At 64.2% G+C, this 57,671-nt stretch carries 41 protein-coding genes (2 of these 41 only partly in view); 19 read left to right on the top strand and 22 right to left on the bottom strand.

The genetic code is table 11. From position 1 onward, the window contains the following. A protein-coding gene (locus ATN38_RS31235; RefSeq protein ID WP_218749337.1) for a non-ribosomal peptide synthetase crosses the window boundary here: on the top strand, window positions 1–11,555 show its 3' portion. Its footprint begins 2,731 nt before the window's first position; the window shows 11,555 of its 14,286 coding nt (coding positions 2,732–14,286); its start codon lies off the left edge, out of view; the stop codon is at window positions 11,553–11,555. 1 nt (window position 11,556) lies between these two features. Here ATN38_RS31235 and ATN38_RS31230 read toward each other — a convergent pair whose 3' ends face one another. Beyond that, window positions 11,557–12,405, bottom strand: coding sequence for a Ku protein (locus ATN38_RS31230; RefSeq protein ID WP_039972871.1), 849 nt, complete (start codon window positions 12,403–12,405; stop codon window positions 11,557–11,559). Between the two features lie 140 nt (window positions 12,406–12,545). Between ATN38_RS31230 and ATN38_RS31225 the strand changes: the two genes are divergently transcribed. Continuing rightward, complete coding sequence (locus tag ATN38_RS31225) at window positions 12,546–13,517, top strand: alpha/beta hydrolase family protein (RefSeq protein WP_218749336.1); 972 nt, start codon at window positions 12,546–12,548, stop codon at window positions 13,515–13,517. Between the two features lie 14 nt (window positions 13,518–13,531). Here the strand turns inward: ATN38_RS31225 and ATN38_RS31220 are convergent, their stop codons facing one another. Continuing rightward, complete coding sequence (locus ATN38_RS31220) at window positions 13,532–14,662, bottom strand: lycopene cyclase family protein (RefSeq protein ID WP_218749335.1); 1,131 nt, start codon at window positions 14,660–14,662, stop codon at window positions 13,532–13,534. Between the two features lie 10 nt (window positions 14,663–14,672). Further along, on the bottom strand, window positions 14,673–15,458 hold the full coding sequence (locus ATN38_RS31215) for an SDR family oxidoreductase (protein ID WP_218749334.1): 786 nt from the start codon (window positions 15,456–15,458) through the stop codon (window positions 14,673–14,675). A 129-nt stretch (window positions 15,459–15,587) separates the two neighbouring features. On the opposite strand from ATN38_RS31215, the gene ATN38_RS31210 reads away from it, so the two are divergent. Next, on the top strand, window positions 15,588–17,219 hold the full coding sequence (locus tag ATN38_RS31210; RefSeq protein ID WP_003944932.1) for an ABC-F family ATP-binding cassette domain-containing protein: 1,632 nt from the start codon (window positions 15,588–15,590) through the stop codon (window positions 17,217–17,219). A 60-nt stretch (window positions 17,220–17,279) separates the two neighbouring features. On the opposite strand, the gene ATN38_RS31205 is transcribed toward ATN38_RS31210, so the two are convergent. Both ATN38_RS31205 and acnA read right to left on the bottom strand, forming a co-directional pair. Then, window positions 17,280–17,846: a TetR/AcrR family transcriptional regulator gene (locus ATN38_RS31205; protein ID WP_003944970.1), complete on the bottom strand. Its 567-nt coding sequence runs from the start codon at window positions 17,844–17,846 to the stop codon at window positions 17,280–17,282. Window positions 17,847–18,026: 180 nt separating this feature from the next. After that, entirely contained in the window at window positions 18,027–20,828 is a 2,802-nt protein-coding gene (gene acnA / locus ATN38_RS31200; RefSeq protein WP_050656500.1) for an aconitate hydratase AcnA, read from the bottom strand. A 456-nt stretch (window positions 20,829–21,284) separates the two neighbouring features. Here acnA and ATN38_RS31195 point away from each other — a divergent pair, with 456 nt between their 5' ends. From ATN38_RS31195 to ATN38_RS31160, 8 genes are all read left to right on the top strand, one after another. After that, entirely contained in the window at window positions 21,285–21,875 is a 591-nt protein-coding gene (locus ATN38_RS31195) for a DUF6676 family protein (RefSeq protein WP_021332993.1), read from the top strand. 451 nt (window positions 21,876–22,326) lie between these two features. Then, window positions 22,327–23,874, top strand: a complete 1,548-nt coding sequence (locus ATN38_RS31190; protein ID WP_003944866.1) for an NlpC/P60 family protein — start codon at window positions 22,327–22,329, stop codon at window positions 23,872–23,874. A 150-nt stretch (window positions 23,875–24,024) separates the two neighbouring features. Then, on the top strand, window positions 24,025–25,221 hold the full coding sequence (locus tag ATN38_RS31185; protein WP_003944917.1) for a MoxR family ATPase: 1,197 nt from the start codon (window positions 24,025–24,027) through the stop codon (window positions 25,219–25,221). Further along, a complete protein-coding gene (locus ATN38_RS31180) occupies window positions 25,218–26,210 on the top strand; it encodes a DUF58 domain-containing protein (protein WP_003944991.1) in 993 nt (330 codons plus the stop codon). Before ATN38_RS31185 ends, ATN38_RS31180 begins: the two co-directional genes overlap by 4 nt. Next, on the top strand, window positions 26,207–27,187 hold the full coding sequence (locus tag ATN38_RS31175) for a VWA domain-containing protein (protein ID WP_003944878.1): 981 nt from the start codon (window positions 26,207–26,209) through the stop codon (window positions 27,185–27,187). The genes ATN38_RS31180 and ATN38_RS31175 overlap by 4 nt, the downstream gene beginning before the upstream one ends. Before the next feature lie 70 nt (window positions 27,188–27,257). After that, entirely contained in the window at window positions 27,258–28,007 is a 750-nt protein-coding gene (gene fabG1, locus ATN38_RS31170; protein ID WP_007727875.1) for a 3-oxoacyl-ACP reductase FabG1, read from the top strand. A 54-nt stretch (window positions 28,008–28,061) separates the two neighbouring features. Beyond that, the gene (gene inhA / locus ATN38_RS31165; protein WP_003944803.1) at window positions 28,062–28,859 is read left to right on the top strand and encodes an NADH-dependent enoyl-ACP reductase InhA; all 798 of its coding nucleotides are present in this window, start codon (window positions 28,062–28,064) and stop codon (window positions 28,857–28,859) included. An 84-nt stretch (window positions 28,860–28,943) separates the two neighbouring features. Further along, window positions 28,944–29,996, top strand: a complete 1,053-nt coding sequence (locus tag ATN38_RS31160; protein WP_218749375.1) for a ferrochelatase — start codon at window positions 28,944–28,946, stop codon at window positions 29,994–29,996. A gap of 11 nt (window positions 29,997–30,007) precedes the next feature. On the opposite strand, the gene ATN38_RS31155 is transcribed toward ATN38_RS31160, so the two are convergent. Both ATN38_RS31155 and ATN38_RS31150 read right to left on the bottom strand, forming a co-directional pair. After that, window positions 30,008–30,616: a transcriptional regulator gene (locus tag ATN38_RS31155; RefSeq protein ID WP_007727873.1), complete on the bottom strand. Its 609-nt coding sequence runs from the start codon at window positions 30,614–30,616 to the stop codon at window positions 30,008–30,010. A 106-nt stretch (window positions 30,617–30,722) separates the two neighbouring features. Further along, window positions 30,723–31,064, bottom strand: a complete 342-nt coding sequence (locus ATN38_RS31150) for a metallopeptidase family protein (protein ID WP_003944783.1) — start codon at window positions 31,062–31,064, stop codon at window positions 30,723–30,725. Between the two features lie 77 nt (window positions 31,065–31,141). Here ATN38_RS31150 and ATN38_RS31145 point away from each other — a divergent pair, with 77 nt between their 5' ends. Together ATN38_RS31145 and ATN38_RS31140 are read left to right on the top strand one after the other, a co-directional pair. Continuing rightward, window positions 31,142–31,633 carry a hypothetical protein gene (locus ATN38_RS31145; protein ID WP_030536391.1) on the top strand — a complete coding sequence of 164 codons (492 nt, stop codon included), beginning with the start codon at window positions 31,142–31,144 and terminating at the stop codon, window positions 31,631–31,633. A gap of 154 nt (window positions 31,634–31,787) precedes the next feature. Beyond that, a complete protein-coding gene (locus ATN38_RS31140; protein ID WP_070162291.1) occupies window positions 31,788–33,581 on the top strand; it encodes an enoyl-CoA hydratase-related protein in 1,794 nt (597 codons plus the stop codon). Here the strand turns inward: ATN38_RS31140 and ATN38_RS31135 are convergent. Then, the gene (locus ATN38_RS31135; protein WP_030536389.1) at window positions 33,571–34,362 is read right to left on the bottom strand and encodes a hypothetical protein; all 792 of its coding nucleotides are present in this window, start codon (window positions 34,360–34,362) and stop codon (window positions 33,571–33,573) included. The two genes, ATN38_RS31140 and ATN38_RS31135, sit on opposite strands and share 11 nt — an antisense overlap. A gap of 67 nt (window positions 34,363–34,429) precedes the next feature. Here ATN38_RS31135 and ATN38_RS31130 point away from each other — a divergent pair, with 67 nt between their 5' ends. Genes ATN38_RS31130 through ATN38_RS31120 form a run of 3 tightly spaced genes read left to right on the top strand, consistent with a single transcriptional unit; the run spans window position 34,430 to window position 37,014 of the window. Further along, a complete protein-coding gene (locus ATN38_RS31130; RefSeq protein WP_030536388.1) occupies window positions 34,430–35,257 on the top strand; it encodes a DUF3097 domain-containing protein in 828 nt (275 codons plus the stop codon). A gap of 42 nt (window positions 35,258–35,299) precedes the next feature. Beyond that, window positions 35,300–35,731, top strand: a complete 432-nt coding sequence (locus ATN38_RS31125; RefSeq protein ID WP_003944877.1) for an NfeD family protein — start codon at window positions 35,300–35,302, stop codon at window positions 35,729–35,731. Beyond that, window positions 35,731–37,014, top strand: a complete 1,284-nt coding sequence (locus tag ATN38_RS31120; RefSeq protein WP_030536387.1) for an SPFH domain-containing protein — start codon at window positions 35,731–35,733, stop codon at window positions 37,012–37,014. Before ATN38_RS31125 ends, ATN38_RS31120 begins: the two co-directional genes overlap by 1 nt. 43 nt (window positions 37,015–37,057) lie before the next feature. Here the strand turns inward: ATN38_RS31120 and ATN38_RS31115 are convergent, their stop codons facing one another. The 3 genes from ATN38_RS31115 to ATN38_RS31105 are packed head-to-tail and all read right to left on the bottom strand — an operon-like array spanning window position 37,058 to window position 38,982. Further along, window positions 37,058–37,591 carry a hypothetical protein gene (locus ATN38_RS31115; protein ID WP_003944797.1) on the bottom strand — a complete coding sequence of 178 codons (534 nt, stop codon included), beginning with the start codon at window positions 37,589–37,591 and terminating at the stop codon, window positions 37,058–37,060. Between the two features lie 55 nt (window positions 37,592–37,646). Continuing rightward, entirely contained in the window at window positions 37,647–38,243 is a 597-nt protein-coding gene (locus tag ATN38_RS31110) for a hypothetical protein (RefSeq protein WP_003944858.1), read from the bottom strand. Window positions 38,244–38,274: 31 nt separating this feature from the next. After that, window positions 38,275–38,982: a TVP38/TMEM64 family protein gene (locus ATN38_RS31105; protein WP_007727829.1), complete on the bottom strand. Its 708-nt coding sequence runs from the start codon at window positions 38,980–38,982 to the stop codon at window positions 38,275–38,277. A 423-nt stretch (window positions 38,983–39,405) separates the two neighbouring features. Here ATN38_RS31105 and mutA point away from each other — a divergent pair, with 423 nt between their 5' ends. From mutA to meaB, 3 genes are read left to right on the top strand one after another with little or no spacing between them, the layout of a single operon-like run. Next, the gene (gene mutA / locus ATN38_RS31100; protein WP_058226738.1) at window positions 39,406–41,301 is read left to right on the top strand and encodes a methylmalonyl-CoA mutase small subunit; all 1,896 of its coding nucleotides are present in this window, start codon (window positions 39,406–39,408) and stop codon (window positions 41,299–41,301) included. Next, window positions 41,298–43,550 carry a methylmalonyl-CoA mutase gene (gene scpA / locus ATN38_RS31095; protein ID WP_003944912.1) on the top strand — a complete coding sequence of 751 codons (2,253 nt, stop codon included), beginning with the start codon at window positions 41,298–41,300 and terminating at the stop codon, window positions 43,548–43,550. The genes mutA and scpA overlap by 4 nt, the downstream gene beginning before the upstream one ends. A 17-nt stretch (window positions 43,551–43,567) precedes the next feature. Next, on the top strand, window positions 43,568–44,560 hold the full coding sequence (meaB, locus tag ATN38_RS31090) for a methylmalonyl Co-A mutase-associated GTPase MeaB (protein ID WP_003945003.1): 993 nt from the start codon (window positions 43,568–43,570) through the stop codon (window positions 44,558–44,560). A 62-nt stretch (window positions 44,561–44,622) separates the two neighbouring features. On the opposite strand, the gene ATN38_RS31085 is transcribed toward meaB, so the two are convergent. From ATN38_RS31085 to gndA, 11 genes are all read right to left on the bottom strand, one after another. Further along, on the bottom strand, window positions 44,623–45,570 hold the full coding sequence (locus ATN38_RS31085) for a sulfite exporter TauE/SafE family protein (RefSeq protein ID WP_007727818.1): 948 nt from the start codon (window positions 45,568–45,570) through the stop codon (window positions 44,623–44,625). Between the two features lie 230 nt (window positions 45,571–45,800). Then, window positions 45,801–46,835, bottom strand: coding sequence for a nucleoside hydrolase (locus ATN38_RS31080; RefSeq protein ID WP_030536384.1), 1,035 nt, complete (start codon window positions 46,833–46,835; stop codon window positions 45,801–45,803). After that, on the bottom strand, window positions 46,828–47,304 hold the full coding sequence (locus tag ATN38_RS31075; RefSeq protein WP_007727816.1) for an OsmC family protein: 477 nt from the start codon (window positions 47,302–47,304) through the stop codon (window positions 46,828–46,830). The genes ATN38_RS31080 and ATN38_RS31075 overlap by 8 nt, the downstream gene beginning before the upstream one ends. A 31-nt stretch (window positions 47,305–47,335) precedes the next feature. Further along, entirely contained in the window at window positions 47,336–48,649 is a 1,314-nt protein-coding gene (locus ATN38_RS31070; protein ID WP_218749333.1) for a CoA transferase, read from the bottom strand. Between the two features lie 18 nt (window positions 48,650–48,667). Further along, window positions 48,668–49,546, bottom strand: a complete 879-nt coding sequence (locus ATN38_RS31065; protein ID WP_218749332.1) for a 3-methyladenine DNA glycosylase — start codon at window positions 49,544–49,546, stop codon at window positions 48,668–48,670. Window positions 49,547–49,549: 3 nt separating this feature from the next. Next, window positions 49,550–50,638, bottom strand: a complete 1,089-nt coding sequence (locus tag ATN38_RS31060; RefSeq protein ID WP_003944826.1) for a hemolysin family protein — start codon at window positions 50,636–50,638, stop codon at window positions 49,550–49,552. Then, window positions 50,631–52,013 carry a hemolysin family protein gene (locus ATN38_RS31055; RefSeq protein ID WP_003944847.1) on the bottom strand — a complete coding sequence of 461 codons (1,383 nt, stop codon included), beginning with the start codon at window positions 52,011–52,013 and terminating at the stop codon, window positions 50,631–50,633. Before ATN38_RS31055 ends, ATN38_RS31060 begins: the two co-directional genes overlap by 8 nt. 311 nt (window positions 52,014–52,324) lie before the next feature. Then, complete coding sequence (locus ATN38_RS31050; RefSeq protein WP_020969620.1) at window positions 52,325–53,761, bottom strand: GuaB1 family IMP dehydrogenase-related protein; 1,437 nt, start codon at window positions 53,759–53,761, stop codon at window positions 52,325–52,327. Between the two features lie 3 nt (window positions 53,762–53,764). Further along, window positions 53,765–54,646: a DMT family transporter gene (locus ATN38_RS31045; protein WP_003944968.1), complete on the bottom strand. Its 882-nt coding sequence runs from the start codon at window positions 54,644–54,646 to the stop codon at window positions 53,765–53,767. Window positions 54,647–54,650: 4 nt separating this feature from the next. Continuing rightward, window positions 54,651–56,153: a DEAD/DEAH box helicase gene (locus ATN38_RS31040; RefSeq protein ID WP_003944962.1), complete on the bottom strand. Its 1,503-nt coding sequence runs from the start codon at window positions 56,151–56,153 to the stop codon at window positions 54,651–54,653. Between the two features lie 62 nt (window positions 56,154–56,215). Beyond that, a protein-coding gene (gene gndA / locus ATN38_RS31035; RefSeq protein WP_065455743.1) for an NADP-dependent phosphogluconate dehydrogenase crosses the window boundary here: on the bottom strand, window positions 56,216–57,671 show its 3' portion. The gene runs 2 nt beyond the window's last position; the window shows 1,456 of its 1,458 coding nt (coding positions 3–1,458); the start codon is cut by the window's right edge — 1 of its three bases falls inside, at window position 57,671; the stop codon is at window positions 56,216–56,218.

The following is a 57,671-nucleotide window of genomic DNA, read 5'->3' as shown; positions in this document are numbered from 1 at the left end:
TCGACGGCAACGACGTGTGGACGATGTTCCACTCGTTCGCCTTCGACTTCTCGGTGTGGGAACTGTGGGGCGCGCTGCTCCACGGCGGAACGCTGGTCCTGGTCGATCACGAGGTATCACGCGACCCTGACGCCTTCCGGGCGCTGGTCGCCGCAGAAGGCGTCACCGTGCTCAATCAGACGCCCTCGGCCTTCTACCAGTACATCGAAGCCGACCTTCGGGCCGATTCGGAGACCCGGCTCCGGTACGTGATCTTCGGTGGCGAAGCCTTGGACCTGCGTCGACTCGGGCGCTGGTACGACAATCACCCGGGGTACGAAAGTCACACGGAATCCGCGCCTGCACTCGTCAACATGTACGGCATCACCGAGACGACGGTGCACGTCACCCATCTCGAACTCGACCGGGCGAGCGCGAGTGCGCTGACCGGCAGCCGGATCGGTGACGCGATCGACGGACTTCGTGTGTACCTGCTCGACGAGCATCTCTCCCCGGTCCCGGTGGGGATCGCGGGGGAGATCTATGTCGCGGGCGGTCAACTCGCCCGTGGCTATCTGGGCCGTCCAGACCTCACCGCGGGCCGGTTCGTCGCCGATCCGTTCAATGCCGGCGGACGACGGTTGTACCGGTCCGGCGACCGCGCACGATGGATTGCGCCCGGACAACTCGAGTACCTCGGACGCGGCGACGCGCAGGTCAAGATCCGCGGATTCCGGATCGAACTCGGCGAAATCGACTCCGTCATCCTCAGCGCGCCGGGAATCGACGACGCCGTGACGGTTGTGGCTCCGACGCCGGCGGGCGGCGCTCTCGTGACCTATGTGACCGCTTCCGACGTCGTGGACGCCGAAGCCCTCCGAGCTCACGCCGCCGAAACCCTCCCGACCTACATGGTTCCCGATGCCTTCATGGTCCTCGATTCGATTCCGTTGACCACCAACGGAAAACTGGACCGGCGTGCGCTGCCTTCGCCTATCCTGGCCTCCACCAAGGTCTTCCGACCCCCGACGACCCCGACCGAGGGCAAGGTTGCGGCGGTTCTGGCTGACATCCTGAGTAGTGGACCGCTCGGACTCGACGATAATTTCTTCCATCTGGGCGGAAACTCGCTGGTAGCGACGACGGCGGTAGCGCGCTTGACCGAAGCCACCGGGGTTAAAATGCCGCTGCGTGCACTCTTCGACCATCCCACGGTGTCCGGGATCGCGGCGACGATCGAGCGTGCGGCACAGACCCCGGACGCCGACGGTATTCAGGTCGTGGCCCGGCCGCCTGAACTGCCTCTCGCTCCCGCGCAGCAGCGACTGTGGTTCCTGAACCGCGTGGCACCGGAATCAGGTGCGTACAACATTCCACTGGCGGTGTCGTTGCGCGGCGCCGTCGATCCCGACGCACTCAGTGCCGCGATCGTGGACGTCGTGACACGTCACGAGTCACTACGCACCGTGTTTCCTCAGATCGGGGACAACGCGACGCAGAAGGTTCTGGGCCTGGGCGAGGGGATCGCAGGGCTCGAGTCGATCGACGTGGAACGCGGAAGCCTCGAGAGAGTGATCTTCGAATTCTCTTCGGCCGGTTTCGATCTGGTCCGCGAACGTCCGGTGCGCTACCTGATGATCACTGTCGCCGCCGAGAAGGAAGGCGATGACGAGGAAGCTGTCCTCGTAGTGGTTCTGCACCACATGGTGGCCGACGGTTGGTCGCTCGCGCCGTTGGCTGCTGATCTCACCGGCGCCTACGCCGCCCGCGTCGGCGGCAACAGCCCGCAGTGGGCACCCCTTCCGGTGCAGTACGCCGACTACACGCTCTGGCACCGAGAACACCTCGGCGACGCGTCATCCACCGATTCACTTGCCCACTCACAGATCGCGTTCTGGAAGCAGCAGCTGGCGGGAGCGCCCGAGCAGCTCCACCTGCCGACGGACCGTCCGCGCGCACTCGACCCGACCATGCGCGGAGCCGGAGTCGACATCAGAATCGGCGCTTCCACGCATCAGAAGCTCGTTGTACTTGCCGCCGATCACGACGCCACGCCGTTCATCGCCCTGCACGCGTGCTTCGCCCTGCTTCTGGCCAGGTACAGCGGCACGGACGACATCGTCATCGGAACACCGGTGGCCGGACGAGGGGACAGATCTCTCGATCTGCTCGTCGGCATGTTCGTCAACACTCTTGCCCTGCGGACCGTCGTCGATCGGGACGCAACGTTCGCCGCATACCTGTCACAGGTCAGGGCCGTCGACGTGGATGCCTTCGACAATGCGGACGTGCCTTTCGACGTGGTCGTGGACGCGCTCGAACTGGACCGCTCGCCCGCACACCACCCGGTCTTTCAAGCGGCCATCACCTCGCGGATAACCACCGCTCACACAGCCGAACTGGCAGGGGTGTCGATGACGGCGCGGGCAGTCGAGACGGGGCTGACCAAGTTCGACCTCGAGCTCACCGTCACCGAACGTCACGAGGCCGGGGCCGCAGCAGGAATCGATGCCACGTTCACCTATTCCACCGACCTGTTCGACAACGCGACCGTCGAAGCGTTGGCGCGAAACTTCGTAACCCTCGTGGAATCGGCAGTGTCGGAACCGACTGCATCGGTTGGTGACCTTCGTGTACTCGGATCGCGGGAGAGTGCCGCGACGTTGCCGCGACGCGGTGTGGCTTCGGTGGGCGAATCGACGCTGGCGCAGATCCTCGGGGACACCGCGAGGAAGTATCCCGACGCGATCGCCCTCGAAGACTCCGAGCGCTCACTCTCGTACGGGGAGCTGGAGCGTCGATCGAATCGGATCGCTCGATACCTCATGGACCTGGGAGTCGGCCCCGAGACACCGGTCGCACTGGCCGTCGCCCGATCGGTCGACTCCGTGCTCGCAGTCTGGTCGGTCACCAAAGCCGGTGGCGTTTTCGTCCCGGTCGATCCCCGTTATCCCGCAGATCGAGTTGCGCACATGCTCGCGGATTCGGGTGTGCGGATCGGAATTCGGTCCGCCGAGGTTGCGGCCGGTCCGGCAGCCGGTGGGAACGTCGCAGTCTGGATCGACCTCGGCGACGCGGACACGGTTGCAGAATGTGCCGCCTACTCCGACGCTGCCATCGACGACGCTGACAGAACAGCGTCGATCACTGCGGCGTCGGCCGCGTACGTCATCTACACGTCCGGCTCGACCGGAGTGCCGAAGGGCACCGTCGTCACTCACGCGGGTTTGGCCAATCTTGCTCGCGAACAACAGGATCGGTACCGGATCACCGCCGGGTCGCGAACTCTGCATTTTGCGTCACCGAGCTTCGACGGCGCCGTACTCGAGCTACTGCTCGCCGGTTCGACCGGCGCGACGATGGTGATCGCCCCTCCCGACATCTACGGAGGGGAGGCGTTGAGCGAGTTCCTCCGAGGCCACGAGGTCACTCATGCCTTCATCACTCCGGCTGCGCTGGCGACCGTCGATTCGGCGGGCGTGACGGCACTGGAATGCGTAGTCGTCGGCGGCGACGTGTGCACGCCGGAATTGGTCTCGAGCTGGGGCAACGGGCGCAGACTGCACAATGGATACGGTCCGACCGAAACCACCGTCATGGTTGCCATCAGTGACCCACTCTCACCGGGGGAGCCGATCACCATCGGCGGTCCCATCCGCGGAATCGACGCCGTGGTGCTCGACTCTCGGCTGCAACCGGTCCCGATCGGCGGCGTCGGCGAGCTGTACATCGGTGGGCCGGGCCTTGCACGTGGTTACCACCTTCGTCCCGCGCTGACGTCGGATCGGTTTGTCGCGCATCCGTACTCGACGCCCGGTGCCCGGATGTACCGAACCGGTGACCTGGTCCGCTGGACCAAGGACCTGACCCTTCGCTACGTGGGCCGCAGCGATCATCAGCTCAAGATCCGCGGGTTCCGCATCGAACTCGGCGAGATCGACGCTGCTCTGATGGATTCCCCTCTCGTCCAGTTCGCCACGACGATTCCCGTCGAATCCGCCGCGGGTACCACTCTGGCGTCGTACGTGTTGCTGAGCGGCGACGCTGATATCGAGTCGCTGTTCGTGGGACTCGCCGACACGCTGCCGCGGTACATGATTCCGTCGTCGATCACCCCGATCGACGCCATTCCGTTGACTCCGGTCGGCAAACTCGATCGCAGAGCGTTGCCGACGCCGATACCGCGCGAAATCCTCGGAACGGGCCGTGAACCCGAGGCCGGACTCGAACGAACCGTTGCCGACGTGTTCGCTTCACTGCTCGACGTGCCCGAGGTCCGGGCCGGAGACAGCTTCTTCGATCTCGGGGGCAACTCGCTCGTCGCGACGCAGGTGTCCGCGCGGTTGAGCGCAGCGACGGGACTCACCGTGGACGTTCGCTCGATCTTCGAAGCGCCGACCGTCGAAGCGCTTGCTGCACGTCTGGCGGCGAGCGCCGAAGAATCAGACGATCGACCTGCCCTGAGCGCCGGCGCTCGGCCGGACCGCCTACCGCTCTCCGCCGCGCAACAGCGCCTGTGGTTCGTCAATCGCTTCGACCCCCAGTCCGCGCTCTACAACATTCCGTTCGCGATCCGCATCACCGGAGACATCCACGGCGATGCACTCGAGGAGGCGCTTGCGGACGTCATTGCACGCCATGAGGTGCTTCGAACGATCTACGTCGACAGCGCCGACGGCCCGAGCCAGGTCATCCGAGCGCTCTCCGACGTGCAGTTCTCCGTCGAGCGCTACTGCGGATCCGAAGGTGTGGACGCGGCGACGACGGAGTTCGCGGCGCGTGGGTTCGATCTCGGTTCGGATCTGCCGATTCGGGCCATGCTGGTGCGCGAGGACGCTGGCGCTCACGTACTGGTCGTCGTCATCCACCACATCGCCTTCGACGGCTGGTCCCTGACTCCCTTTGCGACAGATTTCGTCGCGGCGTACTCCGCACGCGTCGTTGGAGACGCCCCGGTTTTCACACCGCTCGACGTGCAGTACGCCGACTACGCGGTGTGGCAGCAAGACTCGCTCGGACAGGTCGGCGACCAGGAGTCTCTGGTTGCCCGCGAACTGACCTTCTGGACCACTGCCATGGCTGGTGCCCCGGACGAGGTACTGCTACCGGTCGATCGCCCACGCGGATCTGTCTCCACGACCGCCGTCGGATCGGTGCCGATCGTCATCGACGCGGCGACCGGGGAGCGACTCGCCGCCTTGGCGAGGCGCAGTGGCTCGACGCAGTTCATGGTCGTACACGCGATCCTGGCGGTTGTTCTCGCGCGTCTCGGTGCAACCGACGACGTGGTGGTCGGCACCCCGGTGGCAGGCCGCGGGCGACCCGAGCTGGATTCCCTGATCGGGATGTTCGTCAATTCGGTACCGCTTCGCACGCCGGTCGATCACCGAGCGCCGTTCACCTCTCTGCTCGAGGTCGTCCGTGAACGCGACCTTGCCGCCTTTGCGCACCCCGAGCTGCCCTTCGAGGTGCTGGTCGACGCCCTCGATCTCGACCGGTCGACTACGCGACACCCCCTGTTCCAGGTCATGCTGTCGTATCACCAGAACGTGGTTTCGCCGCAGGTCACGGTCCACGACGCGCATCTCGAAGCGCAAGCACTCGAACCGTCCGTCGCGAAGTTCGACCTCGAGTTCACCCTGCTGGCAGGCGATTCCGAGAAGACCGAGATCACCGGGTCGCTCAGGTTCGCCGAGGCGCTCTTCGACATTGCCACCGCGGAAACGATCGCCGCGCGTGTGCAGTCGGTGGCCCGCGCCGTCGCCGCAGATCCGGAGACCGCGATCGGCGACCTAGATTTCCTCAGCACCCTCGAGCGGGCGTCGCTGATGCCGGTTCGCGGTCCGGCGTGGACAGCCTCGCGTACCTTGGCCGAAATATTGACGCGGACCGCCACCCGTTCAGGCGATTCGGTGGCCCTTCGATCCGGTGACACCACCGTGCTCTACCGAGATCTCTTCGCCCGTGCATCGGCGCTTGCCCGCCGTCTGACCACGGAAGGGATCGGTGCCGAAGACATTGTGGCGATCGCGATTCCGCGCTCGATCGACTCGATCGTCGCCTTGTGGGGCGTTTCCTTGACCGGCGCCGCGTTTGTTCCGGTCGATCCGCGATACCCCGCCGATCGCATTCTGCACATGCTCACCGACTCCGGAGCCACTCGCGGAGTGACGACGGAAGCGGTGATCGAATCACTGCCCCGCCCGGTTCCGTGGATGACAATGGACGACATCCACGGCGACGGTGTCGGGCAGCCGGTTCCGGCCGCGCCGATCCGAATCGACAACCTCGCCTACATCATCTACACCTCCGGATCGACGGGAAAGCCCAAGGGTGTCAGCGTCACTCACCGTGGCCTGAGCGCATTGGCGGCCGAGCAGACGGCGCGTTACGGCATCTCGGCGCAGTCGCGGACGCTGCACTTCTCCTCACCGAGCTTCGACGCATCCATCCTCGAACTGCTGCTCGCAGTCGGTGAAGGCGCGACGATGGTGATCGCCTCTCCCGACGTCTACGGCGGCCAGGACCTCGCCGAAGTGGTCACCGATCACCAGGTGACCCACGCGTTCATCACACCGGCAGCGCTGGCCTCGGTCGATCCCACCGGGCTGGACGTCTTGCAGTCGATCGTTGTCGGTGGCGAGGCATGCCCACCCGAACTGGTCCGTAAGTGGGCACCGGGTCGCCGATTGTTCAACGGCTACGGGCCGACGGAAACCACCGTCATGGTCTGCATCAGTGATGCCTTGAGCGTGGGGGAGACTGTGACCATCGGCGGGCCCGTCCGCGGCGTGTCCGCGGTAATTCTCGACGGCTCGGCTCAGCCGGTACCCGTCGGGGTCACCGGTGAGCTCTACATCGCCGGCCTGGGACTTGCCCGCGGCTACCTCGACCAACCCGCCTTGACGGCGACGCGATTCGTGGCAGCGCCGTTCGGCCCGGCCGGCACCCGCATGTACCGGACCGGTGACTTGGTTCGGTGGACGCCGCTCGAGACGATCGAATACGTCGGACGCTCCGATCACCAGGTGAAAGTGCGCGGATTCCGCATCGAACTGGGCGAGATCGACTCCGTCCTCAGCACTTACCCCGGCGTCGAGTTCGCGGTCACCGTGGGCGTCGACGCAGCTTCCGGTGAGACGATGTTGGCGTCGTACGTAGTGCTCGGTGCCGATGCGGTCGAGATGGACGAGTTGCTGAGCCATGCGCGCCGCTCACTGCCCGCCTTCATGGTGCCGTCGGCGATCACCCCGATCGATCACGTACCGCTGACCCCCGTCGGGAAACTTGACCGATCGGCGCTGCCGGCGCCGACACTGCGTTCGTCCGAGCGAAGTGTCGAGCCGCTGACGACCGCGACCGAACTCCAGGTTGCCGGCGTCGTGGCGGAACTGCTGGGTATCGAACAGATCAGTGCGTCGGACAGTTTCTTCGAACTCGGTGGCAACTCACTGCTCGCCACCAGACTGGCCCAGCGACTCGGCGAGTCGTTGGGCAGGCAGGTGCCTGTCCGAATGCTGTTCGAGCACCCCGAAATTCGGGAACTTGCCACCGCGCTCGACACATCCGCCGGGGCGAAGGCGCTTCCACCGATCACCGCCGTAGACCGCCCCGAGCGAATTCCGCTGTCCTACGCGCAAGCACGCATCTGGTTCCTCAACCAGATGGATCCCGGCTCACCCGCGTACAACGTCCCTGCTGCGATCTCCCTCGACGGTGCACTCGACGTGCCGGCCCTCGAAGCTGCGGTCCTCGACGTGATCGAAAGGCACGAAATCCTGCGCACGGTGTTCCCCGACTCCGGCACCGGTCCACACCAGGTGATCCAGGATGCATTCACCTCGCTCGAGTACGGAAATGCGGACACCCGTGAACCGGCAGAGCTCGCCAGAGAATTCGCGTCGCGTGGATTCGACATCACGACCCAAGCTCCCGTTCGCGCGCTCCTGCTCGAATCGACGCCGCAGCAACACACACTTGTCATCGTGATCCACCACATCGCGGCGGACGGATGGTCGATCGCGCCGTTGATGAAGGACGTGCTCACCGCCTACGTCGCGAGAAGTTCGGGACACGCTCCCGAGTTCACCGCGCTCGAGGTGCATTACGCGGACTTCGCCATCTGGCAGCGGGAAGCGCTGGGCTCGGTGAACGAATCCGCGAGCGTGCTCGGGGCACAGGCGTCGTATTGGCGGGAGACGTTGCGGGGAGCACCTGAATTGATCGACCTTCCGAGCGATCGAGCGCGCCCGCGCACCCAGTCGTTAAGCGGTGCCCACACGGCGGTCTCGCTTCCGGCGCACACCCGGATCGCGGTCGAGGCGGTTGCCGGAGCCAATGCGGCGACGCCGTTCATGGTGCTGCACGCTGCCTATGCCGTCCTGCTGTCCAGGCTGAGTCGAAGCACCGACATCGTGATCGGATCTCCGGTCGCCGGGCGAGGACACCGAGTTCTCGACGACCTCGTGGGAATGTTCGTGGGCACGGTCGGACTGCGCACGACGGTCGATCCCGGGTCGACGTTCGTCGACGTTCTGCGTACTGTCCGCTCCGTCGATCTCGACGCCTTCGCCCACGCGGACATTCCGTTCGAGCAGGTCGTGGACGTGGTGGCGCCGACCCGGAGCACCGACCGTCATCCGGTGTTCCAGACGATGATCTCGTTCCACGGCGCCCACCCGACGACGTGGGACCTGCCTGGACTTGCCGTTCGTGCCCACGAGATCACACCGGACATCGCCAAGTACGACCTGCAGTTCACCGTTGTCGAACAGACCGCGGAGGAAGGCGGCGGCTACGAGGCCTCCCTCACCTACGCGAAGGATCTCTTCGACACCGATACGGCGGAGTCGTTTGCAGTGATGCTGGAAACGATCGTCGAGACACTGACTGCCCAGCCCTCCGCCGTCGTCGGTGACGTGGATCTTGCGGGACGTCGCCTGCGTGCGTTGCCCGGACGTCCGGCCGGTAATGCTTTGACCTTGCCGGAGTTGCTGCTTCGCGGCGCTGCCGATCCGCACGCTCCGGCAATCGTCGACGTCGCCACATCCGTCTCGCTCACGTACGGCGAACTCGACCGACGCTCCGACGCTATGGCGTTTGCGTTGATCGCTCGCGGAATAGCGCCGGAAATGATTGTGGCACTGGCGCTTCCGAGGTCGGCCGACTATGTGATCGCGCTCTGGGCCGTAGCGAAAGCCGGCGGAGTGTTTCTTCCCGTGGATCCGGCGTACCCCGCCGAGCGGATCGAGCACATGCTCACCGACAGTGGAGCGGTACTCGGTATCACCAGGGGCGAGTATGCGGCCGACCTTCCTGGCGTCACATCGTGGATCGAGTTGGATGCGATCGAATTCACCACCGAAATCGAGGCAGTCCATTCCGAGACACTGCCGGACGCGCCACTCGAGTTCGACAACCCGGCCTACTTGATCTACACCTCGGGCTCGACAGGAAAACCCAAGGGCGTGGTGGTCACTCACGCGGGACTGGCAGCGTTTGCCGACGAACAGCGGGAGCGTTTCGGCGTCACCGCGCACTCTCGCGCTCTGAGCTTCGCCTCGACGAGCTTCGACGCGTCGGTTCTCGAGCTCCTTCTGGCTTTCGGCGCCGGCGCAACGATGGTGATAGCGCCTCCGACAGTTCTCGGCGGTGTCGAATTGCACGAACTGCTCGACGAGCAGACGATCACCCATGCTTTCGTGACTCCAGCCGCCTTGGCGACTGTCGATCCCGCCGGGCTCGACCATCTCGAAGCCGTCGTCGTCGGCGGCGACGCCTGTTCCGCCGACCTCGTATCTCGGTGGGCACCGGGGCGCCGAATGTTCAACGCGTACGGCCCGACCGAGGCCACCGTCGCAGTCACCATCAGTGATTCGCTGGTCGCGGGGGAGCCCGTGACGATCGGCGGCCCGATCCGCGGCGTGGACGCGATGATTCTCGATTCCCGACTGCACTCGGTTCCCGGCCAGGTCGTCGGTGAGCTCTACGTCAGCGGCGACGGTCTCGCCCGCGGGTACCTCGGCAACCCCGCACTCACAGCCGCGCGCTTCGTCGCCGACCCGCATGGACCCGAAGGCGCTCGGATGTACCGCACCGGGGATCTTGTGCGCGAAGATCGCTCAGGGGCACTGATCTACCTCGGACGCGCAGACCACCAGGTCAAGATCCGAGGGTTCCGAATCGAACTCGGAGAAATCGACGCGGTGCTGGCAGCGGAAGCGTCCGTGCATTCGGCTGTCAGCGTCGTCGTCGGGGAGGGCGTCGACGCTCGGATCGTCGCGTACGTCGTCCCGGCACATGCGGACTTCGACGCCGCCGCGCTGCGCCGTCACGCAGGTATATCGCTGCCTGCGTACATGATCCCGTCCGCTGTTGTCGTGATCGGCGCAGTCCCGACCACACCGGCGGGCAAGCTCGATCGCAGCGCTCTGCCTGCTCCCAACTGGGAGTCGCCGAGTGGACGCAGTCCGGAAGGCAGCGACGAGATCGCGATCTGCGCTGCTTTCGCAGAGGTACTCGATCTGGCCGACGTAGACACGTACGCCGATTCGAGTTTCTTCGAACTCGGCGGCAACTCACTCATGGCAACGCGTTTGGTCGCTGCCATCAAAGAACGCACCAGCATGACCGTCCCCGTCGCGTGGATATTCTCCGACCCGACTCCGGAGGCATTGGCGCGCAGACTCTTCGAACTCGAGGCAACAGTTGTGACAAGTGACGCGGATACCTCCGCACTTGCGGTAGTCCTGCCACTACGTCCGGAAGGCCGCGCCGAGCCACTGTTCTGCATCCATCCGGCCATCGGATTGGCCTGGTGCTACGGAGCGCTCGATCGCTACGTCGACTCCAGCCGGCCGCTCTACGGCCTGCAGTCGCCGGTCCTGACGGACTCCGAATTTCGGGCGGAGCTGATCGAGGACTTCGCGGCGCGGTACGTCGAGGAAATTCGCGGAGTTCAGCCGCACGGTCCGTATCACCTGCTGGGGTGGTCGATCGGCGGATTGATCGCTCACGCGGCGGCGGTGCAGTTGCAAGCCGCGGGTGAGAGCGTCGCCGACCTGATTCTGCTCGACAGCTTCGTTCTCGAAGACCAGACGATGGCGGGCGCGCAGCCTTCTCTCGCCGAACTGATCGGCGGGTTGGGGATCTCGGTCCCGGACACCGGCGAGCGTGATCTGACACCCGAGGACGCCGAAGCACTCTTGCGCGAAGCCATCGGCGATCACCCCTTGGTCTCGAGCGATCGAATCGAGCGACTGTTCGAGGAATACTCCGCAGGCGCCGAACTGGCTCACCGATACCGCCCGGGCAAGTTCGTGGGCGATCTGCTGTTCTTCTCGGCACACGCCGACACCTTCGACCCGCTGCGAACCGCGTCGGCGTGGCGACCGTTCGTCTCCGGGGTGATCATCGACCGTCCGGTGCCCACGTCACACGCCGAAATGTTCACCGAGGCAGGTCTGGAGGCGATCGGACCCGTGATCAACCTTGCGGTCGGAACGGGTCGTCACGCGGCCCCGGACGTCGACGCAGAGTTGGACGCTCTGATCGAGGTCCAAGACGTGCGCGGCTGACTCAGGCTCGTTTCTTCCTCGGTGTGGTCGACTTCGACGAGCCGGCCTTGGAGGCGTTCGACTTCGCTTCGTCCACACTGCGCTGCAGTGCGGCAACCAGGTCGACCACCTCTGCGTCGGTGCCCTCTTGGTCGACCTCGGCGGCCGGGATGACCTTCTTGCCGCCGTTCTCGATCATCTCGTCGAGCAACTGCCTCAGTTGGAGCTGGTAGTCGTCGGTGAACTCGGTCGGATCGAAATCGCCCGCCATGCTCTCGACCAGCGTCTGCGCCATCTTCAGTTCCTTCGCCTTCGGCTTCTCCGCGTCGTCGAGGGAAGGGAACTCTGCTGCGCGAACTTCGTCGGGCCACAGCAACGTCTGGATCACCAGGACGCCGTCGCGAGCGCGCATCGCGGCCAGGCGCGTCTTCTGTCGCAGAGTGAAATGCACCAGTGCTGTTCGATCACTCTCGGTGAGTACAGTCGAAAGCAGGACGTATGCCTTCGGCGACGCCGAATCCGGTTCGAGGAAGTAACTCTTCTCGAACAAGATCGGATCGATCTGATCGTTCGGCACGAATTCCAGCACCGGAATCTCGTGCTTCTCCGCGGCCGGGAGTTTGTTGAAGTCCTCGTCGCTCAAGATGACGCGCGATCCGTCTTCCGAGTCGTACGCCTTGTCGATGTCCGCGAACTGAACCGTGTTTCCGCACTCGGAACACACACGGTTGTACTTGATGCGGCCACCGTCTTTTGCATGGACCTGGTGAAATCGGATGTCGTGGTCCTCGGTCGCCGAGTACACCTTGACCGGGACGTTGACCAGACCGAAGGCTATCGAGCCTTTCCAAATCGAGCGCATGCCTCCCATGATGGTCGCCGCCGGCCGTTTGCGCGAGGCAAACGATCACGGTTGATCCCGAACCGTTGCGTGTGGATGGGTCGGTTCGGGGCGTATCGAGCGGGTATCCGCTTCGAGAACCCGACTCGCACACCTGGGGGGACGCTCCGATGAGAATCCGAACCTACCGTCGACGCGTCACCGCGGCGCTGGCGATTTCACTGGTTCCACTGCTGTTTGCGCCTTTGCCCGCGAACGCAGATCCGGCACGCACCGTAACCATCAGCGTCCACTCCGATGCGATGGGCCGCGACATTCCACTCGAGGTGATCCTCCCCGCCGACACGAGCGCCCCACGGCCCACGTTGTATCTGCTCAACGGCGCCGGTGGTGGCGAGGACAGTGCAACGTGGGAAGGACGGACCGATGTCCTGGATTTCTTCGCCGACAAGAACGTCAACGTCGTGACGCCGCTGGAAGGAGCGTTCAGCTACTACACCGACTGGCAGAAAGACGATCCCGTACTCGGGCGCAACAAGTGGCAGACGTTCCTCACTCGCGAACTGCCGCCCGTCATCGATGCGCAGTTCGGTACCAACGGGGTCAATTCCATCGCGGCGATTTCGATGACGGCGACGTCGGTACTCAATCTCGCGATCTCGGCACCAGGGCTTTATCGGAGTGTCGGGGCCTACAGCGGGTGCGCGGAGACTTCCACCCAGCCGGGTCAGGACTATGTGCGGTTGGTGGTCGGCGCGCGGGGTGGCGCTGATCCGACAAACATGTGGGGACCGTTCGACGGTCCGGGGTGGCGCGAGAACGATCCGGTCGTGAACGCGGAGAAGTTGCGGGGGACCGCACTGTACGTCTCCACCGGATCCGGGCTGCCCGGTCCGCACGACAACCTTCAGGCACCAGATGTGAACGGAAATCCCGGTGCGCTCCTGAATCAGATCATCGTCGGAGGCATCATCGAATCCGCGGTAAACGGGTGCACACATGGCTTGGCGGACCGACTCAATGCCCTGGGCATCCCCGCGACCTTCGACTTCAAGCCGACCGGAACCCACTCGTGGGGTTACTGGCAGGACGACCTTCACAATTCGTGGCCGATGATCGCCGGCTCGATGGGAGCGCAGTAGTCGGTCCAGAGTGCTCACCTCAGAAACGGCGCGCGCATCAACGTCTTTCGGACGTGCCACGGTGACGATCGGAACAGGGTTGCCATCACCTTCGCCGTCGCGGACGCGTCCCGCCGATCGGACAGGTAGGACCGCTGAGCCTCGACCGGTAGATCGAAGAACGTGTCGAAGAATGTCGCGACCTCTCCCGAGTCGAGGGTGAGAAGTGCGTTCAGGCCAACGCGGCGAAGGGCAGAGACCGCCTTGGCCGACCGCGGCCAGAGCGCCGCGTTGGGATCTCCACCGTCGGCGATTGCTTTGGCGACAGCGTCTGCCTCGGCGAGTGACGAGGCAACGCTGTATCCGGTTCCCGGATGCATCAGACCGCCTCGCCCGCCGAACCGGAGGACACCGTCGGGGAACGACTCCTTCGGGCCTTCGACCGCAAAACGGACTCGCTCGACCGGTGCGTCGTCGGGGACTTCGCAGCCCCGATTGTGAAGTCGGGTGCGCAGACGCGCTTCGAGTTCGCGGAGCCCCAACGCCGGCCGGCCGACGAGGCAGGTCTCCTCGAGGAGAACTCGCTCTTCATCGAGTGGGACCGCATAGAGGAACGACGGGGCGTCGGCGTCGGAGGCGCCGTTGTCTGTTCGCCAGTCCATGAACCAGGCTTCGCCACCACCAAGAATCGGATCGGCCAGAGCGCGGTCGACGATCACTCCGAAGGCGGACTGCTGGGCGGTTGTCACCGTCAGATCGGTGCCTCGGGCGTCGATGACGACGGATCCCCTCAGCTGCGATCCGTCCACGCACAGGACTGCGGTAGGGGACAGTGTTTGAGCACACAAGGCTCTGAACTGTACGGATGTGCCCGAGAGAAATGATTGCAGGAAAGATGTATTCAATACGCAATAGGTGCGATCAAGCGTTTTCTGTCTGCGGGTCCACACGCTCGGGCGTTCGATCCGGCTTGCGATCACATCGACGGGCAGCCACGACGGCAGCTCGTCAGCCCACGCCGAATAGGTCGGCGTCCACACCCGATGGGGATGCGGATCGACAACGACGACGGTGAGTTGCCGGGCGATACAGCGGGTGGCGAGTGCCCGCCCGGCCGGGCCGCCACCGACGATCACCACGTCGGCGGAAGAGTTGTCTGTGCTCACGACCGGCGCACTACATCGATCCCGTTGCGAGCAGACCGCCGTCGACCCGGACCGTTTCGCCCGTGATCCACGCCGCCGCGTCGGAGACGAGGAAGCCGACCAGACCGGCAACGTCCTCGGGGGTGCCGAGCCGCTTCATCGGGTAGCCCGCCGACGCCTTGTCCTCGCCGGCAGCGACCAGGGCTGCCGCGAACTGCGTCTTGACGATCCCGGGAGCTACGGCGTTGACACGAATCCTCGGTCCCAGTTGCCAGGCCAGTTCTTCCGTCAGGCGGATGAGCGCAGCCTTCGACGCGCCGTACGCCGCGATGACGCCCGTCGACCGGATCCCGGCCACACTTGCCAGGTTCACGACGGCTCCACCGTGTTCGCCCATCCATGCCCGATGTGCTTGCTGGACGTAACCGAGGGCGGCAACCACATTCACGTCGAAGATCTTGCGCACGGCGTCGAGGTCCGCTTCCATGAGCGAACCGAAGACGGGGTTGATTCCGGTGTTGTTGACCAGAATGTCGAGTGAACCGAATTCGGACACGGCGCGGTCGACGGCACCGGAGCGGGCTTCGGCATCGGCTGCGTTGCCCGCGAATGCGACGATCTTTCCGCCGTGCCCCAGAGCGGACAGCTCGGATGCGGCGGCCTCGAGGGGCTCCGGCTTGCGGGCTGTGATCAAGACGTCGGCACCGCGAGCGAGGAGTCCGGCGGCGACAGCTTTGCCGATTCCGCGACTTGCGCCGGTGACGATGGCGGCACGGCCTTCGAGGTCGCGAGGACGAGTGCTGTTTTCGCTAGTCATGTCCCGAACGTTAGCGGACTCACACGCTGCTGGTCGGAACGACCGTCAGGTCACGGTAAAATCGATAGTTCTTGTGTCTGTAGTCAGGCATTGTTTACCCGTATTCGTCGTTTTTCCTGAGGAGTTTGCTTGATTACCGCCACTGACCTCGAAGTTCGTGCCGGTGTCCGCACCCTTCTCACGGCTCCCGGGCCTTCGTTGCGCATCCAGCCGGGCGACCGGATCGGACTCGTCGGACGTAACGGAGCCGGAAAGACGACCACACTGCGCATCCTCGCCGGCGAAGGTGAGGCATATGCCGGAAGCGTCGTACGTACCGGTGAACTCGGATACCTCCCGCAGGACCCCAAAGAGGGCGACCTGAGCGTCCTCGCCAAGGACCGGGTTCTCTCCGCACGTGGCCTCGACACGATGCTCCGCGAGATGGAGAAGCAGCAGATTCTGATGGGCGAGGTGCTCGATCAGGAATCGCAGGACCGCGCGGTCAAGAAGTACGGTCAGCTCGAGGATCGGTTCTCGGCCCTCGGCGGATACGAAGCCGAGAGTGAAGCTGCACGCATCACCAGCAGCCTCGGTCTCGAAGACCGTATTCTCGGGCAGCCGCTCAGCACGCTGTCCGGCGGTCAGCGTCGTCGCGTCGAATTGGCGCGCATCCTCTTCGCCGCCTCCGACGGCAGCGGTGCCCGCTCGGACACGACTCTGCTGCTCGACGAGCCCACCAACCACCTCGACGCCGACTCCATCACCTGGCTGCGTGGCTTCCTCCAGAACCACGAGGGTGGACTGGTGGTCATCAGCCACGACGTCGACCTGCTCAACGACGTCGTCAACCGCGTGTGGTTCCTCGATGCCGTCCGCGGTGAGGCCGACGTCTACAACATGAACTGGAAGAAGTACCTCGACGCTCGTGCCACGGACGAGCAGCGTCGTCGCCGTGAGCGCGCCAATGCCGAGAAGAAGGCCGGTGCGCTGCGGATTCAGGCCGCCAAGATGGGCGCAAAGGCAACCAAGGCCGTCGCGGCTCAGAACATGGCCAAGCGAGCCGACAAGTTGATGGCGAACCTCGATGCCGAACGTGTCTCGGACAAGGTTGCGCGGATTCGTTTCCCCGAACCCGCCGCTTGTGGCAAGACTCCGCTGATGGGCAAGAACCTCACCAAGGTGTACGGCTCGCTCGAGATCTTCACCGGGGTCGATCTCGCGATCGATCGTGGGTCTCGTGTGGTTATCCTCGGACTGAACGGTGCAGGTAAGACCACGCTGCTCCGCATCCTCGCGGGCGCGGAGAAGGCGGACGCTGGTGAGCTGATCGCCGGTCACGGACTCAAGGTCGGCTACTTCGCTCAGGAGCACGACACCCTCGACGACGACGCGTCCGTGTGGGAGAACATCCGCCACGCCGCGCCGGACACAGGGGAGCAGGAACTGCGTTCGCTGCTCGGTGCCTTCATGTTCACCGGCCCGCAGCTCGAACAGCCGGCCGGAACGCTCTCGGGTGGTGAGAAGACGCGTTTGGCTCTGGCCGGTCTGGTGTCTTCGGCTGCCAACGTTCTGCTTCTCGACGAGCCCACCAACAACCTGGACCCGATCTCGCGCGAGCAGGTGCTCGATGCGCTCCGCAGCTACACCGGTGCCGTCGTCCTGGTCACCCACGATCCGGGTGCTGCCGAGGCCCTCAACCCTGAGCGAGTCATCCTCCTGCCCGACGGCAACGAGGACCACTGGTCGCAGGAGTACCTCGAGCTGATCCAGCTCGCCTAACCCCCTGTGCGCCTTTTTGGTAGTGGGAACTACCAAAAAGGCGCACAGGGGCGAAGCCCCTCAATCTCTCCGCCGCACCGATTCCTCGACCAGATCGAGAACCGCTGACAGGTTGTCGACGCCGTGGCCGGAGGCGATTCTCGCGACCAGGCCGTCCATCACCAGATCCAGGTATCCGATCAGAATTTCGGTGGGGACGTCGTCACGGAGTCTGCCTGCCGATTTCTGTCTGGCGAGACGCGCACTGGTCGCTTCCGTCAGTTCTACGGAGCGCTGTGACCACTTCTCGCGGAAATCGGCGTCGTTGCGCAGTCGACGCGCTATCTCCAGTCGCGTTCCCAGCCAATCGAATTGGTCGGGCTGCGCGAGCATGTCCCGCATGACCTGGACGAGGCCCTCTTCGGCGACGACATCTGCCATCCGGCTCGCATCCTCGCTTGCGAGAGCGAGGAACAGGCCGTCCTTGTCCTTGAAGTGATGGAAGATCGCTCCGCGGGACAAACCGGTGACTTCTTCGAGACGGCGAACTGTGGCGCCGTCGTAGCCGTATTCCGCAAAGCAGCGGCGGGCGCCGTCAAGGATCTGACTGCGCCGTGCCGCGAGATGGTCTTCACTGACCTTGGGCACGGGCATCCCTCCTTTGTCGGGTTGCCTGTGAACACTTTCGGCCGTAGGCGCTGAATGTCGACTCAGTGCACAAAGCGCTCACGACCACCGATGAAACCTGGTTCGCCTTCCGGCGAAAGTGGTCGTGAGCGCTTTGTGACCCGTCAGGGGCCGAAAGTGCTCACAGGCACGTAGTGCCTACTAGCCGCGGATCATGTTGCGAAGCACGTACTGCAGGATGCCGCCGTTGCGGTAGTAATCCGCTTCGCCGGGGGTATCGATGCGTACGACTGCGTCGAACACGACCTTCTCGCCGTTCTCGCGCGTCGCCGTGACCTTCATGGTCTTCGGGGTGACGCCCTCGTTGAGCTTCTCGACACCTTCGATGTCGAAGGTCTCGGTGCCGTCGAGCTTGAGCGAACCTGCGGACTCGCCGACCGGGAACTGCAGCGGGACAACGCCCATGCCGATCAGGTTGGAGCGGTGGATGCGCTCGAACGACTCGGTGATGACGGCCTTGACGCCGAGCAGGCTCGTGCCCTTGGCTGCCCAGTCACGCGAGGATCCGGAGCCGTACTCCTTGCCGCCCAGGACGACCAGCGGGATGCCGGCTGCCTGGTAGTTCTGCGACGCGTCGTAGATGAATGCCTGCGGTGCGCCTTCCTGCGTGAAGTCGCGGGTGTAACCACCCGAGACGTCGTCGAGGAGCTGGTTGCGCAGACGGATGTTCGCGAACGTTCCGCGAATCATGACCTCGTGGTTACCGCGACGCGAGCCGAGCGAGTTGTAATCCGCACGCTCGACGCCATGGGAGTCGAGGTACTGCGCAGCGGGGGTACCGACCTTGATCGGACCTGCCGGGCTGATGTGGTCGGTGGTGACCGAGTCGCCGAGCAGTGCGAGGACGCGAGCGCCCTTGATGTCCTTGACCGGAGCCGGATCCATCGTCATGCCGTCGAAGTAAGGTGGCTTCCGCACGTAGGTGGAGTTCTCGTCCCACTCGAAGGTGTCACCCTTCGGGGTTTCGAGGTTCTGCCAGCGGCTGTCGCCCGCAAAGATGGTTGCGTACGACTTGCGGAACATGTCCTGGTCGATCGAGGACTTGATGGTCTCTTCGATTTCCTGCGTGGACGGCCAGATGTCCTTGAGGTAGACGGGGTTTCCGTCGGTGTCGTTACCGAGCGAATCGGTCTCGAAGTCGAAGTCCATGGTTCCGGCGAGGCCGTAGGCAATCACGAGCGGCGGGGAAGCCAGGTAGTTCATCTTGACGTCGGGGGAGATACGTCCCTCGAAGTTACGGTTACCCGAGAGCACCGCGGTGACCGAGAGGTCGTTGTCGTTGATCGCCTTCGAGACTGCCTCGGGCAGCGGTCCGGTGTTACCGATGCACGTGGTGCAGCCGTAACCACCGAGGTAGTAACCGAGCTTCTCGAGGTACGGCCACAGGCCGGCCTTCTCGTAGTAGTCGGTGACGACCTGCGAACCGGGAGCCATGTTGGTCTTGACCCACGGCTTGGTGGCGAGGCCCTTTTCGACGGCGTTGCGTGCGAGCAGTGCAGCGCCGAGCATGACCGACGGGTTGGACGTGTTGGTGCAGGAGGTGATACCTGCAACGACGACGGCGCCGTGGTCGAGAACGAACTCACCGGCGTCGGACTTGACGACGACCGGCTTGCTCGGACGGCCTTCTGCACCGTTGGCAGCAGAGAGAACGTCGACCGCTCCGTCGTCGGCAAACGACAGAACCGCGGGATCGGAAGCCGGGAAGGACTCTTCGACGGCCTCGTCGAGCTGGGTGTGCTCGGTCGGGTGGTTCTCTTCCACGTAGTTGTGGATGTCCTTGCGGAACGCAGTCTTGGACTCCGACAACAGGATTCGGTCCTGCGGGCGCTTCGGGCCGGCGATCGAGGGAACAACGCTTCCCAGATCCAGCTCGATGTACTCCGAGAAGACGGGTTCCTTGTCGGGGTTGTGCCACAGGCCCTGTTCCTTGGCGTACGCCTCGACGAGAGCGAGCTGCTCGTCGCTGCGGCCGGTGAGGCGCAGGTATTCGATGGTCTCGGCGTCGATCGGGAAGATCGCTGCGGTGGAACCGAATTCGGGGCTCATGTTGCCCAGCGTCGCGCGGTTCGCGAGCGGAACCTCGGCAACACCGTTGCCGTAGAACTCGACGAACTTGCCGACGACGCCGTGCTTACGGAGCATCTCGGTGGCGGTGAGCACGACGTCGGTTGCGGTGACGCCGGGCTTGATCTCACCGGAGAGCTTGAAGCCGACGACGCGGGGGATCAGCATGGAGACGGGCTGGCCGAGCATTGCTGCCTCGGCCTCGATGCCGCCGACGCCCCAGCCGAGCACGCCGAGGCCGTTGACCATCGTGGTGTGCGAGTCGGTGCCGACACAGGTGTCGGGGTATGCCTGTCCGTTACGCGACATGACGGTGGGTGCCAGGTACTCGATGTTGACCTGGTGAACGATGCCCATTCCCGGGGGGACGACCTTGAAGTCGTCGAATGCGCCCTGGCCCCAACGGAGGAACTGGTAACGCTCGCCGTTGCGCTCGTATTCGAGGTCGACGTTGCGCTCGAGTGCGTCGGCCTGGCCGAAGACGTCGAGGATGACCGAGTGGTCGATGACCATGTCGGCGGGGGAGAGCGGGTTGACCTTGTTCGGGTCGCCGCCGAGGGTGGTGACGGCCTCACGCATGGTGGCGAGGTCGACGATGCAAGGAACGCCGGTGAAGTCCTGCATGATCACGCGGGCAGGCGTGAACTGGATTTCGATGCTCGGCTCGGCTGAGGGATCCCAGCTTGCGATCGCGCGGATGTGATCCGCGGTGATGTTGGCGCCGTCTTCGGTGCGGAGAAGGTTCTCGGCGAGAACCTTCAAGGAATAGGGCAATTTCTCGGTGCCGGGGACGGCCGAGAGGCGGAAGATCTCGTAAGAGTTCTCACCGACCTCGAGGGTTCCCTTGGCTCCGAATGAATCGATACTGGTGCTCACGTCTGCTCCACTCGTCTATGAGGGTCGCTACCGACGGGGCTGTGTCGGCAGCTGAAGCGAGGTACTTCGGCCGGGAAGATCCTCCGTAGCTCACGCCAATCGCACAGTTCGCGTGAGAACTGTCCGAACATCGGAGCTGCAGTAGAACCTGTCCTGACCGGTGGTACCTCTTGGTCCAAGTCTAACAGTACGCTTGTCCTGTGAGAATTCAGGGCAAGTTGACCGAAACAATCTTCATGCAGACTGCGGGCCTGCGCAACGCAGGCTTGGCTGGGTGACCGCACCCACAGCTACCGCTCGGGCGGCACGCGCGGCGGTTGTGTGTGACGCCTGGTGGCAGTCGACCTGAAGTAGGGTGCATGCAGGCCCGTCGCGGGTCGGCCGCCGAAAAACGACCTCGGAAGAACTCCCCGCATCTCAGCGGTGGACGGAATCCGAACAGCACCCGGATGAGAGATGTCTGCTCCTACAAATCACGCTTTTGCGCCTGTGCACGTGAAGTCCCCGTTGCACGTCGCTGTTCCGTCGGACGTCGATCTCGACGACGTGCTCGCGGACATTTCGACGGACGGCGTCTCCGCCCCCGCGGATGATGTTGCGGGGCTGACCGCGGTGGTGACCGACGCTCGTGAACGTGGTGTCGACTTGAGCGTCGTAGTAGTCGACGCAAATCCGGGCCGGCCGTCCGATCTTCGAGACCTGGCCACGACGGTCGGCAAAACAGAAGGCGGAACGGTTCTCGTTCTGAGCCCTGACTGGATGGGTAGCTACAGCGATTCGATCAGTCGAGTGCAGCTCGAAACTGCACAGGACCGATCTTTCGGCGAAAGCGCAAGCGTGACCGCGGACCGCTTCTCGCACGAGATCGTGGCGCCAGGTCCGCCGTGGACGCTTTACACGGTCCTTGTCATCGCAGTGGTGGCGGTTATTGCCGGAATTACCTTTGCCGTCAAGTGGCGGCGAGAGCCAGAAAACGCGCAAACCAGACATATCGCCTCGACTTCGGAAACACCAGCACCATCCGACCACCGGGCCGATTCCGTCTGACCTTGGTCCTCTTGCGAGATTTTCAGTAACTCGTCGAAAACAGGTACTCACCGCTGTTTGCGGTGAGTACCTGCCCTTTTTGGTGCCTGCATGCCATTCGACCAGCTCAAATACCGTTTGTGTTATTTGTGGCTAAAGTTTCCAAAGAGCGCTTGAGTGTCGTACGGTACAACTGGCACTTTTTGGGGAAGAAGTGTCGCAGACAGGCTGATGTTGTTCGACGCGTACTTGTCGGTTGCCTCGTTCTCGAGGTGTCGACGGTGGCGTTCGTACGGCACGTCCAGGTCGACGAGCAGCTCTCGGGCTGTGGCCGACCGGTGCTTGGTCTGCGCATTCCCTCCCCGCACGGATCGGCGACCCAGCGGGCCGTGGCGTTACACGCGAGGGAGAGTTATTTGTGAGGCAAGTAACACGTGGCGGCGAGTCCCGTCGTGGTCCTTCCCGTAAATCGATGCGCCTGGCGCAACTGGTCATCGGATTCGGCGTCGTCGGATCCCTGATCGTCGGGACGCCGGCCATGTCCTCGGCCGTACCGCCACCGCCGCCGAATCCGAGTGACTCGGATATCGCCGCGGCAGATTCGCAGGTCTCGTCGAGCGTCGGCACCGTCAGCGCGCTCATCAATCAAGTCGCATCGGCAAACGAACAGTTGTCGGCACTCGACAACGAAGTTGCGATCAAGCGTGAAGACGTCAACAAGACTCTCGTGGATCTGCAGAACGCTCGCGGCGCCGCAGACTCCGCAGCGCAGGCCGTCGGAGTCACGAAACAAGCTCTGAAGGACGCGTCGGCGCAGATCGAGGTCGCTCAGACGGACTTCGACAAGTACGCACGCTCGAGCTACGTCAAGGGCACCAATACTGCGTCGATCTCGTCGTTCCTCGACGCCAAGGGTCCTGGCGACGTTCTCGACCGCGCGCAGGTCCTCAAGCTTCTCGCCAATACGCAGAGTGCAGTGCTCGACGGTCTCCAGCGAGCACGTACCGAGCAGGCGAACAAGGATTCCGCGACCCGCCAGGCCAAGCAGCAGGCCGATGCCGCCGCCGAGGTCGCCGCGCAGCTGAAGGATCTGGCGGAGCAGGCGATTCAGATCGCGCGCAACGCTCTCGATCAGCAGGTAGCCAAGAAGGCCGCGATCGAAGCCGAGCGCAACTCTGCCCAGGCTCAGCTCGACGCCGCCCGCAACGCCGTCGCCGGCTTGCAGGGTCAACGCCAGGCATACGCGACCTGGGACGAACAGCGCCGTGCCGAGGAAGCTCATCAGAAGGCTCTCGAAGCCGCGGCCAAGGAAGCGGCCGCTCAGGCCGCCGCCCGTGCCGCAGCCGACCAGGCAGCCAAGGATCGAGCTGCCGCACTGGCAGCGGCCCAGCGTCCGCACACCGCGGTCGAAGACCCGACTCCGACCGTCATCCCGGACGACGACGACACCTGGACTGACGAAGAAACAGGGACGGACGAGGAAACAGGCACGGACGAAGAGACCGGCACCGACGAGGAAACGGTCACGACGCCCAAGCCCACCACCCCGAAGCCGACGACGCCGAAACCCACCACTCCGAAGCCTTCCGTTACCGGAAGCGCTGCAATCGAATCCGTCATCGACCGCGGAATGTCTCAGCTAGGCGTGCAGTATGCCTGGGGCGGCGGCGACGAGAACGGACCGACGCGAGGCATCCGTGACGGCGGCGTCGCTGACAGTTACGGCGACTTCAACAAGGTCGGGTTCGACTGCTCCGGCTTGATGATTTATGCCTTTGCCGGCATCGGGATCTCGCTGCCGCACTACACCGGCTACCAGTACACCGCAGGCACTCAGGTTCCGTCTTCGGAGATGAAGCGCGGCGACATGATCTTCTACGGCCCCAACGCCAGCCAACACGTGGCGCTCTACCTCGGTAACGGTCAGATGCTCGAGGCACCACAATCCGGTTCGAGTGTCATGGTCTCACCGGTTCGGTGGGGCGGAATGACGCCGTACGCCGTCCGACTGGTGTCCTGACCGTCAGAGGAAATGCCGCTGACACCCGCATTGTCAGGGAAGTATCAAGTTCCCGACGTGGTGTTACGGCATCGAGCGCAACTACCTGGAATAGTTGACGGGGAACACGTTACTGTCGGTACTTTTCTAGGTGAAAGCGATGGATTCTTGGTGACCTCACGTGAAGATTCGGTCGGAACGGTCGACGTAAGCAAGGCGAGTGGAAGTGCGGACGGAGCAGCACCTTCCCTGGCAGCCGACGTTCAGACCTTGGAACGAGCGATTTACGAGGTCAAGCGAGTCATCGTCGGGCAGGACCGGCTTGTCGAGCGCATTCTCGTCGGACTTCTCGCCAAGGGGCACGTCCTCCTCGAAGGCGTACCCGGTGTCGCCAAGACGCTGGCCGTCGAGACTTTCGCGAAGGTCGTCGGCGGTTCGTTCTCCCGCGTCCAGTTCACCCCGGACCTGGTGCCCACCGACCTGATCGGCACGCGCATCTACCGTCAGGGCCGCGAGGAGTTCGACACCGAACTCGGCCCCGTCGTCGCCAACTTCGTGTTGGCCGACGAGATCAACCGTGCCCCGGCCAAGGTGCAGTCCGCGCTCCTCGAGGTGATGGCAGAACGCCACGTCTCGATCGGTGGCAAGCGGTACCACATGCCCGATCCGTTCCTGGTGATGGCGACGCAGAACCCCATCGAGAACGAGGGCGTCTACCCGCTCCCCGAAGCGCAGCGCGACCGCTTCCTGTTCAAGATCCTCGTCGATTACCCGACAGTGGAGGAAGAACGCGAAATCGTCTACCGGATGGGCGTGGCAGCGCCGGAGCCGCACCAGATCCTCGGTCCGGAGGAGTTGGTCAGGCTCCAACGCGTCGCCAGCAACGTCTTCGTTCACCACGCGCTCGTCGATTACGTTGTCCGGGTCATCGCCGCTACGCGTACTCCGCGTGAAGTCGGACTCGAGGACGTCGCAGGCTGGATCGCGTACGGCGCCTCACCCCGCGCGACGCTCGGCATCATCGCCGCGTCGCGGGCCCTCGCTCTCGTCCGCGGGCGCGACTACGTAGTGCCGCAGGACGTCATCGAGGTGATCCCGGACGTGTTGCGTCACCGTCTCGTTCTTTCCTACGACGCCATGGCCGACGAGGTGACTCCCGACGCCGTCATCGCCCGGGTGCTGCAGACCGTCGGACTGCCGCAGATCGCCGCGCGGCCGGTCCCCACCGTTCCCGGTCCGCCCCAGCAGGGCGCACCACAAGCACCGCAGTTCAACGCACCGGGCACAGCTAACCCACAGGGCACAGCTAATCCGCAGGGCAACGGCGCGCCGATCGCGACCGCTGAGACGATGAGTCGCCCGCAGTGACCGAAGGCCGCGACGGTGGCCAGGCGACACCCGCCGGATCCACCGGTTCTCCGCCGTCGTTCCGATCCGGCGAGCTCAGCGACCCGAAACTCACCGCTGCGCTGCGCACCCTCGAGCTGACGGTTCGCCGCCGCCTGGACGGTGTGCTGCACGGCGATCATCTCGGCCTGATTCCCGGTCCGGGTTCGGAGCCGGGAGATGCCCGCGAGTACCAGCCGGGCGACGACGTGCGGCAGATGGACTGGTCCGTCACCGCACGGACGACGCACCCACACGTGCGTCAGTCGGTCGCAGATCGTGAGCTCGAGACGTGGCTCGTCATCGACTTGTCCGCAAGTCTCGACTTCGGGACCGCCGGATGCGAGAAGCGCGACCTGGTCGTCGCCGCAGCCGCGGCGATCACTCACCTGACCAGTTCGGGCGGTAACCGCGTCGGCGCCATCATCTCGACCGGCGCACAGACAACTCGAATTCCGGCCCGCGGTGGGCGAATTCACGCACAGGCGATGCTCCGCAAGATCGCGACGACTCCGCACGCGCCGGACGGGGTACGCGGTGATCTGGTCGGCGCGATCGAAGCGCTCAGACGCCCACAGCGTCGGCGCGGACTGGCGGTGGTCATCAGTGACTTCCTCGGACCGATCGACTGGGAACGCTCGCTGCGCGCCATTTCAGGACGGCACGACGTGCTCGGTGTCGAAGTGGTCGATCCGCGAGACCTCGAACTGCCCGACGTGGGCGACGTGGTGCTCCACGATCCCGAGTCCGGCCGGACCAGAGAATTCACCACGACGCCGCAATTGCGCGCCGACTTCGCCAGAGTCGCCGCCGAGCACCGCGTCGAGGTCAGGCAAGCTCTACGTCGTTGCGGCGCACCGCTCATGTCCCTGCACACCGATCGGGACTGGATCGCCGACGTCGTGAGATTCATCTCGGCACGCCGACACAGTTATGGTGCCGGCGCCGGAACTGGGGGCGTTCGTTCGTGAGTCTTTCTCAATTCACCGCACCGTGGTGGCTGCTGTTCCTCGCTGTCATCGCCGCGTTGGTGGTCGGTTACGTACTCGTGCAGAAGCAGCGAGCCAAGCACACACTTCGGTTCACGAACTTCGCACTGTTGGAGAAGGTCGCGCCTTCGCGGCCCGGGCGGTGGCGTCATATTCCGGCGATTCTGATGGTCATCGCATTGGTGTTCTTCACCGTCGCCCTTGCCGGTCCGACGGCAGACAAGAAGGTCCCGCGAAACCGCGCCACGGTGATCCTCGTGATCGACGTGTCGCTGTCGATGCAGGCCACCGACGTCGAGCCGACGCGATTGGCAGCAGCGCAGGAAGCTGCGAAGTCGTTCGCCGACGGTCTGACTCCCGGCATCAACCTCGGGTTGGTCGCATTTGCCGGAACGGCTTCGGTTCTGGTGTCGCCCACCACGAATCGTGACGCGACGAAGGTCGCCATCGACAACCTCAAGCTCAGTGAGCGAACGGCGACGGGCGAAGCGATCTTCACCTCGTTGCAGTCGATCGACACGCTGTCGGCTGTTCTCGGCGGCAGCGATCAGGCGCCACCGGCGCGCATCGTGTTGCTGTCCGACGGTAAGCAGACCGTTCCCGAGAACTCGGACGATCCGCGGGGCGGATTCACCGCTGCCCGTCAGGCCAAGGACAAGGGCGTTCCGATCTCGACCATTTCCTTCGGAACGACATACGGGCGAGTCGAGATCGAAGGAGACCGAATCCCCGTCCCGGTCGACGACGCGTCATTGAAGGAGATCGCCAACCTTTCCGGCGGAAGTTTCTTCACGGCATCGAGCCTCGAAGAACTGCGCCAGGTGTACGACACGCTCGAAGAGCAGATCGGTTTCGAGACGACACGAGGCGATGCGAGTCGACCGTGGTTGGTTCTCGGCGTCGTGTTCGCGACCGCTGGTCTGACGATTGCCCTGGTACGCAGGCAGCGTCTGCCCTGATCGAGAGCAGTTCCGAATTGTCCAAATACCGCTGGTACGCGGCCCGCAGAGAATTGATAGGTTGATCGCCATGTCTACCCCTCCCACGACAGTGGTTTCCGAACGGACCGTCACCACACCGCGCTCGGTGCTCGTCACCGGCGGTAACCGCGGAATCGGCTTGGCCGTCGCTCAGCGGCTCGCCGCAGACGGCCACAAGGTAGCCGTCACGCACCGCGGTTCCGGTGTCCCCGAAGGGTTGTTCGGCGTCGTGTGCGACGTCACCGACACCGAGTCGATCGACCGTGCATTCAAAGAGGTCGAAGCGCACCAGGGGCCGGTCGAGGTCATCGTCGCCAATGCCGGCGTCACCGACGACACACTGATCATGCGAATGAGCGAAGAGCAGTTCACGAGCGTCGTCGACGCGAACCTCACCGGTACGTTCCGCCTCTCGAAGCGTGCGACCCGTTCGATGCTGCGCGCGCGTTTCGGACGGTTCATCTTCCTCGGCTCTGTGGTGGGTCTGGCAGGACAAGCCGGCCAGGTCAACTACGCCGCGTCCAAAGCAGGCATCGTCGGTATCGCTCGTTCCCTGACAAGGGAACTCGGCTCACGTTCGATCACCGCCAACGTCGTCGCACCAGGGTTCATCGAGACCGACATGACGGCAGCACTGGGCGACGACGTCAAGGACAAGGCCACCGAGTTCATCCCGTTGCAGCGGACCGGAAAGCCGGAAGATGTTGCAGCAGTTGTCAGTTTCCTCGCCTCCGACGATTCGGCCTACGTCTCGGGTGCGGTCATCCCCGTCGACGGTGGACTCGGCATGGGGCACTGACCCGCTTTTCGCACACACACCTTTCTCGTACGTCTGAAATCAGGAGGACATCTCATGGGCGGCTTGCTCGAGGGTAAGACCATTCTTGTCACCGGCATCATCACCGATTCGTCGATCGCGTTCCACGTGGCCAAGGTCGCGCAGGAGCAGGGCGCGAAGGTACTGATCACCGGATTCGATCGTCTGCGCCTCATCGACCGCATCGCCCAGCGACTGCCGCAGCCCGTGCCGCCGGCAATCTCGCTCAACGTCCAGAGCTCGGAGGATCTCGCATCTCTCGCCGAGCGTGTGCGCGAGCTGGCTCCCGAGGGTATCGACGGCGTCGTCCACTCGATCGGCTTCGCTCCCCGCTCCTGCCTGGGAAGCCCGTTCATGGACGCGCCGTGGGAAGACGTGGCGGTCGCACTCGAGGTGTCCGCCTACTCGTACAGCGCACTGGCCAAGGCCTTGCTGCCGGTGCTCAACGACAACGCGTCCATCGTCGGTATGGACTTCGATCCGGCACGCGCAATGCCCTTCTACAACTGGATGGGTGTCTCCAAGGCGACCCTCGAGGCCGTCAATCGGTACGTGGCCAAAGAGGTCGGCGTCCGCGGCATCCGCTCGAACCTGGTGTCCTCCGGCCCGATCAAGACCTTGGCCGCCAAGGCCATTGCCGGTGACAGCACCGGTCCGGGCGCGGAGTTGGACAAGCTGAACACCGCATGGGACGGTGCTGCGCCCATCGGCTGGGACGTCGACGATCGCGAGCCGGTCGCCAAAACGGTCTGCACCGTTCTCTCGGATTGGTTGCCCGGCACGACCGCGTCGATCATCTACGTCGACGGCGGCTTCCACGCGATGGTCGGCTAGTAGCACCCCTTCTACTACGCAGGTGAGTACCCGGGTGACTCCCGCCGAACGGCATCGCGCAAGATTGAACTCATGACCGTAAGTATGGACATGCAGTTCGATGCTCTTCTCGTTTTGTCGTTCGGCGGTCCCGAAAAACCCGAAGACGTACGGCCGTTCCTCGAAAACGTCACGCGCGGTAGGGGAGTGCCACCGGAGCGGCTCGACGCTGTCGTCGAGCACTACATGCATTTCGGTGGAGTTTCGCCCATCAACGCGCTCAACCGAGACCTGATCGAACGGGTCGAAGGTGAGCTGGCAGCAGCCGGCGTGGATTTGCCCGTGTACTTCGGCAACCGCAACTGGCACCCGATGGTCGAAGACACCGTTGCCAAGATGCGCGAGGACGGTGTCCGCAACGCCGCCGTGTTCGCCACGTCGGCGTGGGGTGGTTACTCCGGATGTCGGCAGTACCACGAGGACATCGCCCGTGCCCGTGAGGCGGTCGGTGACGGCGCACCGACGCTGACAAAACTTCGCCAGTACTACGACCATCCGCTGGTCGTCGGCGCGTTCGCCGACGGTGTGCGTGCGGCCCGCGCAGAGTTACCCGAAGCGACTCGCGATACTGCGCGCCTGGTGTTCACCGCGCATTCGGTACCGAGTGCCGCAGACCGCAATGCAGGGCCGCCGGCAGAGGGCGGAAACCTCTACAGTCGACAGGTCGCCGAGGCCGCGAAGTTGGTTGCCGAGGCCGTCGGCGTCGAGGATTTCGATCTGGTGTGGCAGTCGCGATCAGGCCCGCCGCAGGTTCCGTGGCTGGACCCCGACATCTGTGATCACCTGGATACGTTGTCCGCCAAGGATGTTCGCGCCGTGATCGTATGCCCCGTCGGTTTCGTCTCCGATCACCTCGAAGTGGTGTGGGACCTGGACACCGAGGCCAAGGACAAGGCAGCCGAACTCGGGATGGATTTCGTTCGGGCAGCAACGCCCGGCCGCGATCAGCGTTTCGCGCAGCTGGTGCCCACGCTCGTTCGGGAACTGGCCGAGGCCGAGCAGCCACTGCGACTGGGGGTCGAGCCGCTGCTCGGCTCGACCACCAACGGTCTCTCGTGTGCGCTCAATTGCTGCGCGGCCGTTCAGCGTCCCCGCTGACGGTCCGGCGCTCAGGTGTTCGGATGCTTGAGCTTTCCGCAGGGCCCGGGAACGGTGGACGTGCTGCGCGAGGTGAGGAGCGTCTCGACGATCTGTCGATCCTCGGGGCTCAGTGACGGGTCTATGTAGTTGAGTTCGGGCGCGCCCAGTTCGCGGACTCGCCCGGCGAGGGTCGCGACAAACGAGACGCGTTCTTCGTCGTCGTCGTTGACGTCATGGATCTGCAGCACCGACACCGGAAACTTGCGCAGCGTCACAGGCAGGAAGCGGGCGCCGAGAACGTGGTCGACGTTGAATCCCGCCCACTGCCCCTGGTTGGCCTCCACGCATTCGGCATCGGAGTGAATTGCGCTCTCGCCGATGTACTTACGTGCGGGCAGCATCTTCTTGGGGGCAAGTTCGGATGCGCCCTGCTGAAGGACGGGAAAGTCGCCGTCCGAGTACAACCAGGGCTGGTTGGCCATCTTGATCAACCGACCGGCGTCCAGATCCGGGAGATAGCGAGACTTGAGGAGAAACGCGACGCTGTCGACCGAGATGCCCAGCAGTTCTGCGGCCTTCTGTCGGCTCATCGCGAACGTCGGGGCATTCTTCGGGGCGATCTGGATCAAATTGACCATGCGAACTCCTGTAAGTGTTCAATTGTTGCGGGCTTGGTACAGCTGACATGACAATTCGCCGATTATCAACCTCTAGCTGATTTCCGACTTGTAGATGAGTCGGTTGTCACCATCCGAGTTCACGCAACCGGGGATCTCCGATCCCGAAGTGGTGGCCGATTTCGTGGATCACGGTTCGGCGAACTTGCTCGATCACCTCGTCTTCGGTGCTGCAGATCGCACAGATGGCCCTGCGGTAGATCGTGATGCGATCGGGAAGGACGCCGGCGTACGTGGTGGTTCTCTTGGTCAGTGGGATGCCCTGATACAGCCCGAGTAGCCCCGGTCGTCCACCTTCGAGTTGAACGGTCACTGCGACATTGGCCATCTCCGCACCCAATTTCGGTGGCAGGCTGTCGAGCGCCCGCTTGACCATGTCCTCGAACTGGCTGTCGTCCACGTCGATCATCTGCCCATTGTGCGTGCGGGGGCGGGACCCGGGTGTGTCCATGTGGAAACAGTGCAGCTTACGGCTATGTTCATTGCGTGGCCGAAGACCTCTATCACCGTTACGAATTCACATTCATCGTTCAGATGCTGACAGTCTCGCAAGAGCAGGCGATCGAAGAGAGCTTGGGCGGAAGGGTCGAGGACCGACGCGGGCTGCAGCTGCTGACGCTCACCTCGGAAGGTATGCGAGCGGCGACAACGGCTATCACCGTGGTGGACCAGTTGGTGGCTGCAGGCGTGCGTCCCCAGCGGACACATCCCGATCTGGTGTCACGTCAGGACATTGCCGACCGTGCGGGGGTGACGCGGCAAGCTGTCGGGCAGTGGGTGCGAGGGGTCCGGCAGGCGGCTACGCCTTTCCCGATTCCGTACAACTCGGTTGCCGGGGGGATCTGGTTCTGGGGCGACGTCCTGGATTGGTTGCGCCGTCAGGGGTACAGCCAGGACACCGGTTTGCGCTACCCGACGCTGGATGAACATATTCGCATCGACCGCCATATCGCGATCAATCACAAGTCTGTGGGTTGATCGATCAAACGGTTTGCTTGAAAATAGCTATTGAAACAAACCGACGGTAGGTATAAAGTCCCTAAATACCTCAATCAATCTATCGGTGCGTCGGTCCTGCTCTGGGGGGAGTCTGGTCTGCGCTGCAGATACCCGAGCATGCGAGCAGGAATTCATGGTTTCGACCCCCGAAGTGCGACCGATGCCCAAATCGGCCGCGCTCACGACTTCTGTGGCTATTTCCAGCGATGGAGCAACGGCGAAGCTACGTGAAGGTGTATCGGGCAGGGGCCGTCTGCGAGCGGCGACGGCGGCGCTGTTCCGGCGCTCACGCCCACGTACGACTTCCGCGCCACCGTTGAGCGTGCTTCTTCTCGTCACCTCCGACAACGGTCTCTCGCAGCGGGCCGGTCTTGTTCTTCGCGAGGCGGGACACCAAGTCCGTACAGCCGTCGTCGCCGACGCGGACGCAGTGCTGGCCGCGACTTCTTCGGGAGATTTTGACCTCGTCATCTGCCCGTTCTTGAAAGCCTATGTCCCGGAATCTGTTTGGCAGCGGTGGACAACGATCATCATCCATCCCGGCCCGCCCGGAGATCGCGGGCCGTCGTCGCTGGACTGGGCGATAACGGATGGCGAACCGATCTGGGGTGTTACGGCATTGCAGGCCGCTGAGGAACTCGACGCCGGGCCGGTGTGGGCCTGGCGGACGTTCGAACTCCGGAACGGGGCAACCAAATCCTCGGTATACAACGAGGAAGTCACCGACGCGGCGATGGAGTGCATTACGGAGGTCGTCGAACATTTCCGGACTCCTGACTTCCAGGCGATCCCATCGGACCTAGTTGCGCGGCCCGTGGCTTCGACCCGATCGAGGCCCAGCATGAAACAGGCCGATCGCGTTTTCAGCTGGGAGCAAGACGCGTCGAGCATCGTCCGCGCCGTCAACGCCGCCGACGGGTTTCCCGGCGTCGCCGTTCAGTTGGGGCTCGACCGGGTCTACGTCTACGACGCTCACCTCGATACCCACGTCGATGCAGCGCCCGGCACCATCGTCGAGTACTTCCACCAGGCAATACGTGTTGCCACCGGTGCGGGCTCCGTTTGGATCGGACATGCGCGGCTCGTCGGCGCCGGCAATGTCAAACTTCCGTCGACCGCGGTCGTACGTCCGGACGTGTTCGTTCCACAGGTCTGGGAGAGTCGTTACCCCGAGACCGACTATCACCGCGACGGCGAAATCGGATATCTCTCGTTCCGCTTCTACAACGGTGCGATGAGTACGAAGCAATGCGCGCGACTGACCTCCAGGCTCCGCTGGGCGATCGCGCAGGACACCAAGATCCTTGTCCTGACGGGTGACTACGACAGATTCAGCAACGGTATCCACCTCAACGTCATCGAGGCCGCGTCGGATCAAGCCGGAGAAGCGTGGGCCAACATCAAAGCCATCAACGAGATCGCGAAAGCGATCGTCACCTGTACGGAACAGGTTGTGGTGGCGGCATTCACAGGCAACGCCGGTGCCGGCGGGGTCATGCTCCCGCTTGGAGCCGACGTAGTCGTGGCCAGGGACGGTGTGGTTCTCAATCCTCATTACGCCACGATGGGCCTGTTCGGCTCGGAACTGCACACGTACACACTTCCGGCTCGGGTCGGCGAGCAGCAGGCCCGCAGTCTGCTGGCCGAGTGCAGTGCGATCGGCATCCGTCGAGCCTTGGACATCGGACTTGTCGACGCGATCGGCCCCAGGCGGCCGGATCTGTTCGAGGCGTGGTTGCGCGAGGTCGCCACCGACTTGCTCGAAGGAGATCGGCTGGAATCGATGCTGGAGTGCAAACGTCTTCGACTGGAACGTGATCCGGTGGAGCCCTACGAGGAGCGTGAGCTCGAAGAGATGAAGATCGACATGTTCGGTGACCGCAACGGGTTTGCCGAGAAACGCCGGAACTTCGTGCTCAAGCTCTGATCGACACGCTGTTCGCCGACGCGACACGGGCAGTGCGAACAACGTCCCACAGTCGTCGCAGCAGGTCGTCACGCCTCTGCGCAGTAGACACGCTCGGGGCCTGATTGGTCGATACCGACGCAGCCACGGTGAGAATGGCTGCCACGTTGTCGGCGGTGTCGATCACCTGCAAATGCCGAGGTGACAGTGTCGACGGCCAGCGATGTCCGGCCTGTGCCTGCAGGGCTTCGGCGACCAGCGTGCGAGCGTCGTTTCCAGGCATTCCGGTGGCTACGGTCGGAAGCCCGCCGAGCACCTCGGCTGCGTCCCGAACAGCTTGGCGCAGTTCGTATTCGGCTTCGCGGAGTCCGATCGATTCGGCGCTGCCCGCCACAGTGGGAATGGAGAAGACCGTCCATCGCAGGACGTCCGGGCCTTCCTTCGACGGCACGAGTCCGACTCCCGGCTTGCCGACGGCGCCGATCTGTAACCCTTCACCCGTTGCGATCGCAGCGCGCGCGAACTCGGTCCCGGTGGGCAGACCACGTACATCACCGGCCGTAGGAAGGACCAGGCGGACCTCGGCAGCCTCCGAGCGTGCGATTCTGAGCAGGGTGGGCACACCGGAAGCCGTGACTCCCGGCCATTCGAGATCGTGGCGGACCGCGGTTTCCGCATCGGCGGCGCCGATCAGGTGCATCGGTGCCCACGCGGCAAGGGCGTCGATGACGTCGTCCGGCGCAGCGTCGCCGGCGAGCCATGACGCTGCCCACACGGTGAGGGTTGCGCTGGGAGAACTCATGACCGTGAAGTTTAGTTCGGCGTGGCGACATGCGCGGCCCCGGCGTTGTGACCTAGCGTGAACCGGCGTGAGCGGTGGCAACGGATACGGTGACATTTTTGCGGGTCATACCCGCAAACAGAAGCGCGTGACGCCTGAAGTGGCGGCCGAGCGTGATCTTGTCGTCGAGGATGCGGCGACGGGATTCTGCGGTGCGGTAGTCGGTTTCGAGCGCACGTACGACGGCGATTTCGTGCGGCTCGAGGACGGTCGTTCCCGGACGCGGTTGTTCGCGATGCGCGAGGCGGCCTTCCTCATCGACGGCTCACCGGTCACCCTCGTACGCCCGGCCCCCAAGCCCGTGTCCACCAAACCCGCACGGTCGGCTTCGGGTTCGACCCGAGTCGAAGGCTTACGTGCACGCACGGCACTGCCCAGCCGGATCTGGGTGGAGGGAGTACACGATGCTGCCCTCGTCGAGCGGGTGTGGGGCCATGACCTTCGCGTCGAAGGTGTTGTCGTCGAACATCTCGAAGGGCTCGACAATCTGGGGGAGCGGCTTGCCGAATTCGGGCCGGGCCCCGGCCGCCGTGTCGGTGTCCTCGTCGACCACCTGGTCACCGGTTCCAAGGAAACCCAACTGACTCAGGGCCTCGGCCCGAACGTGTTGGTGACCGGACATCCGTACATCGACGTGTGGGAGGCCGTTCGTCCCAAATCTGTCGGAATCGCCTCCTGGCCGAAGATTCCACGCGGCGAGGATTGGAAGACGGGAATCTGCCGCGAACTGGGCTGGGGGACACCTCAGGAGGGCTGGCGGCGGGTCTACAACTCGGTCGAGAGCTTCCGCGATCTGGAAGCTCCCTTGATCGGTGCCGTCGAACAACTTGTCGATTTCGTTACCGAGCCGAACTGACGTAGCGGCGGCCTGGGTCACACATTCTGGTTAGATGGTGTTGTGGCTGCACTTATTTGGCTGATCGGAGCACTGGTGCTCGCCGGGGCCGAAGCGCTGGTGGGGGATTTCTTCCTGCTGATGCTCGCCGGTGGGGCGCTCGCTACTGCCGGTGTCAGTGCTGTCACCGACTTCCCGGTGTGGGTCGACGCCGTCATGTTCGGAGTGTTCTCCGCCGCCCTCGTCCTGGGCGTGCGACCGATCATGTTGCGTCGCTTCGGTAGTCCGCCGCCGACCCCGACCGGAATACAGGCACTCGAAGGTAAGCACGCTCTGGTTCTGGAAGAAGTGGGCGAGCATTCCGGGCAGGTCAAGTTGGACGGCGAGGTGTGGACTGCCAGGCCGTACGACACCACCGAGGTGTACCCGCCGGGCACCAAGGTGACGGTGATGGAAATCAACGGCGCAACAGCAGTCGTCTGGAGGGGACCTTAATGGCAGCACTCATAGTGCTCGGTGTGTTGGTGCTATTCGTGATCTTGGTGGTCGCGAAGTCGGTAGCACTGGTACCGCAGGCAGAAGCCGCGGTGATCGAGCGGCTCGGTAGGTATTCGAAGACGGTGTCCGGGCAGCTCACGTTCTTGATCCCGTTCGCCGATCGTGTGCGCGCCAAGGTGGATCTTCGTGAGCGGGTGGTCTCCTTCCCACCGCAGCCGGTGATCACCCAGGACAACCTGACACTGTCCATCGACACGGTGGTGTACTTCCAGGTCACCAATCCGCAAGCTGCGGTGTACGAGATCAGCAACTACATCGCTGCCGTCGAGCAGTTGGCAACCACCACGCTGCGAAACGTCGTCGGCGGAATGACCCTCGAAGAGACGCTTACCTCGCGTGATTCCATCAACGGTCAGCTTCGTGGTGTCCTCGACGAGGCGACTGGTCGCTGGGGCCTGCGAGTGGCCCGCGTCGAGCTCAAGAGCATCGATCCGCCGCCCTCGATCCAGGAGTCGATGGAAAAGCAGATGAAGGCGGACCGCGAGAAGCGCGCGATGATTCTGACGGCTGAAGGTCACCGCGAATCCGCTATCAAGACCGCCGAGGGTGCCAAGCAGAGCCAGATTCTTTCTGCCGAGGGAAACAAGCAGGCCTCGATCCTGAACGCCGAGGGTGAGCGCCAGTCCCAGATCCTTCGCGCTCAAGGTGACCGCGCGGCCAAGTACTTGCAGGCTCAAGGCGAGGCCAAGGCCATCGAGAAGGTTTTTGCTGCCATCAAGTCCGGTAAGCCGACTCCGGAATTGCTTGCATACCAGTATCTTCAGACGTTGCCGCAGATGGCGCAAGGCGATGCGAACAAGGTGTGGCTCGTACCCAGCGACTTCGGTGACGCGCTGAAGGGATTTGCCAAAACGCTTGGCGCGCAAGGGCAGGATGGCGTTTTCCGGTACGAGCCGCCGGCCGCCGAAGAGAATCTTCCCAATCCTGAGGACGATTCAGCCGAGGTGGCGGAGTGGTTCGAGACCAAATCCGATCCGGCTATCGCGGAAGCAGTGCGCGCTGCTGAAGTTGCTGCACGCACACCGGTCGAAGACCCGGCAGCTGCGGTCAGGCACCGCCGTGAGAGTGCGCCCGAGCAGCCTGGATTCGTAGATCCCGCGTTGCCACAGCAGGGCGAAAATCCTTGGCCGGGTCAGTTGCCGCTGCCGCCCGAGCGTGAAGATTTCCAGCAGAAGTACCCGTACCAGGGGCAGCCGCCCGAGGGTGGCCAGCGCCAGTAGACGCCTCTCGTAGCGAACGTTGATCGGGACGGGCACTCATCACCTACGTGATGAGTGCCCGTCCCGTTCCGCATACGGCGATCGCCCAGAGGACACTGACGAAGGTTCCCATGATGAACTGCTCGGACGCATGAGGTTCGCGAAGTTCCGGGTACCGCGCGAGCCCCTTGACTGCCAAGACGATCGCGATGCCTTCCGGCCAGGTTGCGAGAATCGATGCCGCCACCGCGAGCCGTTCGAGGATGCCGATCACACGTCCGCCGCGAAGAGGTCCGGCGTCCGGTGCCGGGCTCCCGTCCGGTTGGCGACGAGCGATCTTGAAGGTGGCAAGTACCAACGGTGCACCGGCCGTGGCGGCGGCAAGTACGCACAGGACAAGCGTCGCCCCGAGAGCGAAACCGGTGACCGGGGTCGTTCGGGTCGATGCCAGTGCGGCAACACCCAGCGCCGGAAGAGCCACCACGGACGACGCCCATTCGGGGACTTCGAGTCGACCACGACTGAGCGGTCCCAGTGCCGCTGCAACTGCTGGTGCCGCGGCGGCGACGGCGAGCGCGATCAACGCCAGAACGACCATGTATTCGAGCCCCCTGCTGTGTCGACGAGTTTGTACCGGTGCGAGCGTGAGCAGTCTAGGGCTGGAGTCTGACCAAAAGTCGTTCTGCGAGTCTGCGCCCGGCGAGTTCTGCGTGCCACCCGGCTGTCAGGAGTCGCTTGGACATGGCCTGTTTGGTGATTCCGAGGTGGGCCGCTGCGCTGACCTGAGTGAGTCCGCTGTCCATCAGGGCGATGGCTTCGCGTCCGTCCTTCGTCTGTCTCGTGACGATCGTTCCGAGCAAGGTGAACGCGGCATCGACATCTGCGGCGAGTTCGTCGCGTGAGCTATCCGCCGGCGCCTGTTCGACGGCAATTCTGGCCGGAGCTCGCTTGGCTCGCTCGACGGCGATCCGAGCAGCTTCGAATGCCGGTCCGCGTCCGGCCCGGGTCTGCCGTGGGAGAGGCTGCTCGACGGGACCGATCCCGATCCCGACACTCCAGTGCTCGCGCCGAATCAGCTCGAGTGCGACGAGGACGAGTAGCGCCGGATCGTCGGTCACCGCTTGAATCTCGTCGCCCGCTGTGCGCTCGAACGGCCGCAGGAGCCTGCGATCGGCCATGTCGTCGATGATGTCCCCGACGCGGTCGACATCCCGTCGGCTACCTCGCTGATCCACCGTCAGTACAAACATTAGTCAATGCTAGATAGTTGACTTTCAATAGTCAATCGTTTTGGGTTGACTCAATCAAATCAACCTCTTGGGGTTGACCGTTGTCAACGATGGTTTCGCCCGGTGAAGGCTGACGGCGAGCGTCGAACACCAGACCGGCGATGCCGATCGCAATGCAGATCCCGGACAGAATCAGGAGACGAGGATCGGCTTCGCCGGAGAGCGCATCGCCCAGAACGACAATCCCAACAGTGCCGGGCAAGATGCCGACGACGGTGGCAAGGATGTAGGGCACGATCCGGATCGACGAAATGCCGCAGCAGTAGTTCACCACCGAGAAGGGGACAAACGCGATCAAGCGCAGAGAGCCGACGGCCAGCCACCCCCGCTTTTCGATCCGCTCGTCCACCCGTCGGATCGTCGGACTCGAAATCCGTTGCCACACGACGTCGCGGCCGATGGCGCGGACCAGGTAGAGGGCCAGAACGGCGCTCACAGTCGTTGCCGCCACGGTAAGAGCGATGCCGGTCACCGAGCCGAAAAGAACCCCCGCGCTGAGCGTGAAGACGGTGCGCGGGAACGGCGCGACGGTGACTATCGAATGAACCAGGAAGAACACGAGGGGAAACGCCGGGCCAACCGAGTCCGCCCACTCTCGCACCTGGGACACCGTGGGATGTGGGGCGAGGAGGGCTGCGAGGAACAAAGCGAGCACTACCAGGACTATTGCGATCAATCTTCGGTCCAGCAGGCGTCCCATCACAGGTCACAAGGCTACCTGCGAACGGTGAACCGGGCCGACTGCCGACCCGCAATCGTGAGTCGAACATCGCCACGGGGGCGGGAAAGCGACGTGCTCCAGGCGACAATGAAACGGCGCTGTGACGAAAACCACTAGGCTTTCGGAGCGGCCTTCACCTGCAGTCCCGGCCAGTGAAACGAACTCGCGGGTAACCCGCAAACATGCTGAACAATCGCTAGGTAAGGGCCGGTTACACGTGCACGAACGACAGAATCCGCACGTCGCCCGGCCGGTCGGAAAGTGGCCACGAACAGCCCTGTGAAGAACATGACGTGATCCTCACGATATCTGGGCTCAACCGCGGGTTAGCATCACAGAACTAACGAACAAATCCGATTATCGGTAAAGCGCTCACGCAAAAAATGAGAGGGAGCGGACACAGTGTCATTAGCTTCAGAAGCCGAGGCTGTCGAGCAGGCGTACGCGGAGTGGCAGCGCTCCGTAGCCGGTGTGCTCGCCAAGTCCCGCAGAGTCGATGCGGCAGAACTGGGCCCCGAGCCACAGAAACTGCTCGAAACCGTCACCTACGACGGTGTCACTGTCGCACCGCTCTACAGCCCACGCGACGAGCGTCCCGAGCAGAGCTTGCCGGGCACGTTTCCGTACGTGCGTGGCGTCGACGCTCACCGTGATGTCAATGCCGGTTGGTTGGTTTCCGCTGCATTCGGAACCGCCTCGGCGGCCGAGACCAATCGCGCCATCCTGGACGCCCTCGAAAACGGAGTCAGCGCACTCTGGTTGAAGGTGGGCGCCGACGGCGTTCCGGTCACCGACCTCGCCGCTGCGCTCGAGGGCGTGCTTCTCGACCTCGCACCGCTCACGCTCGATGCAGGCGCAGCGACAAACGATGCAGCCCGAGCACTCTTCTCACTCCTCGATGCACGCAGCGAAGCCGGCGACGGTGTCAGCGATCGCAGCAGTATCCGAGTTCACCTCGGTGCAGCACCGCTGACCAGTTCGTTCTCCGGCGCAGCCGACGTCGAACTTGCAGGCGCAGTCGAGTTGGCCGCCCTCGCCGCCGCTCGTGCGGAAACCGTGCACGCGATCACCGTGGACGGCACGGCCTTTCACAACGCGGGTGCCGGCGACGCCGAAGAACTCGGAGCCGCAATCGCCGCCGGCCTCGAGTACCTCCGTGCACTCACCGCCCAGAGCGGCCTGACCATCGGTGCTGCGTTGTCGCAGTTGGCTTTCCGCTACGCGGCAACCGACGATCAGTTCCAGACCATCGCGAAGTTCCGCGCCGCACGACTCGTATGGGCACGCATCGCCCAGGTCTGCGGAGCTTCCGATTTCGGTGGAGCGCCGCAGCACGCAGTCACCTCCGCCGCGATGATGGCTCAGCGTGATCCCTGGGTGAACATGCTGCGCACGACCCTCGCCGCATTCGGCGCCGGCGTCGGCGGAGCAGATGCAGTGACAGTTCTTCCGTTCGACGTCGCACTGGCCGACGGCACTCTCGGCGTCAGCAAGTCCTTCTCCTCGCGCATCGCGCGCAACACACAGCTGCTCCTGCTCGAGGAGTCGCACCTGGGCCGTGTCCTCGATCCGTCGGCCGGGTCTTGGTACGTCGAGGACCTGACACAGCAGATCGCCGCCACCGCGTGGGAGTTCTTCCAGGAAATCGAAGCAGCCGGCGGATATCTGGCGGCACTCGAAGCGGGAATCGTCTCCGGTCGCATCGCCGCTACCAAGGCCAAGCGCGACTCCGACATCGCACACCGCAAGACCACGGTCACCGGTGTCAACGAGTTCCCGAACCTCGGCGAAACGCCGCTGTCCGCCGAAGCCGTCGAGCCCGGCCAGTCCGTCGCCCGCTACGCAGCTGCATTCGAAGCGCTTCGTGACCGTTCGGACGCGTTCCTCGCCGCCGGCGGCGCCCGTCCCACTGCGCTTCTCGCGCCGCTGGGCTCGGTTGCAGAACACAACGTGCGCACCACGTTTGCGTCCAACCTGCTCGCTTCGGGTGGTATCGACGCAGTCAACCCCGGCCCGCTCGAGGTGGGCGCCGAGGCCATCTCCGCTGCAGTCAAGGCTTCCGGTGCCACCGTCGCCGTGCTGTGCGGCACGGACAAGCGCTACGGCGAGAGCGCCGCAGCGGCCGTCGCCGAACTTCGCGCCGCCGGCATCACCAAGGTGCTGCTCGCAGGACCGGAGAAGGCAGTCGCCGACGCGACCGGCGATTCTCGCCCGGACGGATTCCTCACCGCCCGCATCGACGCAGTGTCGGCTCTGACCGAACTGCTCGACTTCATCGAGACGGGAAGCTCCAAGTGACGACACGAGAGGTCAAGCACGTGATCGGCAGTTTCGCCGAGGTCCCACTCGAGGACCCGCAGTCTCCGGCACCCACACCGCCGTCGGTCGAGCAGGCCCAGGCGCTCATCGAAGAGGGCGCCAACGCCAACAACTACGCCGCCGAGCAGGTTGTCTGGTCCACCCCGGAAGGCATCGACGTCAAGCCGGTGTACACCGGTGCGGACCGCACGGCCGCCGCCGAGTCGGGTTACCCGCTCGACAGCTTCCCGGGCGCAGCGCCGTTCCTGCGTGGTCCGTACCCGACCATGTACGTGAACCAGCCGTGGACCATTCGCCAGTACGCCGGATTCTCCACTGCCGCGGAGTCGAATGCGTTCTACCGTCGTAACCTCGCGGCCGGTCAGAAGGGCCTCTCGGTCGCCTTCGACCTCGCTACACACCGCGGCTACGACTCCGATCATCCTCGCGTTGCCGGTGACGTCGGAATGGCCGGTGTCGCAATCGATTCCATCCTCGACATGCGTCAGCTCTTCGACGGAATCGACCTCTCGCAGGTGTCGGTCTCGATGACGATGAACGGCGCCGTGCTGCCGATTCTCGCGCTGTACGTCGCTGCGGCAGGCGAGCAAGGTGTCACTCCGGACAAGCTGGCCGGAACGATCCAGAACGACATCCTCAAAGAGTTCATGGTTCGTAACACCTACATCTATCCGCCGAAGCCCTCGATGCGGATCATCTCGGACATCTTCGCGTATTCCAGCGCGGAAATGCCGAAGTACAACTCCATCTCGATCTCGGGCTACCACATCCAGGAAGCCGGAGCGACGGCCGATCTGGAACTGGCGTACACCCTCGCCGACGGCGTCGAGTACATCCGCGCCGGCCTCGACGCCGGTATGGACATCGACAAGTTCGCACCTCGCCTGTCCTTCTTCTGGGCAATCGGCATGAACTTCTTCATGGAGGTCGCCAAGCTCCGCGCCGGACGCCTCCTGTGGGCCGAGCTTGTCGCCAAGTTCGACCCCAAGAGCGCGAAGTCGCTCTCGCTGCGTACCCACTCGCAGACCTCCGGCTGGTCCCTGACCGCGCAGGACGTCTTCAACAACGTGCCGCGTACCTGCGTCGAAGCCATGGCTGCCACCCAGGGCCACACCCAGTCCTTGCACACCAACGCACTCGACGAAGCGATCGCATTGCCGACGGACTTCTCCGCCCGCATCGCCCGTAACACCCAGTTGCTGCTGCAGCAGGAATCCGGCACAGTGCGTCCCATCGACCCGTGGGGTGGCTCGTACTACGTCGAGTGGCTCACCAACGAACTCGCCAACCGGGCTCGTAAGCACATCGAAGAGGTCGAGGAAGCCGGCGGAATGGCTCAGGCCATCAACGAAGGCATCCCGAAGCTGCGCATCGAGGAAGCTGCCGCCCGCACCCAGGCACGCATCGACTCCGGTCGGCAGCCGCTCGTCGGCGTCAACAAGTACGTTCCCGACGAGGTCGACACCATCGAAGTTCTCAAGGTCGAGAACTCCAAGGTCCGCAAGGAACAGCTCGAGAAGTTGGTTCGCCTTCGCGCGGAACGTGATCCGGAAGCCGTCGAGGCCGCACTGGCGAACCTCACTCGCGCTGCCGCATCCACCGAAGGCGGCATGGAGAACAACCTCCTCGCCCTCGCTGTCGTCGCCGCCCGCGCGATGGCTACCGTCGGCGAGATTTCCGACGCCCTCGAAAAGGTGTACGGACGCCACCAGGCCGAGATCCGCACCATCAGTGGTGTGTACCGCGACGAGGCAGGAACGGTGAGCAACATCAGCAAGGCGATGGAACTGGTCGAGAAGTTCGCCGAGGACGAGGGACGTCGTCCCCGCATCCTCGTCGCGAAGATGGGCCAGGACGGTCACGACCGTGGCCAGAAGGTCATCTCCACCGCCTTCGCGGACATCGGATTCGACGTCGACGTCGGACCGCTGTTCCAGACCCCCGAAGAGGTCGCCAATCAGGCGGCCGACAACGACGTCCACGTAGTCGGTGTGTCGTCGTTGGCAGCCGGTCACCTCACCTTGGTGCCGGCGCTGCGGGAGGCTTTGGCTGCGGCCGGTCGTCCCGACATCATGATCGTCGTCGGCGGCGTCATTCCGCCCGGTGACTTCGACGAACTCTACGAGGCCGGCGCTGCTGCCATCTTCCCGCCCGGCACCGTCATCGCTGACGCTGCCAGCGGATTGTTGGAGAAGCTCTCCGCCCAACTGGGTCACGACAACAGCTGAGAAGGGGGTCACTGAAGATGGCACGTCAGCCCATCGACATTGATTCCCTCGCCGAGGCGGTGCGCGGAAATCAGCGTGCCGGCCTCGCTCGGGCGATCACCCTCGTCGAGTCCACCCGCGACGACCACCGGGCCCTCGCGCAGCAACTTCTACTGAAGTTGCTGCCAGAGGCCGGGGGAGCGCACCGGATCGGCATCACCGGCGTTCCCGGCGTCGGCAAGTCGACCTTCATCGACGCGCTCGGAATGTACTTGCTGGGCAAGGGACATCGGGTTGCGGTGTTGGCGGTCGATCCGTCGTCCACCCGCACCGGCGGCTCGATTCTCGGCGACAAGACACGCATGGCTCGGCTCACCGTCGAACCGAATGCGTACATCCGGCCGTCACCGACGTCCGGCACGCTCGGTGGTGTTGCCAAGGCAACCCGCGAGACCATCGTGCTTCTCGAAGCTGCCGGTTTCGACGTCATCCTGGTGGAAACGGTGGGTGTCGGCCAGTCCGAAGTCACTGTTGCCAACATGGTGGACTGCTTCACGTTCCTGACCCTCGCTCGTACCGGTGATCAGCTCCAGGGCATCAAGAAGGGTGTCCTCGAGCTCGCAGATCTGGTGGCGGTCAACAAGGCCGATGGCAAGCATGAGCGCGAGGCAAAGGGCGCTGCCCGCGAATTGGCGGGTGCGCTTCGCCTGATCTACCCGCACGACGCCATCTGGAAGCCGCCCGTCATCACGATGAGCGGTCTCGAAGGTGTCGGGCTGGACGAGTTCTGGGGAACTGTCACCAAACACCGTGAGGTGCTCACCGAAGCGGGACAGTTCGAGGAGAAGCGTCGCAAGCAACAGGTCGATTGGACCTGGACGATGGTCAACGATCAGCTGCTACGCAGGCTCTCGAGCAACGATCGGGTGCGTGCGATCCGGGCCGACGTCGAGCAGAGCGTGCGTGACGGTTCACTGACGGCAGCGTTGGCGGCGGGGCGAATTCTCGACGCGTTCGACGGAAGCAACTAGCGCGGAAAGAACGAAATCCCGGGTATCCGAGCGCGGATACCCGGGATTTCTTCTGTGACGAGCTATCGTTCGCGTTTGACTGCAGGCTCGGTGAGTTCGGTCTCGACAGCGAGTTCGACTCCCGTGAAATCGCCTTCTGCCTCGGCCGGGGTGAGCGTGGACCGCTTCCACGCGTAGAACAGCAGCGCTGCCCACGCGCCGAGAATGGTCAGGTAACCGGCCACTGTGACCGCCCCGGTGATGTCGAAGGATTTGAACAGCTTCTGTGCGTTGGTCAACACGATGACGCCGCCCACCGCCGTTCCGAGCAAGGTTGCAGGTACGCGGCTGACCAGCCACGCCGCGAACGGAGCTGCGATGACACCGCCGAGCGCGAGACCGGCGACAACGAGGAGGTTTCCCGCCGACTCACGTCCCAATCCGACAAGGAATCCCAGCGACGCGGCTGACGCGACCAGAAACTCCGAGGCGCTGACCGAGCCGATCACGGTGCGCGGCGCGGTCTTTCCTCGTGAGAGCAGCGTGCTGGTGGTGATCGGACCCCAACCACCACCGCCGGATGCATCGATGAAACCACCGAACAGGCCGAGTGGGGACAGGAAACGTGCAGTGTGCGGGGTGGTACGAGCGTCCGCGACGGCCGGTGGGCGGACCGAAAAGCGTAGTGCCACATAGATACCGATGGCCAGCAGGATCGTCGCCGTGATGGGGACTGCCGCTTCGGTGGACAGACCCGAGAGCACAGTTGCGCCGATGAATGCACCGACTGCGCCGGGCACACCGAGCTTGGCGACGAGCTTCCAGTCGATGTTCTTGAACTTCCAATGCGACACACCCGAAGCGAGGGTGGTGCCGACCTCGGCCAGGTGAACAGCGGCGCTGGCCTGAGCCGGACCGAGGCCACCGATCATCAACAGAGTGGTTGCGGTGACACCGAAGGCCATACCGAGGGCGCCGTCGACGAGCTGGGCGCCGACGCCGACAAGGGTGAACAAAAGAAGGTTGAACATGAGAAGACAGACTCCGAGCGAAGAAGCGACAAAGTCAGGGGTGCAGGCAGCGAGAATCGCCGCTCAGCAACACGCCTGATCGAAGCATGCGCTACGACGAGTGGGCCAGAACGCCATCAATCCGAGCGCAAATGCCGGGGAGGCATCGTGGCTGGAGATCTGCACGTCAGGTCCTTTGTTCTCGTTCGTTGGTGTTCTGTCCATGCGAGCATAGCCGGTGCCCGGCTCGGTCAACCCACGACGCGGGCGTAATTTCCCACTCGGTGGACAAGTCGATCGAAGAATTCCGCCGGATCGGTGCTGACCGCGATATCCGCGTTGGGCTCACGCTTCCAGTGCCCGACCCAGTCCGCAACCGTCGTTCCGATCAGCAGTGGACTCTCGGTTTCGACATCTACCGTTGCCGGTTTCAGCGTCGCCAGGCTCGGATCGAGCGCGACGGCAGCAGCGAAGGGATCATGCATGTGAGCAAGAAATCCCTGGTCGTATTCACGATGGAATTCCATGTAGAACCGGATTGCGTCGGACATATGCCTGATCACGCTGTTGGACGCGGAACTGCGGACGTCGGGACCGTCGTCAGGCGAGATGATCTCTTCCGGGGTGCTCCCGGCAGCTTCGGCGAGCCGACGCACATGTTCGGGGAACATCTCGATGGATTCGGTGACGTTGAGGCCGCAGATGATCGGGCGCCGGTGCGCGGGTACGACGGAGAACGCGTCGAACACCTCCTTGGCGGCGTGCGGATCGACCGAGACGTTCCACTCCGCGGTCGGCGTCGTGTTGCCCGGATAGTTGAACGACCCACCCATCACTACCAGTCGCTTCAGCAGAGACGGCAGATCGGGTTCACGTCTGATCGCCAAGGCCAGGTTGGTGAGCGGCCCCGTCACCAGCCCGGTGAGTTGTCCGGGGTACTCCCGGACGAGATCCACCCAGAGGTCGGTGGCGGTTCGGACCGAGCGCTTGCGACCCGAATCGGGGAGGACCGCATGGCCGATTCCTTGCGGACCGTGAGTCTCCTCGGTGGTGCGCAACGGTATGACCAATGGCTCGCGGGCGCCGAGTGCAACCTCGATGTTCGGGGCGCCGCAGAGCGCAAGCCAGTTCAAGTTGTTGGCCGCGACCTGTTCCACCGGAACGTTGCCGGCGGTGCTCGCAATCCCCAGTATCTCGGCTTCGGGGCTGGCAAGGAGATAGAGAAGCGCCAACGAGTCGTCGATACCGGTGTCGACGTCGACGATGAGCTTGTGCATGTCACTCATCGGTGGCCACCAGGATCGTCGGGGAATGCAGGACGGGGAAGTTCACCGACCGAGCGATGAAGCACTTCGTGTGTGCGGGGCCGTGAAGCTCCTGGGCCTTCTCGACCATCGACGCCTCCGCGACCAACACCGTCGGATTCAACGTCACTTCGATGAACTGGCCGCCGCCATCGGATTCCTCGATCATGCTGCCGACCGGCTGATCGCTGTAGTCGAGAACGACGACCCCAGCGGCAGCTGCCAGACCGAGGTACCAGAGCATGTGGCACTGGGCGAGGGAGGCAACGAGCAGTTCCTCGGGGTTCCATCGCTGCGCGTCACCGCGGAACGAGGGATCGGAGCTGCCGAGAAGTTCCGGCTTTCCGACCGCGGATATTGCATGATTGCGCGAATATCCCTGCGTGCTGGACGTTCCGGTTCCCAGATCGCCCGTCCACTGAAGGTCGAGTGTGTAGGTATGTGACTTCACAGGTCCATCTTGCCCTGAATGTGCCGGTCCCTCAGTGTGCCCACTCCGCGCGATCCGATCCCCACGGATGCGCCGGTTCGGGGTAGTCCTCGAACTCTGCCAGCGCGGGTCGTGCGGTGGTCACGTCGGCATGGTTGACAACAACATTCAGGCCGGGAGCGGTCGGTAGACCGGGATGGACGGTTCGGCCGGGTGCGTCGAGAAGACGAGCGCCGGTGCTGGCCAGCGACACGTCGACGTCGCGGCCACGGCCGTCGTGCGAGCGCAGTGTCAACGCGTCGAGGATCCCCGCTGCCAGGAAGTATCCGGTCGAGTGGTCGAGTGCCTGCGCCGGAAGTGCGCCAGGGTTCTCACCACCCTCGAGGAACGAAATGCCGGACGCGGCCTGCACGATGCTGTCGAAGCCACGGCGATTCGCCCACGGACCTTCCCATCCCCATGCGCTGACGCGCCCGTGAATCAGGTGGGCGGGAAGATCCTGCCCGATGAGCGCTTCGAGTGCACCCGGCCGGTAGCCGGTGACCAGTACGTCTGCGGTTTCGAGGAGTTCTCGGAACGCTGCCGCTCCGGCCGAGGACTTCAGGTCGAGAAGCGCCGACCGCTTGCCCTGTCCACTGTCGAGGTGCTGCCATCCGATCTCGGGGATCGCCGGGGGATCGATCCGCAGAACGTCAGCGCCGACCAACGCCAGGGCACGCGTCGCGACCGGACCGGCGATGACGCGGGTCAGGTCGAGAACGCGTGGGCGCGTCGGATGCGTGCGGGGTTTTCCCTCGTCGCGTGCTCGGATGGATACCAGAGGCGCAGACCTCGCAGCTGCGCACTGCTCACTCAGGCGCCACTCGGTCTCGGTACGAACACGGACCGCGATGGCTCCGATCTCGGCGGCCTGCTGCTCGATCTCGATGGCGCTGAGTTCGGATATCCGTTGCGCCACTGCATCTTTGGGTGATCCATGATCGAGCGCGAGGACGGCGAGCAGGCGGTCGCGATGGTGCGGATAGTTGCCGTGCGTGCGGACCCAACCGTCGCGGGCGGCAAAGAACCCCGAGTGCTCGGAGAACCCGTTGATCGGCTCGCCGCCGATCCGGAACAGTCGGTCGCTCGAGAAGGACGCGGCGATGCGCTCGGGATCGAGGGTCCAGTGTCCGTCGCCCGGGCGGGTTGACCGATGAATCGCCGAGGCGAACGCCGCTACCGAGCCCGCAGCGAGGTCGAACACCGGCAAGTGCGCCGCAAGGAAGCCCGCCGCGTCCGGGCATTCGATGTGCCCGCGTCGGTCGTCGGTGTGCACCCCGACATCACGCTGGTATTCGTCGAGATAGAACCCGTACCCGTGATCCATGCGACGCCTTTCGGCAGTTCAGTGGCCGAGAAGCTCCCGGCACTTCTCTGCCAGCGTATCGCGTAGCGGCGCAGCACGATCCGCCAACTGTTGTTGCTCACGCACGTATTCGGCACGGCCCGCGGGAGTTTCGATACGAATGGGGGAGTACCCGTACTCGGCGAGGTCGTATGGGCTCGCGCGCATGTCGAGTTCACGGGCCAGGAGTGCGTGTTCGAAGCACCGCATCACCAGGTCGGAATCGACGAGTGGCAACAATTTGAAGCTCCACTTGTACAGGTCCATACCGGCGTGCAGGCAGCCCGGCTGTTCGTGATCGATCTGAGTTTCGCGTGCAAGCGGGAGCGAGTTCTTGGGGGCCGCGTCCGGTGTGAAGAACCGGAACGCGTCGTAGTGCGTGCATTTGAGTGGCAGGGATTCGACGACCGCGTCGGTACCGGCGAACCCGAGCCGAAGCGGCACCGACTGGTGACGGATTGCGTCCTCGCCGCCGCGATAGACCATCGCCCACTCGTGGAGGCCGAAGCAACCCAGCACAGCGGGCCGCGCAGACGTCTGATTCAACAGATTCCACACGAATTCGACTGTGTGACGCCGACGCTCCAGCACTGAGGCCTCGACTGTCGCGGTACCCGAATCGTCGACGCGGTAGCCGGAGAAGGCTGCGTATTCGGCGGCGTTCTCGAGCGCGACTCCGTACCCGGGGTGCCAGCGGCGCAGTTGAGCGGGTTTGAAGTTGTAGTACGTGAAGAGGAAGTCGTGCACCGGGTGAGAGATACCGGCGCTACGACGCGCTCGGTGCGGCTCGACGAGCTTCTCCACCTCCTCGAGGTGAAGAGCCCGCCGAGCCGTCCACTCGCTCTGCGCGAGTGCGAGTGAATGCACCGAACGTGTCATCGATCAGCTGTTTCTTTGTCCGGGAACAGCATCCGTGCCGCGATGCGTGCCATCGCGGACCGTTCCGACGTACTCCTCGAGGAGATCCTCGAGCGCGACGATACCGATCACCACTCCGTCAGCGTCCGTGACAGCGCCGAGGTGCGAGCTGGCCCGACGAAGGCCGGCCAACGCTTCGGCCAGCGGTGTGCTGAGCGGAACGATGGGCAGCGGCCGGATATCCGACGTCGGAACGACGGTGTCCGGTCCAGCGGCCTCGTCGAGCACCTCGTCGAGCACGTCCTTGAGGTGTACGTACCCAGCCAGCGATCCGTCGCTCGCTCGCACCGGGTAACGCGAGTATCCGGTCTCGATGACCGCACGCTCGATCTCACCCAGTGTTGTTCCCGACGGTGTGAGGGGAATGGTCCGCACCTTGTCGAGAGTGATCAGGACCTCGGAGACGGTCCGATCGGTCGATTCGAGTGCCTGCTTCAACCGCCGGTGTTCTTCGGCGTCGATCAGACCTTCGGATCGCGATTCACCGATCATCGCGGACAACTCCACCGCCGAGACCGTGACGTCGAGTTCGTCCTTGGGTTCGACGCGCAGGAGCTTGAGCACTCCGTTCGCGCACAGGTTGTAGAACGCGATGATCGGGCGAGCGATCTTGATGAACGCCAGATGCACGGGAACGAGCAGCATGGCCGTCTTCTCGGGGCCGGCCAACGCGATGTTCTTGGGCACCATCTCGCCGAGCAGGATGTGCAGCACGACGACGAGCGACAGCGCGATGGCAAACGAGATCGGGTGCAGCAATCCGTCGGGCAGGCCGACGGCTTCCATCGGCACCTCGAGGAGGTGCGCAATGGCGGGCTCGGCGACCTTACCGAGGAGGATCGAGCAGATCGTGATGCCCAGCTGAGCCGCCGCAAGCATGAGCGAGAGGTTCTCACCGGCCTTGATGACTGTGAGCGCCCGCTTCTTGCCTTGCGCGACCAGTGCTTCGAGGCGGTCACGTCGTGCGGAGATCAGTGCGAACTCCGCACCGACGAAGAATGCATTGCCGGCGAGCAGCACGACGGTGAGGAGTACACCGAAGAGGTTATTCATCGTCGGACTCCTTCTTGCTGTCGTCTGCGGATTCGGGTTCGACGTAAGCGGGGACCGGCGTGATGGTCACCCGGTCGATACGGCGGCCGTCCATGCCGGTCACTCGTGCAATCCACTTTCCGCGCGAATCACCGGACGAGTCGACGTCGGGCAATTCCACCTCGTCACCCTCGTCGGGGATGCGGCCCAGTTCGGTGAGCACCAAACCGCCGAGCGTGTCGTAGTCGCCTTCGGGAGCGGTGTACCCGGTAGCCGAAGTGACCTCGTCGATGCGCAGGAGACCGGAGCACGACCATCCGTCGCCGACGCGCTGCACGTCGAGTTCGGGTTCGTCGTGTTCGTCGCGCACATCGCCGACGATTTCCTCGATGAGGTCTTCCATCGTGACGATGCCGGCAGTTCCGCCGTACTCGTCGACGACGAGCGCAACCTGCATGCCGTCGGAGCGGATTCGCTCCATGACGGTGTCTCCGTCCAGGCTCGACGGCACGACGGGAACACGTTGAGCCAGACTGTCGACGCGCGTCGTGCGCCGACGTTCGGCCGGAACGGTGAACGCGTGCTTGATGTGTACGACGCCGACCGTGTCGTCGAGATCGCCGCGAACGACCGGGAAGCGCGAATAGCCGGTCCGCGACGCCGTCACGATCAGGTCTGCGACGGTGTCCGAGAGTTCCAGCGATTCGATCTTCACTCGCGGAGTCATCAGCTCTTCTGCCGTGCGGTCACCGAACTGCAGTGAACGGTCGACGAGCATCGCCGTGCCCTTGTCGATGGACCCGCGCTGCGCGGACGTCCGCACGAGGGACCCGAGTTCCTGCGGTGATCGCGCGGAGCGCAATTCCTCCGCGGGTTCGATGCCCAGGCGTCGCACGATCCAGTTGGCGGTTCCGTTGAGGCCGTTGATGGCCCACCGGAAGATCAGCGAGAACCCTGCTTGCAGGCCCGCAGTCGCGCGGGCGGTGGGCATCGGCTTGGAGATTGCGAGGTTCTTCGGTACGAGCTCACCGAAGATCATGGAGAACGAGGTCGCGATCACGAGCGCCAGGATCAAAGACGTTGTCGAGGCCGCGGATTCACTGAGCCCGACGGCCTTCGTGACCGGTGTGATGAACCGTGCCAGGACCGGCTCGGCCAGGTAACCGGTGATCAGGGTTGTGATCGTGATGCCCAGCTGAGCGCCGGAGAGCTGGAACGAAAGAGTCTTGTGCGCGTGTTGAACCTGCCGCGAGCGTCGGTCGCCGCCACGAGCAGCTTCGTCGACGGTGCTGCGTTCGAGCGCGGTCAGTGAGAATTCGGCCGCCACGAAGAGGGCGGTGCCTGCAGTCAGCGCGATGAAGCCGACCAGGCTGAGAATGGTGAAAACGATGTCCATGTGTCATCGCCACCTGAGATGTGCACGGGGGCCGCCGGGTGTGTCTCCCGGCTCGCTAGAGGAGCCCTCCGAACCGGCGGAATCAGAAGATTCCTCGGATAAAACGACGGGTGTAGCGCCGGGTAAGTGTGTGGGTGCCTCGGGCACCGGGTTCCTTTCGTCAGAGCCGAGTAGTTCTCGGCTGTAGCGGGCTCGGTCGGGTCGCCGAAGGGCACCCGACCGAGTTTTGTTTTCTGTTTACGGATCCAATGATACCGGCGGGTGCCCGGGAGTAGGGACCCGAGCACCCGCCGACAGTCACAGAACGTGGTTCACCAACCAGACGGAAGCGGCCGTCCTTCGGCAAATCCGGCGGCGGACTGCACGCCCAGAACGGCCTTCTCGTGCAGCTCCTCGAGAGAGCGCGCACCCGCGTACGTGCAGGTACTGCGCACGCCGGAACAGATCTGATCGATCAGGTCCTCGACTCCAGGGCGCTCGGGATCGAGACGCATCCGCGAACTGGAGATGCCTTCCTCGAACAATCCCTTACGGGCGCGATCGAAAGCCGTTTCGGTGGCTGTGCGAGCGGCAACAGCGCGCTTGGAGGCCATACCGAAGCTCTCCTTGTACGCGTTGCCCGCCTGATCGACTTTGAGATCGCCGGGGGACTCGTATGTGCCGGCGAACCACGAGCCGATCATGACGTTCGACGCGCCCGCCGCGAGGGCGAGTGCAACGTCGCGGGGGTGTCGAACGCCGCCGTCGGCCCAGACGTGCTTGCCGAGCTCACGTGCCGCTGCAGCACATTCCGCGACGGCCGAGAACTGCGGGCGTCCGACGCCGGTCATCATGCGAGTCGTGCACATGGCTCCGGGTCCGACGCCGACCTTGACGATGTCCGCGCCTGCGGCGATCAGATCACGGGTTCCCTGTGCGGAGACCACGTTGCCTGCGACCAACGGGACGCCGAGATCGAGCGCCTTGAGGGTGGTGAGCGCATCGATCATTCTCTGCTGGTGACCGTGAGCCGTGTCCACGACGATCACGTCGGCACCGGCGTCGACGAGTGCCTTGGCCTTGGCGCCCACGTCACCGTTCACACCGACCGCCGCAGCGACCCGGAGTGCGCCGCGCTCGTCGACTGCGGGGTCGTAGATGCCGGCACGGATCGCGCCGGTGCGGGTGAGGACGCCGGCAAGAGTCCCGTCTTCGTTGACGATGACCGCCAGCGGATCGTGCTTGGTTTCGAGCAGTTCGAAGACCTCACGCGGTGTGGCGGTGACCGGGGCCGTGACGAAGTCGGTGATCGCGACGGTACGTAGGCGAGTGAACCGATCGACATCCGCGCAGGCAGCCTCCGTGACGACACCGAGAGGCTTACCGTCCTCGACCACCACGACCGCGCCGTGAGCACGCTTGGGAAGCAGCGCCAGCGCATCGGAGACGGCGTCGTCCGGACTCAGCGTGACCGGCGTATCGGCGACGAGGTGGCGGCTCTTGACGAACGCCACGGTCTCGGCGACAGCTTCGGTGGGGACGTCCTGCGGAATGATGACCAGTCCGCCGCGGCGGGCGACAGTCTCCGCCATGCGGCGGCCGGCGACTGCGGTCATATTGGCGACCACGACGGGAATGGTCGTTCCGGATCCGTCGGAAGAATTGAGATCGACGTCGAACCGAGAGGTGACCTCGGTCCGGTTAGGGACGAGGAAGACGTCGTCGTAGGTCAGGTCGTATGGGGGGCGTTGCCCTTCGAGGAACTGCACGTTTCACGAGCCTACCGTCGATTCCGCCGTAGCGCCCTCGGTATCGCGCGCTTGTGAGCGGGAGAGGGCGATCGTGGTCATGATCATGACGGCGACGGCGCACCCGATGAGAGCAATTCCGGGACCGTCGACGCGGAGGCGTTCGTCGAGCACTGTCATCCCCAGGAAGATGGCCGCGATCGGCTCGCCGATCGTCAGGGCGGGTAGCGACGCCGACAGCGGCCCGACCTGGAACGCGCGCTGTTGCAGGTAGACCCCGATTGCGCCCGAGGCGATCAGCGCCCACGTCTGCCATGCCGAAATCACCCCGACGACGCCGTGGCCGAGTAGGTCGGTGACGTACTTGGTGAATGCGACGGCGACGCCGTAGAAGATGCCTGCCGCAGAGCCGAGAAGCAGTGCGCGCCAGCCGCCGTCGAGTTTGGACAAGCCGCCGACAGTTGCGGCCACGGCCACTGCGACCGTAATCGTCAGGGGCACAGCCCAATCCGACCATGGAGCATTGCTGTCTCCCTCGGTGGGATCGCCGACGACGAGGAAGATCGCCAAGGAAATCGCGAGCATGATCGCCAGTGACCACGCGGAACGGGTGATGCGGATTCCCGAGAATTTGGCCGAGAGAGGCAGCGCGAACAGCAACGAGGTCACGATCAGCGGCTGCACCACCAACACCGAACCCAACGACAGTGCAACGGCCTGCATGACGTACCCGCCGCCGTCACCGATCAGCCCGGCCCACCACCGAGGACTGCGAATCAACGACGCCACCAACGCCTCGCCCTCGGGAACCGCGGACGCCGCCCGTTGCTGAGCGACCGAAGCGCACGCGAAGAGCAGTGCAGCGAGAAGTGCGCAGAGAACCGAGATCAGTGGAAGATCACCCATTCCCTCAGTGTGCGCGCTTGCCCGCCCGATTTCCGGCAGACGGCTTTCCTGCGCCGGGTGCGCCGCGACGCGGGGTCAAGCCCTTGGACGCCAGACGCTCCGAACGGGTCGGGACCGGAGTGCCGTCCGCACGGATCTTCTTCACACTCTTCGGATCGGTGACGCGCCGCGAGGAGGCGGCGCGCTTGTCGCCGTCCTTCTTCATCCGGCCTCCGGCAGCGGTCCGGCCTGCAGTGTCGTGTTCCTGACGGCCACGCTTGGCGGTGTGCTTGACGGCAACCGTCGTATCGGGAGCCTCGACCGGAATTCCCGTCGGCTCCATCGCACCGGTGATGCGCGTGAGTTCAAGATCGTCAGGACGAACCCGCACACCGTGAACCTTGATGCCTGCCTGCTTGGTCAACTTCTCGACCGAATCACGTTCTTCGTCGGTGACGATGGTGACGACGACGCCTGATTCCCCGGCGCGTGCCGTCCGGCCGGCCCGGTGCAGGTAGTCCTTCGCCTCGGCCGGGGGATCGACGTGAACGACGAGCGTCACGTCGTCGACATGGATTCCGCGCGCGGCGACATCGGTGGCGACCAGGACCGGTGTTGTCCCGTCGGAGAACGACGCGAGGGTCTTGGTCCGATTGTTCTGCGTCTTGCCGCCGTGCAGAGCCCCGGCCGAGACGCCGATCAAATGCAGTTGCTGCGCAAGACGATCCACACCGTGCTTGGTCTTGACGAACATGATGGTCCGCCCCGCGCGCGAAGCGATATGTGCGACAACGGATCTCTTGTCGTCGCGGTCGACGAAAAGCAGGTGATGCTCCATGGTCGAGACGGTCGCAACCGGGGGAGCAGTCGAGTGCGACGCCGGATTGCGCAGGTAACCCGCGACCAGATCGTCGACCTTGCCGTCGAGTGTCGCCGAAAAGAGAAGACGCTGACCGTCTTTCGGAGTCGTGTCGAGAATCTTCGCAACCTCGTCGATGAAACCCATGTCTGCCATGTGGTCGGCTTCGTCGATGGTCGTGATCACGACGTCGTCGAGAATCACCGACTTCTGCTCGAGTAGGTCGAGCAGGCGCCCGGGGGTCGCAATCAGCAGATCGACGCCGCGGGCAAGGATGTCGGCCTGACGCTTGATCGGAACGCCCCCGACCGCATTTGCCACACGCAAACCGATCTCGGTAGCGGCGTCGTCGAGTGCCTTGTGGATCTGGATCGCCAGCTCACGGGTGGGAGCGAGCACCAAACCGCGCGGACGATTCCGCTTGCTCGCCCCACCCTTGAGGCGCACCAGCATCGGAAGCCCGAAGGCCAGAGTCTTTCCGGAACCCGTCGCACCGCGCCCGAGTACATCCCGACCGGCAAGAACATCGGGGATGGTTGCCGACTGAATGGGGAAGGGGGCATCGATGCCGCTTCGGCGCAACGCGTGCACCATCACGGCGGGGATTCCGAGGTCGACGAACGAACGCCCTTCGGTCGAGGTGGGCGAGTCGATCGTCGATTCCTGCATTTGTCCAGGCTACCGGGTATCGGTAGACGCAGATGACCGCATCTACCGATACCCGCTGTGAATCAGGCCTCGATTTCGCTGCGGTCACCGCTCCACAGTGTGTGGAACTTGCCCGGCTTGTCGATGCGCTCGTAGGTGTGCGCGCCGAAGAAGTCGCGCTGACCCTGAGTCAGGGCGGCCGGCAGACGCTCCGCGCGGAGACCGTCGTAGTACGACAGCGAGGACGCGAACGCAGGTACCGGAATGCCGAGCATCGTCGCGGTGGCGACCACGCGGCGCCAGCTGTCGATGCCTGCCTCGATGGCCTCGCGGAAGTACGGCGCCAGGATCAAGCTCGGCAGGCTCGGATCCGCGTCGAACGCGTCCTTGATGCGGTTGAGGAACTGCGCACGGATGATGCAGCCACCGCGCCAGATCGTCGCCAGGTCGGCAGGCTTGAGGTTCCAGTCGTACTCGGCGCTGCCGGCAGCGATCTGATCGAAGCCCTGCGCGTACGCCACGATCTTCGACGCGTACAGCGCGGCCTGGATGTCGGCGGCAAACTGCGCGGCGTCAGCAGGCTTGTCGCCGAGAGAGCCGGCAGCCAGACCCTGCGCCTGAGCTGCGGCGCGCTGATTGCGGCTACCGGACAGTGCGCGAGCAAATACGGCCTCGGCGATGCCGGTGACCGGCACGCCCAGATCCAGAGCAGACTTGACCGTCCAGCGGCCCGTTCCCTTCTGCTCGGCAGCGTCGACGATGACGTCGACCAACGGCTTGCCCGTCTCGGCGTCGACCTGGCGGAGCACCTCGGCGGTGATCTCGATCAGGTAGGACTCGAGGGTGCCCTTGTTCCACTCGGTGAAGACGTCGGCAACCTGACCGGCGTCGTAGCCCAGAGCGTCGCGGAAGAGGTTGTACGCCTCGCCGATGAGCTGCATGTCGGCGTACTCGATGCCGTTGTGCACCATCTTGACGAAGTGACCGCTGCCGTCGGGGCCGATGTGCGTGCAGCACGGGGTGCCGTCGACGTGAGCGGAGATGGACTCGAGAAGCGGGCCGAGAGCCTCGTAGGACTCCTTCGGGCCGCCCGGCATGATCGACGGACCGTTGAGTGCGCCTTCTTCGCCACCGGAGATACCGGCGCCGACGAAGTGCAGTCCGCGGGCGCGGATCGCCGCTTCACGACGGATCGTGTCGGTGTAGAGCGAGTTGCCACCGTCGATGATGATGTCGCCGGGCTCCATGGCGTTTGCGAGCTCTTCGATGACAGCATCGGTCGGGGCGCCGGCCTTGACCATGATCAGGACGCGTCGCGGCTTCTGAAGTGCGGCAACAAACTCCTCGACGGTCTCGGTGCGCACGAAATCGCCCTCGGAACCATGCTCGGCGATCAGGGCATCGGTCTTCGCGATGCTGCGGTTGTGCAGGGCAACGGTGTGACCGTGGCGGGCGAAATTGCGGGCAATATTCGAACCCATGACGGCCAGGCCGGTGACGCCGATCTGAGCTCGGGGTGATTCGGTGCTAGTGGTTGAC

Origin of the sequence: Rhodococcus sp. FH8 (assembly GCF_019266085.1) — a bacterium.
Taxonomy (GTDB): domain Bacteria; phylum Actinomycetota; class Actinomycetes; order Mycobacteriales; family Mycobacteriaceae; genus Rhodococcus_F; species Rhodococcus_F qingshengii.
The sequence above is the reverse complement of the archived record's forward strand: the minus strand, read 5'-3'. Positions and strand labels throughout refer to the sequence as shown.

Bases quoted from the DNA above. Each gene is read 5' to 3' on its own strand.
- meaB (WP_003945003.1), top strand. From the start codon at position 43,568: ATGGCACGTCAGCCCATCGACATTGATTCCCTCGCCGAGGCGGTGCGC.
- ATN38_RS31150 (WP_003944783.1), bottom strand. From the start codon at position 31,064: ATGATCGACGTGGACGACAGCCAGTTCGAGGACATGGTCAAGCGGGCG.
- ATN38_RS31105 (WP_007727829.1), bottom strand. From the start codon at position 38,982: ATGGGACGCCTGCTGGACCGAAGATTGATCGCAATAGTCCTGGTAGTG.
- ATN38_RS31195 (WP_021332993.1), top strand. From the start codon at position 21,285: ATGTCTGCTCCTACAAATCACGCTTTTGCGCCTGTGCACGTGAAGTCC.
- ATN38_RS31115 (WP_003944797.1), bottom strand. From the start codon at position 37,591: ATGGTCGTTCTGGCGTTGATCGCGCTCGCCGTCGCCGCCGCGGCACCA.
- inhA (WP_003944803.1), top strand. From the start codon at position 28,062: ATGGGCGGCTTGCTCGAGGGTAAGACCATTCTTGTCACCGGCATCATC.
- ATN38_RS31155 (WP_007727873.1), bottom strand. From the start codon at position 30,616: ATGGTCAATTTGATCCAGATCGCCCCGAAGAATGCCCCGACGTTCGCG.
- fabG1 (WP_007727875.1), top strand. From the start codon at position 27,258: ATGTCTACCCCTCCCACGACAGTGGTTTCCGAACGGACCGTCACCACA.
- ATN38_RS31225 (WP_218749336.1), top strand. From the start codon at position 12,546: ATGAGAATCCGAACCTACCGTCGACGCGTCACCGCGGCGCTGGCGATT.
- ATN38_RS31140 (WP_070162291.1), top strand. From the start codon at position 31,788: ATGGTTTCGACCCCCGAAGTGCGACCGATGCCCAAATCGGCCGCGCTC.
- ATN38_RS31160 (WP_218749375.1), top strand. From the start codon at position 28,944: ATGGACATGCAGTTCGATGCTCTTCTCGTTTTGTCGTTCGGCGGTCCC.
- ATN38_RS31215 (WP_218749334.1), bottom strand. From the start codon at position 15,458: ATGACTAGCGAAAACAGCACTCGTCCTCGCGACCTCGAAGGCCGTGCC.
- ATN38_RS31190 (WP_003944866.1), top strand. From the start codon at position 22,327: ATGCGCCTGGCGCAACTGGTCATCGGATTCGGCGTCGTCGGATCCCTG.
- ATN38_RS31040 (WP_003944962.1), bottom strand. From the start codon at position 56,153: ATGCAGGAATCGACGATCGACTCGCCCACCTCGACCGAAGGGCGTTCG.
- ATN38_RS31055 (WP_003944847.1), bottom strand. From the start codon at position 52,013: ATGGACATCGTTTTCACCATTCTCAGCCTGGTCGGCTTCATCGCGCTG.
- ATN38_RS31110 (WP_003944858.1), bottom strand. From the start codon at position 38,243: ATGTTTGTACTGACGGTGGATCAGCGAGGTAGCCGACGGGATGTCGAC.
- ATN38_RS31120 (WP_030536387.1), top strand. From the start codon at position 35,731: ATGGCAGCACTCATAGTGCTCGGTGTGTTGGTGCTATTCGTGATCTTG.
- ATN38_RS31080 (WP_030536384.1), bottom strand. From the start codon at position 46,835: ATGAGTGACATGCACAAGCTCATCGTCGACGTCGACACCGGTATCGAC.
- ATN38_RS31045 (WP_003944968.1), bottom strand. From the start codon at position 54,646: ATGGGTGATCTTCCACTGATCTCGGTTCTCTGCGCACTTCTCGCTGCA.
- ATN38_RS31230 (WP_039972871.1), bottom strand. From the start codon at position 12,405: ATGGGAGGCATGCGCTCGATTTGGAAAGGCTCGATAGCCTTCGGTCTG.
- ATN38_RS31060 (WP_003944826.1), bottom strand. From the start codon at position 50,638: ATGAATAACCTCTTCGGTGTACTCCTCACCGTCGTGCTGCTCGCCGGC.
- ATN38_RS31070 (WP_218749333.1), bottom strand. From the start codon at position 48,649: ATGGATCACGGGTACGGGTTCTATCTCGACGAATACCAGCGTGATGTC.
- ATN38_RS31085 (WP_007727818.1), bottom strand. From the start codon at position 45,570: ATGTTCAACCTTCTTTTGTTCACCCTTGTCGGCGTCGGCGCCCAGCTC.
- ATN38_RS31065 (WP_218749332.1), bottom strand. From the start codon at position 49,546: ATGACACGTTCGGTGCATTCACTCGCACTCGCGCAGAGCGAGTGGACG.
- ATN38_RS31135 (WP_030536389.1), bottom strand. From the start codon at position 34,362: ATGAGTTCTCCCAGCGCAACCCTCACCGTGTGGGCAGCGTCATGGCTC.